Annotated in this window: 30 protein-coding genes; 16 read left to right on the forward strand and 14 right to left on the reverse strand. The window is 70.1% G+C overall.

Going from position 1 to position 42,467, the window contains the following annotated elements; all coding sequences use genetic code 11:
- The 6 genes from infB to AB0903_RS29145 all read left to right on the forward strand — a co-directional run.
- Positions 1 to 2,543, forward strand: a 2,543-nt coding sequence (gene infB / locus AB0903_RS29120) for a translation initiation factor IF-2 (protein WP_366707707.1), incomplete at its 5' end; no start/stop codon positions are given.
- Between the two features lie 142 nt (positions 2,544 to 2,685).
- On the forward strand, positions 2,686 to 2,979 hold the full coding sequence (locus AB0903_RS29125) for a DUF503 domain-containing protein (protein WP_366707708.1): 294 nt from the start codon (positions 2,686 to 2,688) through the stop codon (positions 2,977 to 2,979).
- A gap of 27 nt (positions 2,980 to 3,006) precedes the next feature.
- Positions 3,007 to 3,444: a 30S ribosome-binding factor RbfA gene (gene rbfA, locus AB0903_RS29130; protein ID WP_366707709.1), complete on the forward strand. Its 438-nt coding sequence runs from the start codon at positions 3,007 to 3,009 to the stop codon at positions 3,442 to 3,444.
- Positions 3,441 to 4,340, forward strand: a complete 900-nt coding sequence (truB, locus tag AB0903_RS29135; protein ID WP_366707710.1) for a tRNA pseudouridine(55) synthase TruB — start codon at positions 3,441 to 3,443, stop codon at positions 4,338 to 4,340. The genes rbfA and truB overlap by 4 nt, the downstream gene beginning before the upstream one ends.
- Before the next feature lie 215 nt (positions 4,341 to 4,555).
- Positions 4,556 to 8,050, forward strand: a complete 3,495-nt coding sequence (locus AB0903_RS29140; RefSeq protein ID WP_366707711.1) for a serine protease — start codon at positions 4,556 to 4,558, stop codon at positions 8,048 to 8,050.
- A 41-nt stretch (positions 8,051 to 8,091) separates the two neighbouring features.
- Positions 8,092 to 9,048: a bifunctional riboflavin kinase/FAD synthetase gene (locus AB0903_RS29145; protein ID WP_366707712.1), complete on the forward strand. Its 957-nt coding sequence runs from the start codon at positions 8,092 to 8,094 to the stop codon at positions 9,046 to 9,048.
- Between the two features lie 561 nt (positions 9,049 to 9,609).
- Here the strand turns inward: AB0903_RS29145 and AB0903_RS29150 are convergent.
- The 9 genes from AB0903_RS29150 to eccE form a co-directional block, all read right to left on the reverse strand.
- Entirely contained in the window at positions 9,610 to 10,596 is a 987-nt protein-coding gene (locus tag AB0903_RS29150) for an ABC transporter ATP-binding protein (RefSeq protein ID WP_366707713.1), read from the reverse strand.
- Between the two features lie 14 nt (positions 10,597 to 10,610).
- Positions 10,611 to 11,606: an ABC transporter ATP-binding protein gene (locus tag AB0903_RS29155; RefSeq protein ID WP_366707714.1), complete on the reverse strand. Its 996-nt coding sequence runs from the start codon at positions 11,604 to 11,606 to the stop codon at positions 10,611 to 10,613.
- A complete protein-coding gene (locus tag AB0903_RS29160) occupies positions 11,603 to 12,559 on the reverse strand; it encodes an ABC transporter permease (protein WP_366707715.1) in 957 nt (318 codons plus the stop codon). Before AB0903_RS29160 ends, AB0903_RS29155 begins: the two co-directional genes overlap by 4 nt.
- The gene (locus AB0903_RS29165; protein WP_366707716.1) at positions 12,556 to 13,605 is read right to left on the reverse strand and encodes an ABC transporter permease; all 1,050 of its coding nucleotides are present in this window, start codon (positions 13,603 to 13,605) and stop codon (positions 12,556 to 12,558) included. The genes AB0903_RS29160 and AB0903_RS29165 overlap by 4 nt, the downstream gene beginning before the upstream one ends.
- A 3-nt stretch (positions 13,606 to 13,608) precedes the next feature.
- Positions 13,609 to 15,519, reverse strand: a complete 1,911-nt coding sequence (locus tag AB0903_RS29170; protein WP_366707717.1) for an ABC transporter substrate-binding protein — start codon at positions 15,517 to 15,519, stop codon at positions 13,609 to 13,611.
- Positions 15,520 to 15,718: 199 nt separating this feature from the next.
- Positions 15,719 to 18,865, reverse strand: a complete 3,147-nt coding sequence (locus tag AB0903_RS29175; protein ID WP_366707718.1) for an SCO5717 family growth-regulating ATPase — start codon at positions 18,863 to 18,865, stop codon at positions 15,719 to 15,721.
- A 457-nt stretch (positions 18,866 to 19,322) separates the two neighbouring features.
- Entirely contained in the window at positions 19,323 to 19,556 is a 234-nt protein-coding gene (locus AB0903_RS29180) for a DUF397 domain-containing protein (RefSeq protein ID WP_366707719.1), read from the reverse strand.
- A gap of 197 nt (positions 19,557 to 19,753) precedes the next feature.
- On the reverse strand, positions 19,754 to 20,470 hold the full coding sequence (locus AB0903_RS29185; protein ID WP_366707720.1) for a hypothetical protein: 717 nt from the start codon (positions 20,468 to 20,470) through the stop codon (positions 19,754 to 19,756).
- Positions 20,470 to 21,804, reverse strand: a complete 1,335-nt coding sequence (gene eccE, locus AB0903_RS29190; RefSeq protein ID WP_366707721.1) for a type VII secretion protein EccE — start codon at positions 21,802 to 21,804, stop codon at positions 20,470 to 20,472. Before eccE ends, AB0903_RS29185 begins: the two co-directional genes overlap by 1 nt.
- Before the next feature lie 180 nt (positions 21,805 to 21,984).
- Between eccE and eccB the strand changes: the two genes are divergently transcribed.
- From eccB to AB0903_RS29225, 7 genes are all read left to right on the forward strand, one after another.
- Positions 21,985 to 23,511, forward strand: coding sequence for a type VII secretion protein EccB (eccB, locus tag AB0903_RS29195; protein WP_366707722.1), 1,527 nt, complete (start codon positions 21,985 to 21,987; stop codon positions 23,509 to 23,511).
- Positions 23,512 to 23,525: 14 nt separating this feature from the next.
- Positions 23,526 to 24,770: a type VII secretion-associated serine protease mycosin gene (gene mycP / locus AB0903_RS29200; RefSeq protein WP_366707723.1), complete on the forward strand. Its 1,245-nt coding sequence runs from the start codon at positions 23,526 to 23,528 to the stop codon at positions 24,768 to 24,770.
- Positions 24,771 to 24,961: 191 nt separating this feature from the next.
- Complete coding sequence (locus AB0903_RS29205) at positions 24,962 to 25,399, forward strand: hypothetical protein (protein WP_366707724.1); 438 nt, start codon at positions 24,962 to 24,964, stop codon at positions 25,397 to 25,399.
- Between the two features lie 6 nt (positions 25,400 to 25,405).
- Positions 25,406 to 27,193 (forward strand): hypothetical protein, encoded by a 1,788-nt coding sequence (locus AB0903_RS29210; protein WP_366707725.1) that lies wholly within the window; start codon positions 25,406 to 25,408, stop codon positions 27,191 to 27,193.
- A 37-nt stretch (positions 27,194 to 27,230) separates the two neighbouring features.
- Positions 27,231 to 28,481: a S8 family serine peptidase gene (locus tag AB0903_RS29215; RefSeq protein ID WP_366707726.1), complete on the forward strand. Its 1,251-nt coding sequence runs from the start codon at positions 27,231 to 27,233 to the stop codon at positions 28,479 to 28,481.
- Positions 28,482 to 28,583: 102 nt separating this feature from the next.
- Positions 28,584 to 28,931 carry a WXG100 family type VII secretion target gene (locus tag AB0903_RS29220; protein ID WP_366707727.1) on the forward strand — a complete coding sequence of 116 codons (348 nt, stop codon included), beginning with the start codon at positions 28,584 to 28,586 and terminating at the stop codon, positions 28,929 to 28,931.
- Positions 28,932 to 29,000: 69 nt separating this feature from the next.
- Positions 29,001 to 29,303: a WXG100 family type VII secretion target gene (locus tag AB0903_RS29225; RefSeq protein ID WP_366707728.1), complete on the forward strand. Its 303-nt coding sequence runs from the start codon at positions 29,001 to 29,003 to the stop codon at positions 29,301 to 29,303.
- A gap of 126 nt (positions 29,304 to 29,429) precedes the next feature.
- Here the strand turns inward: AB0903_RS29225 and AB0903_RS29230 are convergent, their stop codons facing one another.
- The 5 genes from AB0903_RS29230 to eccCa all read right to left on the reverse strand — a co-directional run bounded on the left by AB0903_RS29230 (position 29,430) and on the right by eccCa (position 37,579).
- On the reverse strand, positions 29,430 to 30,074 hold the full coding sequence (locus AB0903_RS29230) for a hypothetical protein (RefSeq protein WP_366707729.1): 645 nt from the start codon (positions 30,072 to 30,074) through the stop codon (positions 29,430 to 29,432).
- Positions 30,075 to 30,093: 19 nt separating this feature from the next.
- A complete protein-coding gene (locus AB0903_RS29235) occupies positions 30,094 to 32,382 on the reverse strand; it encodes a DUF6571 family protein (RefSeq protein WP_366707730.1) in 2,289 nt (762 codons plus the stop codon).
- A 12-nt stretch (positions 32,383 to 32,394) separates the two neighbouring features.
- Positions 32,395 to 32,898, reverse strand: coding sequence for a hypothetical protein (locus AB0903_RS29240; RefSeq protein ID WP_366707731.1), 504 nt, complete (start codon positions 32,896 to 32,898; stop codon positions 32,395 to 32,397).
- A gap of 57 nt (positions 32,899 to 32,955) precedes the next feature.
- Complete coding sequence (locus AB0903_RS29245; protein WP_366707732.1) at positions 32,956 to 33,534, reverse strand: hypothetical protein; 579 nt, start codon at positions 33,532 to 33,534, stop codon at positions 32,956 to 32,958.
- A gap of 76 nt (positions 33,535 to 33,610) precedes the next feature.
- A complete protein-coding gene (gene eccCa / locus AB0903_RS29250; RefSeq protein WP_366707733.1) occupies positions 33,611 to 37,579 on the reverse strand; it encodes a type VII secretion protein EccCa in 3,969 nt (1,322 codons plus the stop codon).
- Between the two features lie 274 nt (positions 37,580 to 37,853).
- Between eccCa and eccD the strand changes: the two genes are divergently transcribed.
- From eccD to AB0903_RS29265, 3 genes are all read left to right on the forward strand, one after another.
- Complete coding sequence (eccD, locus tag AB0903_RS29255; RefSeq protein WP_366707734.1) at positions 37,854 to 39,353, forward strand: type VII secretion integral membrane protein EccD; 1,500 nt, start codon at positions 37,854 to 37,856, stop codon at positions 39,351 to 39,353.
- A 155-nt stretch (positions 39,354 to 39,508) separates the two neighbouring features.
- Positions 39,509 to 39,796 carry a 30S ribosomal protein S15 gene (gene rpsO / locus AB0903_RS29260; protein WP_361949808.1) on the forward strand — a complete coding sequence of 96 codons (288 nt, stop codon included), beginning with the start codon at positions 39,509 to 39,511 and terminating at the stop codon, positions 39,794 to 39,796.
- A 331-nt stretch (positions 39,797 to 40,127) separates the two neighbouring features.
- Complete coding sequence (locus tag AB0903_RS29265; RefSeq protein WP_366707735.1) at positions 40,128 to 42,344, forward strand: polyribonucleotide nucleotidyltransferase; 2,217 nt, start codon at positions 40,128 to 40,130, stop codon at positions 42,342 to 42,344.
- Positions 42,345 to 42,467: the final 123 nt, after the last annotated feature.

The following is a 42,467-nucleotide window of genomic DNA, read 5'->3' on the forward strand; positions in this document are numbered from 1 at the left end:
GTCAGCGTGACGGCGGTCAGCGTGACGGCGGTCAGCGTGACGGCGGTCAGCGTGACGGCGGCCGCGGCGGCGAGCGTCCGGCGCGTCCCGCCGGCGGCCAGGGCGCCCCGCGTCCCGGTGGCCGTCCGTCGGGTCCCCGTCCGGGCAACAACCCGTTCACGTCCGGTGGCTCCACCGGCATGGCGCGCCCGCAGGCGCCCCGTCCCGGCGGCGCGCGCCCCGGTCCCGGCGGCGCCCCGGGTGCTCCCCGTCCGCAGGGCGGTCCCGGCGGTGCGCCGCGCCCGCAGGGTCAGGGCGGTGCCCGTCCGACTCCGGGCGGCATGCCCCGTCCGCAGGCGCCCCGTCCCGGCGGCGCCCCTGGCGGCGGTCCCGGCGGCAACCGTCCGAACCCCGGCATGATGCCGCAGCGTCCTGCTGCCGGTCCCCGTCCTGGTGGCGGTCCCGGCGGCGGCGGCCGTGGTCCCGGTGGCGCAGGTCGTCCCGGCGGTGCCGGTCGTCCCGGTGGCGGCGGCGGCTTCGCCGGTCGTCCCGGCGGCGGTGGCCCCGGTGGTGGCGGCGGCTTCGGCGGCCGTCCCGGCTTCGCCGGCCGTCCCGGCGGCCCCGGTGGCCGTGGTGGCACGCAGGGCGCCTTCGGCCGTCCCGGCGGCCCGGCGCGCCGTGGCCGCAAGTCGAAGCGGCAGAGGCGCCAGGAGTACGAGGCCATGCAGGCCCCGTCGGTCGGCGGTGTGATGCTGCCTCGCGGCAACGGCGAGACCATTCGCCTGTCGCGCGGTGCCTCGCTCACCGACTTCGCGGAGAAGATCAACGCCAACCCGGCGTCGCTCGTCGCGGTCATGATGAACCTCGGCGAGATGGTCACCGCGACGCAGTCCGTCTCCGACGAGACGCTGGCGCTGCTCGGCGACGAGATGAACTACACCGTCCAGATCGTCAGCCCGGAGGAGGAGGACCGCGAGCTTCTCGAGTCCTTCGACATCGAGTTCGGCGAGGACGAGGGCGGCGACGAGGCCCTGGTCTCGCGTCCGCCGGTGGTGACCGTCATGGGTCACGTCGACCACGGTAAGACCCGGCTGCTGGACGCCATCCGCAAGACGAACGTCATCGCGGGCGAGGCCGGCGGTATCACGCAGCACATCGGTGCGTACCAGGTCGCGACCGAGGTCAACGGCGAAGAGCGGGCCATCACCTTCATCGACACCCCGGGTCACGAGGCGTTCACCGCCATGCGTGCCCGTGGTGCGAAGTCCACCGACATCGCGATCCTCGTGGTCGCGGCGAACGACGGTGTGATGCCCCAGACGATCGAGGCGCTGAACCACGCCAAGGCGGCCGAGGTGCCGATCGTGGTCGCGGTCAACAAGATCGACGTCGAGGGCGCCGACCCGACCAAGGTGCGCGGCCAGCTCACCGAGTTCGGTCTGGTGGCGGAGGAGTACGGCGGCGACACCATGTTCGTCGACATCTCCGCCAAGCAGGGTCTGCACATCGACTCCCTGCTGGAGGCCGTGGTCCTCACCGCGGACGCCTCGCTCGACCTGCGGGCCAACCCGGAGCAGGACGCGCAGGGCATCGCGATCGAGGCACACCTGGACAAGGGCCGCGGCGCCGTCGCGACCGTCCTCGTCCAGCGAGGCACGCTGCGTGTCGGTGACACGATGGTCGCCGGTGACGCGTACGGCCGTGTCCGCGCCATGCTCGACGACAGGGGCGAGAACGTGGAGATCGCGGGTCCCTCGACCCCGGTCCTCGTGCTCGGTCTCACCAACGTCCCGGGCGCGGGCGACAACTTCCTGGTCGTCGACGAGGACCGTACGGCCCGTCAGATCGCCGAGAAGCGTGCCGCCCGTGAGCGCAACGCCGCGTTCGCCAAGCGCACCCGCCGGGTGTCCCTCGAGGACCTCGACAAGGTGCTCAAGGCCGGCGAGGTCCAGCAGCTCAACCTCATCATCAAGGGCGACGCGTCCGGTTCGGTGGAGGCTCTCGAGTCCTCGCTGCTCCAGCTCGACGTCGGCGAAGAGGTCGACATCCGCGTGCTGCACCGCGGTGTGGGTGCGGTCACCGAGTCGGACATCGACCTGGCCATGGGCTCCGACGCCATCGTCATCGGCTTCAACGTCCGCGCGGCCGGCCGTGCCTCGCAGATGGCGGACCGCGAGGGCGTCGACGTCCGGTACTACTCGGTGATCTACCAGGCCATCGAGGAGATCGAGGCGGCCCTCAAGGGCATGCTCAAGCCGGAGTACGAAGAGGTCGAGCTCGGTACGGCGGAGATCCGCGAGGTCTTCCGCTCGTCCAAGCTGGGCAACATCGCGGGTGTTCTCATCCGCTCCGGCGAGGTCAAGCGCAACACCAAGGCCCGGCTCATCCGCGACGGCAAGGTCATCGCGGAGAGCCTCAACATCGAGGGTCTGCGCCGCTTCAAGGACGACGTCACCGAGATCCGCGAAGGCTACGAGGGCGGTATCAACCTCGGAAACTTCAACGACATCAAGGTCGACGACGTCATCGCGACGTACGAGATGCGCGAGAAGCCGCGAGGCTGACACACGGGCATCCCGACCGGGGCCGGTCGGCGGAAGTATTTCCGTCGATCGGCCCCGGCCGTTGCGTGTACGGTTCGGGTGTCCCTGCCAAGCATCCGCGGCGGGGCCCCAGACCCCGAACCGGCGGGACATCCGGACATACATGTATGTGGGGACACTGTCCTTCGACCTGCTTCTCGGCGACGTACGGTCGTTGAAGGAGAAGCGTTCCGTGGTCCGCCCCATCGTCGCCGAGCTCCAGCGGAAGTACGCCGTGAGCGTGGCGGAGGTGGGCGGCCAGGATCTCCACCGCCGGGCCGAGATCGGCCTGGCCGTGGTGTCCGGCGACACCGGGCACCTCACTGACGTACTCGACCGGTGCGAGCGCCTCGTCGCCGCCCGGCCCGAGGTGGAGCTGCTGTCCGTCAGGCGCAGACTCCACCGCGACGAAGACTGAACGCAAGGCAAAGAAGGAGACGGACCAGTGGCCGACAACGCGCGGGCGAAGAAGCTGGCGGACCTCATCAGGGAGGTGGTCGCACAGAAGCTGCAGCGCGGCATCAAGGACCCTCGCCTCGGTACACACGTGACCATCACGGACACCCGTGTCACCGGCGACCTGCGGGAGGCCACGGTCTTCTACACGGTCTACGGCGACGACGAGGACCGGGCCAGTGCCGCGGCGGGTCTGGAGAGTGCCAAGGGCATCCTCCGCTCCGCGGTCGGTGCGGCGGCGGGCATCAAGTTCACGCCGACCCTCACCTTCGTGGCCGACGCGCTCCCCGAGAACGCCAAGACCATCGAGGACCTCCTCAACAAGGCGCGGGCATCCGACGCCAAGGTCCGCGAGGCGTCCTCCGGCGCCGCGTACGCGGGCGAGCCCGACCCGTACCGCAAGCCCGAGGACGAAGCCTCGGAATGACACAGCGCACCGCACCGCCCGACGGCCTTGTCATCGTCGACAAGCCGTCGGGCTTCACTTCGCACGACGTCGTCGCCAAGATGCGCGGGATCGCCAGGACCCGGCGCGTCGGACACGCGGGGACGCTCGATCCCATGGCCACCGGTGTGCTCGTGCTCGGTGTCGAGAAGGCCACCAAGCTGCTCGGCCACCTCGCGCTGACCGAGAAGGAGTACCTCGGCACCATCAGGCTGGGACAGAACACCGTCACGGACGACGCGGAGGGCGAGGTCACCTCGTCCGCCGACGCCTCCGCCGTCACCCGCGAGGCGATCGACGCAGGGGTCGCCGAGCTGACGGGCGACATCATGCAGGTGCCGTCCAAGGTCAGCGCCATCAAGATCGACGGCAAGCGGTCGTACGCGCGGGTGCGCGGCGGCGAGGACTTCGAGATCCCGGCCCGGCCGGTGACGGTCTCGGCCTTCCGGGTCCACGACGTCCGCGCGACGACGACGGACGACGGGCTCGACGTCGTCGACCTGATCGTGTCCGTGGTCTGCTCCTCCGGCACCTACATCCGGGCGCTCGCCCGGGACCTCGGTGCCGCTCTGGGCGTCGGCGGACATCTGACGGCGCTGCGGCGCACCCGGGTCGGCCCGTACGGCCTGGACGCGGCGAAGACGCTCGACCAGCTCCAGGAGGAGCTGACGGTCATGCCGATCGCCGAGGCCGCCGCCGCGGCGTTCCCCCGCTGGGACGTCGACGAGCGGCGGGCCAAGCTGCTCACCAACGGTGTACGGCTCGACATGCCGCCGCACGACCGGGCGCCGGTGGCGGTCTTCGGGCCGGACGACCGCTTCCTGGCCCTGGTGGAGGAGCGGAACGGCAAGGCGAAGAGCCTCGCCGTCTTCGGCTGAGGCGCGCCGGCCGTCCCGCGACGCCCGTTGCGGGACGGCCGGCCCCCACCGGCCGCCCCGCGCTCCCCCCTCGGATCCCCCGCAGAGGGTCTATCCACTGCGGACCCTCAATTCACCCCATTGAGCAGGCGCTCGGAGTGAACGGGGGTGCACTCGGGGGCGCGTTCATGATGCGTGCTTCTCCCACTGATCATCTTCGACCTAACGTCGTCGGCATGGGACGCGCTGACCTGGCAGGTTTGGTACGGATCTGCGATCCGGCCGGTCGGCCGTACGGCACCGGCTTTGTCGCAGACGACATCGGCACGGTCGTGACCGGCCATCACGTGATCCACGGCCTGCCCCGCCCCCTCCTGCTGCCTCTGGACGGCGACGAGCCCCCCGTCCAGGCCGACACCGTCACCCCGCTGCCCGGCAGCGGCCTCGCCCTCGTCCACGCGAACGGCCTGCGGCTCCCGCCCCTGCCCATCGGGGCACGCGAGCACGTGGAGCCGGGCACATACGTGCGCATCGCGGCGGGCGGCTGGCGCGAGGCCCGGGTGCTCGCCACCGATCGCGGCGTCCTGGAACTCGCCATCGGCACCGACGGCAGCGACGCCCTGCGGCCGGGGGGCACCGCCACCGGCGGTCCGGTGCTCGACGCCGCGACCGGCGCGGTCCTGGCCGTCCTCGCCGCGCCGCCCCCGCCGGGCACCCCCACCGCGGTCCTCGCACGGCTCCTGGGCACGGCCGGGTCCGAAGCGCACGCCGCCCTCCTGCGGAGGAACGCGGCGACCACCCCCGCGTACGGGCAGGACCTGAACCTGGCGGCCGTGCTCGAGCTGACCGCCGTCACGCACGGCCTGCCCGGCGCGCCCGGCGGCGACCGGCCACCGCCCGTCCGGCGGCCCGAGGTCGAGCGGCAGTTCGCGGACTTCATCGAACGGGCCGGCACCGCCCCGGTGCTCGGCCTCGTCGGCGCACCCGGGACCGGCCGGACGACCGAACTCCGCGCCCTCGCCGCCCGCCGCGCCCACGGCCCGGAGCCGGCCCCCACACTCCGGCTGCGCGGCGCCGACCTGCGGGCCGGGGACGCGTCCGTCGCCGACGCCGTGGCACGCGGCCTGCGCGAAGCCGCCCGGATCCTCGGCGTACCGGAGCAGCCCGTATGCCCCGATCTGGTCGCCCGTCTGGCCGCCGAGGCGGGGCGGCCCCTGCTCGTCGTCCTGGACGGCCTGGAGGAGGCGGCCCCGGCGGTGGCACGGGCCCTGCCCCGGTGGACGCCGGCCACGGCCGAGTGGCTGCTCTCCACCCGGACGGCCCTGGTGGTGTCCTGCCGCCCCGAGCAGTGGGACGAGGCGGGGGCGCTCTACCCGCCCGGTGTGCTGCACCGCCCGGTGACGCTCACAGACTCCGGGCCCCGGCCCCGCGTCCCAGAGTCCGTCGGGAACCAGGCGGCCGGGCCGCTGCCGTCTCCCGGCGGCGGGCCCGGCCTCGCGGAGGCCGTGCGGGCAGCCGGGGGCGGCGCGCCTCGCGGTCGTGCGGCCGGGCCGTCGTCACCGCCCGCGCTGTGCCTGGGGGACCTCACCGCCGAGCAGGCCCGGCTCGCGCGCGAGCGGTACGGTCTCGGGCCCGGCGCGGTCGCGGCCGTCGACGAGCGGTACCCGCTCGTCCTCCGGCTGCTCGCAGAGGTGCGCGGGGCCGTACCCGGCGCGCCTGCCGGCAGACCGGGACGCCAGGACGTCTACGGCGCGTACCTGGACCTGATCTGCCTGCGGATCGCGGTCCGCATCACCACCGGGACCGGCCGGCTGCCCCGAGGCACCGCAGTCCGCAGACTCGCCGCGGCGGTCGCGGGCAGGACGCACGAGGCCGCCCGCCGTTGCCTGGGACCCGGGCACGGGCAGCTCGACCGGGCGGCGTTCGAGGAGCTCTTCCCGTGGGTGGGCGGCTGGGCGCACGCCGTCCTCACCGAAGGACTGCTGGTCCCGGCGGGCGACGGCTACCGCTTCGCCCACGAGGAGCTGTCCGACTGGATCCAGGGCGGTCATCTCGACCTCGACGCGGCACTTCGCGCCCTCGCGGACCGCGCACCCGGCGAGGACGACCCCGTCGTGCCCCGCCATCGCATCGGCCCGGTCGTCCATGGACTTCTTCTGCTGGGCCGGGACCGCGGCGCGCACCGGCTGGTTCCCAGGCTCTGCGGACTCGTCGACGTGCTCGACGGCCCGTGCGGCCCGGAGGCCCGCTGGTGGGCGTCCGCCCTGCTGCGCGAGGTACTGGGGCGCGTGCCGGACGCCGAACCGTACCTCGCCGTCCTGCGCCGCCTCGCGGAACGGCCGGGCGGCGAGTACGCCCCCGGCTTCTGGGCCCGGCTGCCGCTCGGCGACCCGAGCAGGCTCGACCTCCTCCGGCGGCTCGTCCCCACCGACCCGGCCCCACGGCCCTCCGCGACCGATGCCCCGGCCGCGCCCCGGTACCTGGAGCTCGCCGACGAACGGCTGACGGCCGATCCCCGGGCCGTCCAGCCGCTGCTGTGCCGCTGGTTCGACGACGAGACACCACTGGCCGCGGGGCCCGGCGCCGCCGTGCGCCCCACGGTGGGTGGCGCCGCCCAGGCACTGCTCTACGCCCGGCGCGGGCTCGCGCCCGACCACCTCACCGAAACCCTTGCCGCAGTCCCGCATCCCCGGGCCGCCGAGCTCCTCCGCACGCTCGCCGAGGACGAACCGTCCGCGATGTGCCGGGCCGTCGACCGCTGGGCCCGCGACCCGAGGCCCGCGCGACGTGCGGCGGCCGCCGCCCACGCCCCGCTGATCAGACCCACCGAGGACGCCGACCGTGGACTCCTGCGGCGCGCCGCACTCGCCCTGCTCGCCGGGACGCGGGACGCCTACGGTCCCGCGCTCACCGTCCTGGTCCGCGACCCGGTCAGCAGGCCGCGCCACCTGCAACGGGCCCTGGGCCTCGTCGCCACGGGCGACCCCCGGCTCCCCGTCGGCGCGCTCACCGACGCGGTGGCCACCCACCCGGGCCCCGTCCTCGCCGCTCTGCGGACCCGTCTGCTGCGGCCGGGCCCCGCGGCCGACGCGGAGGAGATCTTCGCCACACTCGCCGGCGCCGACACCACCCCCGCCACCGCTCGCCGGGCCGCCGCCCTCGTGTGCGAGTACGTCGACCACCGCCCCGACGGCGCGGCGCACGCGGCGGCGTACGTCCACCACCGCCTGGAGCACGGGCCCGACGGACGCGACGTGCTCTTCCCGCTCGTCACGCACCTTGTGCGCGGCCGACCGGCCCGCGTTCGCAGCGCCCTCGCCCACGTCCTCGCCGCACCGGGCAGTCCCGCATCGCGGCCGCTGCGGGCCGAACTGCTCGACGTACTGCTGCGGTACGAGCAGTACGAGGCCCGTGACCTCGCCGTCCTCGACGCCCTGTTGCACGCCGCCGCGCACGGCAGCGGCGTACAGGACGAGGAGCGGACCCGGGCCCTGGTGCGCCGTACGGGCCTGCTGCTGGTCCGGACCGCCAAGGGCGCCGCCTGCTTCGACCGGCGGCTCACCGAGCTCACCCGCGACGTGTCCGCCTTCGCCGCGCTGATGGCGCGCTGGCCCGTCACGGATCCGCAGGAATGGACAGTCGTGACGGCCTGCCGGTCGCTCGCCACAGGGGCCGGCCCGGTGCCGATGCCCACCGGGAGCGTGGGGCATGGCAGTCTTAGACCTGCGTAACCGGCAATCACGTACACGGGTTCGGGCGAGGAGCGGTCACAGTGCAGCGCTGGCGTGGCTTGGAGGACATCCCCCAGGACTGGGGACGCAGCGTCGTCACCATCGGCTCCTACGACGGCGTGCACCGCGGGCACCAGCTGATCATCGGACGCGCCGTCGAGCGGGCGCGTGAGCTGGGCGTGCCCTCGGTCGTCGTGACCTTCGACCCGCACCCCAGCGAGGTCGTCCGCCCCGGCAGCCACCCGCCGCTTCTCGCGCCGCACCACCGGCGCGCCGACCTGATGGCCGAGCTGGGCGTGGACGCGGTGCTCGTACTGCCCTTCACCGCGGAATTCTCGAAGCTCTCGCCGGCCGACTTCATCGTGAAGGTCCTGGTCGACAAATTGCACGCGCGCGCCGTCATCGAAGGCCCCAACTTCCGCTTCGGCCACCGGGCCGCCGGCGACGTCGACTTCCTCGCCGAACTCGGCGCGACGTACGACTACGACGTCGAGGTCGTCGACCTGTACGTGCGGGGCGAAGCGGGCGGCGGCGAGCCGTTCTCCTCGACCCTGACGCGCCGGCTGATCGCCGAGGGCGACGTCGAGGGCGCCTTCGAGATCCTCGGCCGTCCGCACCGCGTCGAGGGCGTTGTGGTGCGCGGCGCCCAGCGCGGCCGCGAACTCGGCTTCCCGACGGCGAACGTGGAGACCCTGCCGCACACCGCGATCCCCGCGGACGGCGTGTACGCGGGCTGGCTGACGGCCGCCGGCGAACGCATGCCGGCGGCGATCTCCGTGGGTACGAACCCCCAGTTCGACGGCACCGAGCGCACGGTCGAGGCGTATGCGATCGACCGCGTGGGGCTCGACCTGTACGGGCTGCACGCGGCGGTGGACTTCCTGTCGTACGTGCGGGGCCAGGAGAAGTTCGACACGATCGAGTCGCTGCTGGTCGCCATGGCGGACGACGTGAAGAAGTGCCGGGAGCTGACGGCGGCGTACGACGCACGCTCCTGACCCTGCCGGGCGGAGCCCGCTGAGCCGGGGTGCGCTTCCGGGCGTGGCCCGGTGGGTCCGGATCACGCCCTCGGGCGGGGCCCAGTCCTCTGTGCCTGCGTCCGGGTGCCGCTTCGGGGGCAAGTCCGGGACTGCTTCCCCGTAGCCGCCCCGCCCAGGGCTGACGACGCCTTGTGTCCGGGCACGCCCCGTGCGCGTCCCCCTGCCCCCGGGGCGGCGGTTTCGGTACGGCCGCAGGTCAGGTGCGGGCTGGACGGCATCCTCCACCCGGCCCTTCCCGAAACCGGGGCTCTGCCCACGGGCCCGCGCGCCTCGAACGCCGGACGGGCCGACGTGTCAGCGTCCGGTGTTCGAGGACACCGCGCGAAGCGCGGTACCGGGCCGGGGCCAAGCCGGGCAGCCCCGTGGAGCCGGCACGGGTCCGGGGCTTGCCCCGGTTCGGGAAGGGGCGGGGCGGGTGGACGGCTTCGCGCAGCGGATCCCGCGTCGAACCCGCCCTCAGCGGGAAGGGGCGGGGCGGGGGGACGGCTTCGCGCAGCGGACTTGGCGTCGAACCCGCCCTCAGGCGGACGCCGTTGCCCAGTGGCAGGCCACCTGCGGAGCGCGTGCGTTCGGCAGGACCGGGAGGTCGCGGGAGCGGCACAGGTCGGCGATGCCTGCCGTCGCCGCCGCGCCCGACGCGAGGACATGGCAGCGGGCGTGGAAGCGGCAGCCCTCCGGGATGCGGGACGGGTCCGGCGGCTCGCCGGTGAGGACCACCGGAGTGCCCGGTGACTCGGGCAGGACCGACAACAACGCCTGGGTGTAAGGATGCTGCGGCGACGTCAGCACGTCCTCCACCGGCCCGGACTCCACGATCCGCCCCAGGTACATCACCGCCACGCGGTCCGCGATGTTCCACGCGAGGCCCAGATCGTGCGTCACGACCAGCGCGGACAGGCCCAGTTCGTCCCTGAGGCGCAGCAGCAGCGCCAGGATCTCGCCGCGTACGGACGCGTCGAGCGAGGCCACCGGCTCGTCGGCGACGATGAGTTCCGGCTGGAGGACCAGCGCGCCCGCGATCACGACGCGCTGCCGCTGCCCGCCGGACAGCTCGTGCGGGTAGCGGAGGAAGAAGCGCTCGGGAGGGCGCAGGCCGGCCCGGGACAGCGCCTCGGCGACCGCCGCGCGCTCGTCGCCCGCGTACCCGTGGATCCGCAGGCCCTCGGCCACGGCGTCGTAGACGGTGTGCCGCGGGTTGAGCGAACCGCTCGGGTCCTGGAGCACGAGCTGCACCCGCTTGCGGTACGCCTTCAGCGCACGGGAGCCGTGGCCGAGGGGCTCCCCGCCGAAGGTGACCCGCCCGGAGGCGGGTGTCACCAGGCCGAGGAGCGAGCGGGCCAGGGTGGTCTTGCCGCAGCCGGACTCACCGACGAGAGCGACGATCTCGCCGGACCCGATGTCGAGGTCGACGCCGTCGACGGCCCGCGCGGGCGGGCCGCCGCGGCGACCGGGGAAGGTGACGTGGAGTCCGGAGGCGGACAGCAGGGGAGAGGCGGTCGGGGTCATCACGTGCTCCTGTGTCACAGCTGCTTCTCCGTCCGGACCACCGCACGGGCTTCCGCCCCCACCAGAACGCATGCCGCCCGGTGCCCGTCACGCGTCGCGACCAGCTTCTGGTCCTGTTCGGCGCAGGTGTCGAGCGCGACCGGGCAGCGCGGATGGAAGGTGCAGCCGCCCGGCAGCGACGACGGGTCCGGCGGGTCGCCGGGAAGCCCGCGCGGAGCCCGGCGCGACGCGGGGTCGCCGATGCGCGGGAACGCGGCGGACAGCGCCCGCCCGTACGGATGCTCGGCGCTGTCGTAGACCGCGCGGGCCGGCCCCTCCTCGACGACCCGGCCCGCGTACATCACAGCGAGGCGGTCGCAGGTGTCGGCGAGAACCCCCAGGTCGTGGCTGATCATCAGCAGGCTGATGCCCTGCTCGGCGACGAGTTGCTCGATCAGCCGCAGGATCTGCGCCTGGATCATGACGTCGAGTGCGGTCGTCGGCTCGTCGGCGACGATCAGCCGCGGATCGCAGGCGAGGGCCATGGCGATCATGACGCGCTGCCGCTGCCCGCCGGACAGTTCGTGCGGGTAGGCGTCGGCACGGGCCGCCGGCAGCCCCACGTGCTGGAGCAGTTCGCCGACGCGCCGCTTCGCTTCCGCCGGGGTGGACCGGCGGTGCAGCAGGATCGGCTCGGCGATCTGGTCGCCGACCCGCCGCACCGCGTTGAGCGAGTGCATCGCGCCCTGGAAGACGATGGAGGCGCCCGCCCACCGTACGGCCCGCAGCCGGCCCCACTTCATGGTGAGGACGTCCTCGCCGTCGAGCAGGATCTCGCCGGTCAGCTTCGCTGAGGCGGGCAGCAGCCGCAGCAGCGCGAGGGCCAGCGTCGACTTGCCGCAGCCGGACTCGCCGGCGACGCCGAGTTTCCGTCCGGCGGCCAGGGACAGGTCGACGCCGCGTACGGCGGGCACGGCCCGGCTCCCGGAGCCGTAGGTGACATGCAGGTCCTTGACCTCGAGCTGGCTCAATGTGCCACTCCCAGCTTCGGGTTGAGTACGGACTCGACGGCCCGGCCGCACAGGGTGAAGGCGAGCGCCACGAGCGCGATGGCGATTCCCGGAGGGGCGAGATAGGACCAGTGACCGGAGGACACCGCGCCCGCCTCGCGGGCGTCCTGGAGCATGCCGCCCCAGGAGACGACGGTCGGGTCGCCCAGGCCGAGGAAGGCCAGAGTCGCCTCCGTCAGGATCGCGCTGGAGATGCCGAGCGTGGTCTGCGCGAGCACCAGCGGCATCACGTTCGGCAGCACGTGGCGGTTCATGATGTGGCCGTGTCCGCCGCCGAGTGCCTTGGCGCGCTCGATGTAGGGCCGGGACTCCACGGCGATGGTCTGCGCCCGGACGAGCCGGGCGGTGGTCGGCCAACTGGTGACGCCGATGGCGATGACGACCGTCCAGATGTTGCGGGACATCACAGTCGCCAGCACGATCGCCAGGACCAGCGTGGGCATGACGAGGAACCAGTCGGTGATCCGCATCAGTACGGTGGAGAACCAGCCGCCGTAGTGGCCCGCGATGATCCCGACCAGCGTGCCGATGGCCACGGACAGGGCAGCGGCCAGCAGCCCCACGGTGAGCGAGATACGCGCGCCCCACACCAGCAGCCCGAGCAGGGAACGCCCGAACTGATCGGTACCGAGGGGGAATTCGGCGCTCGGTTTCTCCATGGCCGCGCCGGGTGCGTTGGTGACGCTCTGCACGTCGCTGCCGACGAGCAGCGGCGCGGCGAGTGCCGTCAGCGCGATGAGCGCCAGTGCCGCGAGGCCGAAGAGCCCGGTGCGGTGGCTGCGGTAGGAACGCCAGAACCGGGCCGCGGAGTGGCGGCGCCGCGCCCGGGCCAGGGACCTCGCGGTCTGCGCGGGCCCGGCGGGCCCGTCCTGGGGTGAGGTCTTCGTCGTCGGCGGTGTCGGTGTCGTCGTCATCGGCCCACCCGGGGATCGAGCAGCGGATACAGCAGGTCGGCGAGAAGGTTCATCAGGATCATCGCGCCGGCGAAGACCACGAACAGCCCCTGCACGAGCGGCAGGTCGGGCACGCTGAGCGCCTGGTAGAACAGCCCGCCGAGGCCGGGCCAGGAGAAGACCGTCTCCACCAGGATCGAACCGGCGGCGACATGGCCCAGGTTGATGAAGACCATGGTGACGGTGGGCAGCAGCGCGTTCGGTACGGCGTGGCGGCGCCGTACCGCGTCGTCACGCAGGCCCTTGGCCCGTGCCGTCGTCAGATAGTCGCTGCCCATCTCGTCGAGCAGCGAGGAGCGCATGACCAGCAGCGTCTGCGCGTACCCGACGGCAACGAGGGTCAGGACCGGCAGCACCATGTGGTGCGCCACGTCGAGCACGTAGGCGAAGCCGGTCTCGTCTCCCGACTCCATGCCGCCGGTCGGGAACATCCCGGGAACGGGCCCGGCGCCGACCGAGAAGGTGATGATGAGCAACAGCCCGAGCCAGAAGCCCGGCACGGACCACAGGGTCAGGGCCACACCCGTGTTGAGCCGGTCACCGAGGCTGCCGTGCCGCCAGGCGGAACGGGTGCCGAGCCAGAGGCCGATCGCCGAGTAGATCACGACCGCCACCCCCGTGAGCAGCAGCGTCGCCGGGACCTTCTGGACGATCAGGTCACCGACGGGGGCGTGGAACTGGTACGACATACCGAGGTCGCCCGTCAGGGCGCCGGCGCAGTAGTCGGTGAACTGCTGCCACATCGGCTTGTCGAGGCCGAACTGCCGTCGCAGCGTGGCCATCTGCTCGGCGGACGTCGGCATGCCATGGGTCATGGCCTTCACCGGGTCGCCGGGGATGATCCGGAAGAGGGCGAAGCTGGTGACCAGAACGGCGAGCAGCGAGATCGCCGCGCCGCCGAGCTTGCCCGCCACATAGAGGAGATAGCCGCGTACGTTGCCGCTCGCGGCACGGGCCTCGGGGGCCCGCGCCACGGCGGTCGTACGGGTCGTACCGGTCGTGCTCATCGACTATTCACGGTCTTCCGCGGTGGAACGGCGACGCATCGCGACGAACAGTCCGAGAGCGGCGGCGAGGACGACGGCCGCGCCGGCGCCGACGACCACACCCGTGGAGGAGCCGCTGCCGGAACCGTCGGCCGCCGCGGGCTCGGCCGACCACCAGCTCCAGTAGCCGTCCTGACCGTAGATGTTGCCGGCCGCCTCCGGCATCGTCGTGATGGACTTGATCTGGTCCGTACGGTACGCCTCGACGGCGTTCGGGTACGCGAGGACATTCATGTAGCCCGTGTCGTACAGCCGTGCCTGCATCTGCTTGACCAGATCCGCACGCTTGGCCGGGTCGTACTCCACGGCCTGCTTCGCGTACAACTCGTCGAACTGCTTGTCGCAGATGAAGTTGTCCGTCGCGCCGGTGTCCTTGGGGGTGGCGGGCAGGGCCGCGCAGGTGTGGATCGACAGGACGAAGTCCGGGTCGGGGTTGACGGACCAGCCGTCGAAGGCCAGGTCGTAGTCGCCCTTGAGCCACGGGTCGGAGACGTTGTCCAGGCATTCGACCTTCAGCCCGATGCCGAGCTCGCCCCACCACTCCTGGAGGTACTTGCCGATCGCCTTGTCGTTCGGGTCGGTGGCGTGGCACAGGATGCGGAAGTCGAGCGCCTTGCCGTCCTTGCCGACGCGTTTGCCGCTGCCGTTCTTCCTGTAGCCCGCCTCGTCGAGGAGCCGGGCGGCCTCGGCCGGGTCGTAGGCGGTCTTCCGGCTCGCCTCCGGCTTCCAGAAATACGACTCGAAGCGCGGCGGAATGTACCCCTCGCCCTCGACGGCGTGGCCCTGGAAGACCTTGTCGACGATCGTGGTGCGGTCGGTGGCGTGGAACAGCGCCTTGCGCACGGCCGGGTCGAGCAGCGCCTTGTGCCCGTTGCCGAACTTCCTTCCGTCCTTGGACTGCGCGCCCGGGTTGGTGGCGAGCGCGAAGAAACGGCGGCCGGGAGCGTCGTTGACCTTGATGTTCTCGGCGCTCCTCAGGGCATCGGCCTGCGCAGGGGTAAGGCCCTGGACGAAGGACACCTCGCCCTTCAGGAGGGCGGCGACCGCGGCGTCCCCGTCCTTGTAGTACTTGAAGACCAGCTCGTCGAACTTGGGAGCCCCGCGCCAGAAGGTCTTGTTCGGGGCCAGCTTCAGGTACTGGTCGACCTTGAAGTCGGTGATCACGAACGGGCCGTTGCCGACGACGGGGAACTGCTTGTCGTTGTTGAACTTCGAGAAGTCGCCGACCTTCTCCCACACGTGCTTCGGCACGATCGGCACGTCGAGGGCCGTCATCGTGGCCTGTGGCTTCTTCAGCTCGATGACGAGCGTCCGGGGGTCGGGAGCGGTGACCTTCTTGAAGTTGGCGGTGAAACTGCCGTTGGCGGTGGCGGCGTTCGGGTCGCTCATCATCTTGTTGAACGTCCAGGCCGCGTCCTGTGCCGTGGCCTGCTTGCCGTCCGACCACGTGGAGTCGTCGCGGATGGTGTACGTCCACGTCAGCTTGTCCGGCGAGGACTTCCACTCGGTGGCGAGACCCGGGACCGTATGACCGTCCCCGGGGTCGTAGTTGGTCAGGTAGTCGTAGGCCAGACGGTGGATGGAGGTACTCACCAGCCGCTGGGCCAGGAAGGGGCTCAGCGAGTCGATGCTCTGCGACACGGCGACGGTGAGGACCTGCTTGCCGTCGTCGGCCGCGGCGGCCGCTCGCGCCTGTGGCGCTGCCTGTGTCTGCCCCGCTGCCTGTGTCTGGGGGCGGGCCTGTCCCTGCGGCTGTGCCTGGGCCTGGGGGACCACGGCGCCTGCCGTCACCAGTGCGGAGGTCACGCCGGTGGCGAGGACTAATCGGAAGCGGGGACGTTGCCGGGTGCTCTGGGGTGATGCCGTTGTGACCATGGACAGTGACCTCGCGTCATTACTCGCACGGGGAGGGCGGGTTGGTGATCTCTGGTTCGCCGGTTGGTGAGGCGAAGGTTTATCAGGGAGGTCATGCCGCGTCAACGGCCACTCAAACACCGTGTGTGCTGCGGGAATACGGCGAGGGCCCGCACCGGGGAGTCGGTGCGGGCCCTCATTGGTTCAGACCTCTGTCGCGTTACTGCTGAGGGGCCGGCGGTGCCTGTGGAGGCTGCTGCTGCGGCCATCCGGCGGGAGGGAACCGACCAGGCGGCACCTGTCCCTGCGCCTCGGGTCCTCCGGCCCCCGGAGGCGGTGGACCGGCCGGGTCACCGGCGTTGGCCGGCGGCTGCGGACCGGCAGGGTTGGCCGGACCGGCCGGGGGATGCGGTTGGGAGGGTGGTGCCTGCTGCTGCCAGCCCTGCGGCGGGTACCCCTGCTGCGGCCCGCCGTAGGGGGGCTGAGGGTGCTGGGGCGCTTGAGGGTGCTGCGGGTGCGGCTGCGGCTGGTACGGCTGGCCCGGCAGGGGCTGTCCGGGTACGGGCTGTCCGGGGCCTGGCTGTCCGGGTACGGGTTGCCCGGACTGCGGCTGGTTCTGCCACGGCCCCTGGCCGTGCCCCGGCATGGGCGGGGCGGCCTGCGGCGGCGGGTTTCCGTTCGCCGTCCACAGCCCCTGCTGCTGCTGGGCGCGTACGAAGTCCTCCGCGATCAGCGCGGAGAGGTTGAAGTACGCCTCACGGGTCTTCGGCCGCATCATGTCGAGGTCGACCTCCGCACCCGCCGCGAGGTGCTCGTCGAACGGCACGACCACCACGCCACGGCAGCGGGTCTGGAAGTGCTGCACGATGTCGTCGACCTTGATCATCTTGCCGGTCTCGCGAACCCCGGAGATGACCGTGATCGAACGCTGCACCAACTCGGCGTAACCGTGGGCGGAGAGCCAGTCCAGCGTGGTCGACGCGCTGCTCGCGCCGTCGACGGACGGGGTGGAAATGATGATCAGCTGGTCGGCCAGGTCCAGTACCCCGCGCATCGCGCTGTAGAGCAGGCCCGTGCCCGAGTCGGTGAGGATGATCGGGTACTGCTTGCCCAGCACGTCGATCGCTCGCCGGTAGTCCTCGTCGTTGAACGTCGTCGAGACGGCCGGGTCCACGTCGTTGGCGATGATCTCCAGACCGGAGGGCGCCTGCGAGGTGAAGCGGCGGATGTCCATGTACGAGTTGAGGTACGGGATCGCCTGGACCAGGTCACGGATGGTGGCCCCGGTCTCACGGCGCACCCGGCGGCCCAGCGTGCCGGCGTCCGGGTTGGCGTCGATCGCCAGGATCTTGTCCTGCCGCTCGGTGGCGAGCGTCGAGCCCAGCGCCGTGGTGGTCGTCGTCTTGCCGACACCGCCCTTGAGGGAGATGACCGCGATCCGGTAGCAGGACAGCACCGGCGTACGGATCAGGTCGAGCTTCCGCTGGCGCTCGGCCTCCTCCTTCTTGCCGCCGAGCTTGAAACGGGCGGCGCCGGAGGGGTTCCGGCTCGACTTGGGCTTCTGCTTGTTGTTGCGCAGCAGCCGGTCGGAGGACAGTTCGACGGCCGCCGTGTAACCGAGCGGAGCACCCGGCACGGAACGCTCACGCTGGTCGTGCGTGACCGGCGTGGGCCAGGCCCCCGCGGTACGCGGGTCGACGGGCGGACCGGGCGGCTGGGTGTACGGCTGCCCGGGCTGGTTCTGGGGACCGCCCTGCTGCGGAGGCACCTGCTGCTGCGGTACGTACGGCGGCTGGGCCTGGGGCGGCTGTCCGTGCGGCGGCTGCGCGTGCGGAGGCTGGGCGGCTGGCGGGGGGAACGGCGCGGGCGCGCCGGGTGCGGGCGGGCCGGGCTGCTGCGCCTGCTGGGGGAAGCCGTAACCGCCCTGAGGTTGGCTCGGGGCGCCCTGCTGCGGGTAGCCGTAACCGCCTTGTGGCGCGGGGGCGCCTGCCCCGGGAGCACCGGGGACGGGCTGCCCCTGCTGCGGGAAGCCGTAGCCCCCCTGCGCCGGGCCGGGGGCGCCCGGCTGGGGGAAGCCGTAACCGCCCTGCTGGGCTGCGGCAGTTGCTGGCGCCGGAGCAGGCGCAGGTGCGGCGAGGCCGGCGGGCTGTCCCGGCTGCTGCGCGTGCGGCTGCCCCTGAGGGTGTCCCTGCTGCGGGAGGCCGTAACCGGCCTGCCCGCCGGGCGGCTGCGCGGACGGGTCCGCGCCGGGTGCCGGGGGTGCCGGCCACTGCGGTGCCGCCGCCGGTGCGGCCGGCTGGAACTCGGGCGGGAGCGGCGGCAGTCCGCCGCCCTGCGCGGTCGGTGCCCAGGGCTGACCTGCGGTGGGGGAGTCCTGCGGTTCCGCGGGAGCCGCAGGCGCGCCATGGGCAGCGTCAGCGGGGGCCGTCGGGGCGGGCGCGGCGTCGGACGGCTCCTCGTCCCCGGAGGGATGCCTGCCCGCAGCGGCGCTCGGGTCCTGGGACGCGTCAGCGCTGCCGTCGGAGGCGGTGCTCAAGGCGCCGGCGCCGGTGGTCCGGCCGGCGGCGGAGGGCTCGGCGGGAGAGTCGGTGGCCGCGGGTTCCTCGGTGCGGCCGCCGGAGGTGCTGTCGCCGGGCTCGGCGTCACCGTTCGCGCTGCCGTCCGCTGCCGCGGCGTGGTCCGACGTGGCCACAGGCCCGGGCCCGGGCACCTCCGTGTCCGCGTTCGTACGGGACGGGGTGCCCGCGTCAGCCGGCGACTCCGGTCGGGGCTGGGCGCTTTCGGGGGACCCGGAGGTTCCGCTGGACTCGGAGACTTCGGCGGAGTCGGAGGCTCCGGCGGAGGGACTGTCCGTCCCGGCCGCCTCGGCCGCGGTCCTTTCGGCGATCTCGCGCTTCAGTGCGGCGGGAGAGAAGCGCATAGTGGCGCCGCTCTCCACGTCACCGCCGCCGAAGGACTGCCACGACAGCTCCGATTCGTCCGGCTCCGCGGCAGTGGCCGCAGGCTCCGGGGCCGCAACCGGTCCGGACTCGGCGTCCGGTGCCGGAGCGGGCGCCGGCACGGCCGCAGGCACGGCGGGCGCGGGTTCCTGCGGCGCGGACGGCGCGGGCGCGGACGTCCAGTCGGGCTCGTAGCCGCTTCCCGCGGGCAGCCCCGGCACGGCCACGGGCGCACCCTGCGGCGGAGGCGGCGGGGGCGCCTGTTGCCCGGAGCCCCCGCCGGCGGCGTCACCCGACGCGTTCTGCGTGTACCAGGCAGGCGGGGTGTAGTCGATGGTGAACTCACCCGTCATCTCTGCGGGCTCCGCGTCGGACTCGTCGACGGGAATGTTCCAGCCCCCGTGGATGTCGTCCCGATCGCCGTTCACTTTGCCTCCTGGTGTGGTCGAGCACCCTTGTGCCGTCGTGGGTGGGGGCCACCGCCTTCTTCGGATCGGCCCGGCTCTCCCCCTGGGACGCGGCCGGTGTGCCCGCAGGTTCTGCCACCGTGCCCCGACCCACCCTAATCGCCGACAACGCCACTACGGCAGGCCCGTCCCGGGGTCGGCTGCTGTCCCGTCCATCACGCCTTGCCCCCGGGCGACCCGGGCGCACCGGAGCGTAAGAAATCCGGCTGGGTATACCGGCACAACTCCGAGCGAAACCGCCCGACTCGGTCCATCCGCCGGGCGCTGCCCGAGATCCGGTCTCGGCGTCGGTGGTCACGTACCGCATGACGGTGCGCACGGCCGGAGCGCCGAGGCCGGGAACCGTGCCCGTGGGGCATCGGCTACCGGCCTCGTCGAAGGTCGAAGGTCGAAGTGGAACGCGGCGCTGATCCGCGCCTCAGCGCAGATCGAACTCGCCGTCGCGAGCGCCGAGCACGAAAGCGCGCCACTCGGCCTCCGTATAACGCAGCACCGTGTCGTGGTCCAAGGACGATCGCATCGCGACGGCCCCACCGGGGAGATGGGCGATCTCCACACGCTCCTCGTCCGGGCTTGTGCCGGGGGCGCCGTGCCACTCGACTCCGGAGATGTCGAGGGCGTACAGCTCGTCCTTCTCCTGCTGGCTCCCCATGGTGCAACTTCCTTTCGCTATAGCCGAGATGAACGCGCCCCGCACGCCCAAGAGGCGGTGGACGGCGGAGTGCCTCACGCCTTCGCCTACGGCATCCTAGGCGAGCTCAGCCACCCGGGGGCGGGCGTCGACCGGACTGCCCACCTGGGGGTGACGCGGGAGAAACCGGCCCGTCCTGCGGGCGCGGCGGCGAGGCGTCAGTCCATGCGGCGGGCGACCCCGAGGAGACCGGTCTCCGCGTCCGTACCGCTTGTCAGCACCCACTGACGTTCACGTCCGGCGCACCACAGGGTCACCCCGTCCGCGAGAGTCGGCAGAGCGTCGCTCTCGCCCTTCGTCAGACCCAGGATCCGTCCGATCTGTGCGGCTTCCTGCGGTGAGACCCGCTGGATGCCGACGATGGTCGAATCCCGCAGCAGCCGGGGCGCCACCGGGCTCAAATAGGGCAGCAGCGTCAGTACGGACTGCCAGGGTGAAGAAACGACGCGGCCGCGCGGTGGCCGCATGCCGCAGTCCCGCACCACGACCACGGGGCTCCCCACCGTGGCACCCATCGGCGGGACGCGGCCCACGTCGTGGAGCGTGATGCACTGCAGGCCGGCGCCCGCCGCCTGCGCGAGGGTGGTCCACTCCTGGGGGCGGCCCGTCTCCACGGCGACGCGAGCGCCCGTGCCCGCCGCACGCAGGGCCAGCACCTGGGCGGTCCACAGACCGCCGATCAGAAGCACCTCGTACGGCGTCGAACGGTGGAAGCCCACGATCTGCGGGCGGCCCTCCGCGTCGTCACCGATCACGACGCCGTCGTCCCCGACCGGCAGGGAGAGCGCGCCGAGGTGATGAGCGGGCATGGTGTGCCCGGCATGACGCGGGCCGAGAACCCCCCGCAGAGCTCGCTTCGCCCCGGACCGGGCCATCAGCGGGCACCCCCCAGCGGTATCGTCGCCAGCACACCCGGCAGCTGTTCCCGGTCCAGGCGTACCAGCCCGACCTTCGCCGACCGCGCCGCCTGCTCCAACGCCCGCCGGACGCCGACCAGTTCGGTGTCGGAGCCACCGGTGACCCGCACGTGCCCACCCACGGCGACGGTCCCCTGCCGTACGCCACGGCGCACCGTGAGGCTGAAGGTCGTCGCGTAGGCCGGAGCCGCGGTGAGCAGTGACACCAGCTTCGGCAGCGGCGTCGCGCCACGGCCCAGTTCCGGCCAGCGGCCCACCGCGTAGGTGGTGTGCCACCGGTCGTCGCACCGCCAGACGCGCGCCGTCTCCGCGGTACGCCGCTGCGGTGCCGCATCCGGACCGCCGGGCCGGGCCGACAGCCGGGGACTCGCGCAGGCGGCAGTCGCCATGGTGGAGTTCAGCTCCTCCTGGTCCAAAACCACCGCCTGGAAGCCTGCACCGGTGATACGGCTCGCCACGTGGTCCGCCATGCGGACCAGGCATCGCTGGGCGCCTTCGACGCCGCCACCACGCGCCTCGATCGCCTCCCGGCAGAGTTCCGGATCGAGTTTGACCGCCACCCACGTCATTCTCAGCGCGGGAGCGCCGGTCCGTTCCTGGAGCGGGGCGTAGGAGAGGCGGGCCACCGACTGCTGCGGCAGATGCGGCGCCGGGGCCGAGCGCACCTGCTGGACCAACTGCGCCGATTCCAGCGCGATATCGTCCACTTCGAGAGCGTCACCGAGCAGGGACAGCGGCAGGGCGCGGGCTCCGGAGGCCGGACGCAGGGCAGCCCCGCTCGCCTCCACCCGCACCACCGCGGTCAGGAACGTGCCGTCACCGAGCATTCCGACGGTGCGGCGCTCGCGGTCGACGTAGGGGAACGGCCGGACCCCGGGCACCGCCTCGGCAACGGGAGCCAGTGACGGGTCCACATCCGCCGCGGAGGGCGCTGAGGCGCGCTTGCGGGAACGGAGGGCCACCACCGTGGTGAGCCAGTCCGGCAGGGCGTGACCGCGGCGGCGTATCACTGCCAACAGGACCAGCACGGACGCCACGGAGCAGGTGGGGACGAGCCAGAGCCCACCGAGTGCGGCTCCCACCGCCGCCAGCGCGAGTCCCGCCTCGACGAGCACCAACTGCCGCAGCTCGACGGGCCCCACGCGGCTGGTGAGGGAAAGGGGGCGGAGGGTGGTCGTCGCCGGGACGGCCTGCGGGGCAGTGGCAGGGGCTCCGTTGCGGCGTTGCCGTCGGGAATTGCCAGGGGCTCGAGCGGGAGACCGCCCACTTCGCGTGCGAGTCGCGGTACTCATCACCGCGTTGCCCCCTCGTGTCCGTATTCACCGAAATCCAATGGACGTTGACCGGGCGATCACCCTACCTGAGCAGTGGGGCGCAAGCGCCAGCAGGCATAGTAGGGGCCGTTACGACGGCAGGCCGTCTCGATGAGTGTGGGAACCTGGTCGCCCAGCGGGGAGAGGGACAGCGGACAGATGGCATCACGACGGGACGAACTCAACGCCTACACCTTCGCGAAGCGAAGACTGGTCGCGCAGTTCCTCCAGCCGAATGCGACAGGTTCCGAGGAAAGCGCCCCCCGCCCTTTGCGTGCCGTGGTCCCCGGCGCCATCGTCGGCGTCGTCATTCTGGCGGTCTTCGGGGCTTGGGGAATGTTCAAGCCCGTCGCACCGAAGAACTGGGACGCGCCCGGTGAGAACGTCATCATCGCCAGCAAGTCGACGACCCGTTACGTGGTTTTGAGGACGGATGGGAAGACCCAGCTCCATCCGGTGCTGAACATGTCCTCCGCCAAGCTCCTTCTCGACCCTGACAAGGGCAAGGTCATCAACGTCGACGAGTCGGTGCTCGACAGCGGCAAGATTCCCCATGGCGCCACCCTGGGCATTCCGTACGCGCCCGACCGGCTCCCCGACGCGAAGCAGGCAGGTGCGGCGAAGCGGTGGGCGGTGTGCGAGCGGCCGGGCGAGGGCGGCCGGGCCATCCAGAAGGCGGCATTCGTCTTCGCCGAGCGTGAGCAGAACAAGACCGAGGGAAAGAACCGCCTGAGCGGCGGCGAGCTCATCTACGCCGAGGGCCCGGACAAGGTCCGTCACGTGATCAACGCCGCCGGGACCGCGTACCCGGTCGCGGACGACGAACTGCTCCTGCGCCAGCTGGTCGGCCAGGGACGGGCACCGCAACGGGTCTCCTCTGCGTGGCTGGACACTCTCCACAAGGGTGACAGGATCACCTTCCCGAAGATCCCCGGAGTGCCGGGAGAGGCCGCCGGTGTACCGGGTGAACTCGCACCAGAGGCGAACCGGGTCGGCATGGTCCTCACCGCCACCGACGGGACCAGGAACCAGCAGTACGTCGTCCTGCCCGGCCGGGTCGCCCCGGTGTCCGACCTGACCGCGAAACTCCTGCTCAACAGCAAGGACCTCATCGACCTCGGACAGGCCGGCCGGGCGAAGTCGGTGAGCGCCGCCGCCTTCCAGCCCGGTCAGGCGTTCGGCCAGGACAAGAAGTGGCCGCAACTCGCCCCGGAACCGGTCAACTCGGCGAGCACCGCGGAGGGCAGCCGCAACACCGTGTGCAACGTGCTGCGCAAGGTGGACGGGGACAACGGCGCCACCATCCTCAGCACCTGGGCCGGCACCGGCTTCCCGGCGACGCTTCCGACCGGTTCCAGCAGCGCCTATGTCACCCCCGGATCGGGCCAGCTCTTCCGGCAGTTCAAGGGTTCCACCACGGACGTCGGCTTCCTCTTCCTGGTCACCGACACGGGGCTGCGCTACGCGATGCAGTCCAATGGCGACACGACGGCCGACGACTCCGGCATCGGCGCCTCCGGTTCGGAGGAGGAGAGGCGACGGCGGCTCCAGGAGGCGAAGCAGGCCCAGAGCCGCCTCGGATACAAGGACGTGGACCCGCTCCCCGTGCCCGCAGCCTGGTCGTCCTTCCTGCCGACCGGACCCCGCCTGTCGACCGGCGCCGCCCGCCAGCCGCAGGGCTCGTGAGGACTGAGACTGACGTGACCTTCACCAAAAGGCGCCTGACCGCGGCCGCGGCCGCCACGGCGATCACCCTCATCGGCCTACCGAGCGCACCTGCCCTGGCCGACTCCCCGGGCCACTGCACCTACCCCGGAGAGAAGTACGAAGGCAGGCCGTGGGCGCTGCAGCGTGTCCTCCTCGACGAGCTGTGGAAGCAGTCCACGGGCAAGGGCGTGCGGGTCGCCGTCATCGACACCGGTGTCGACATCAAGCACCCGCAGCTCCGCCCCGCCGTCGACGCCGGGAGCGGCAAGAACCTGCTGCCCCCGGACTTGAAGGACGAGAACGGCAACAAGATCGAGCGCGGCAAGGAGAACGGCACCACGGACACCGTGGGCCACGGCACCAAGGTCGCCGGCATCATCGCCGCCCGACCGGCGAAGGGCACCGGATTCGTCGGGCTCGCTCCGGACGCCACGATCATCCCGATCCAGCAGAACGACGCCGACGGACACGGCACCGCGGAGACCCTGGCCCAGGCCATCGACTACGCGGTGGACCAAGAGGCAGGCGTCATCAACATCTCCCAGGACACCGCCAACGCCGTCGAGCCCACGCCCCTGCTCAAGAGGGCCGTCGACAGGGCTCTCGCCGAGGAGGTCGTGATCGTGGCCTCGGCGGGCAACGACGGCCTCGGCGGCAACGTCAAGAAGACCTACCCGGCGTCGTACGACGGCGTACTCGCCGTCGCCTCCTCGGACCGCAACAACGAGCGTGCCGCGTTCTCCCAGTCGGGCGACTTCGTCGGCATCGCCGCACCCGGTGTGGACATCATCACAACGGTGCCCGGCGGCGGCCACTGCGCCGACAACGGCACAAGCTTCTCCGCTCCCTACGTCGCGGCAGTCGCCGCCCTGGTCAAGAGCAAACACCAGGACTGGGAGCAGGAACAGATCGTCGCCCAGCTCCAGCAGACGGCGGAGCGCTCCACCGCGGGCCATGACCGACTCGTGGGATGGGGCGTCGTCGACCCGGTCCGCGCGTTGACGGAGGACGACAAGCCTCTCGACAAGCCGGTCGCCGGTGGCGGCGTGACCAACGTCGAGGCTCCCACCCCGGCCAAGCTGCACCTCGGCGAGACCCCGGACGAACGCAACGCCCGCCTCGCCACCTACGTGCTCGTGGGCGGCGGCGTCCTCGTCGCGGCCATCGCCGGCGGTGCGGTGGCCCTGCGGGACTCACGGCGCCGGTCGAGGCGGGCGACTCGGGCCGGAATGGTGTGACGGGAGCGACATCCGCCGGTTGCAACCGCACAGCCGCGGGCGGCGTCTCAGTCGGGAAACGTCGTAGGGGATAAGGCACTTGGGCCTGTCATAGCCAGTGACTAGAGTGGTTGCTACGCAATCGCCGGGACGGCGATCCACCGCGATCGCAATGTGTGACCAGGTGCAGCAAACGGGGAGGTACGGGCATCGTGCTCGAGGCAGTTGGTGGGGGCGGAGCAGGTGACCTCGAGCGCGGACTCGGCGCTCTGACGGATTTTCAGAAGAAGGTGCTCGGCCTTCTCACCGATCTCGAGGGCGGTGACGCCAGCGGCACCAAGGTCGCGGAAGCCACGGTCACGCGGGCGTCCTTCGGCATCGGAAGTTCCTTCGCGGAAGCCGACGGCTTCTACGAGCAGTACCAGCGAGTGCACCAGGCGGTGCTGTCGCTGTCCAAGCAGCTGAGCGACGAGATCGAGCTGCTTCGTATCGCCGTCCGCGGCGCGGACATCGGTTTCGACAACCTTGAGGAAGACCTCCGCTTGCAGTTCCACACGATCAAGGCCCGGCTGGACAAGGAACGCGACGGACAGGCGCAGGTTCAGGGGGAGACGAACGACTCCCAGACCGGTACGACGGACCTCAGGTGAGCAGCGATGAGCGATGAGAAGCAGCCCAAGCCGGAGCTGACGCCCGAGCAGCTCCAGTTCCGGGAGCAGGCGGAGCAGCAGCAGGACGTCAGCGAGATCAAGCAGCAGTACGCCGGTACGGACATGATGTACTGGCTGAACGACATACTGCCCTTCGGCCTGAACGTCAGCGTGAACTACCTCGGCACGTCGAACTTCGAGGGCCGGAAGCTCAACGAGATGCTCGATCTCCTGGAGAGCGCGAACCCGGCCGATCTGGAGCACGCCGGGGAGACCCTGGAGAAGGCTACGAAGGCCCTCAACAAGGCGGCCAAGGAGCTCAGCGACTTCGTCACGTCGACGGACTGGAAGGGCGAGGCATCCCTGGCCTTCGAGTCGTACGGCCAGTCACTCGTCACCTACGCCTGGGACGTCGGAAGGTACGCGAACGCCGTCGGCGCCCAGATGAAGGTCGCCAGCACGGGCCTGGCCTCGGTGCGCAATTCCAAGCCGCCGCGCGACGACAGGGCCGACCCGAAGAAGCCCGAGGCGTTCCCGGAGAAGGACAAGACGCCGGACAACCCGGAATACCAGAAGGCTGTCCAGGCGGAGAAGGACCGCCAGGAGGCCATCAACCTGATGAACCGTCTGGCGTCGTACTACACGGTGTCGCATGCGACGCTCGCCGGCCAGGAGATGCCGAAGCCGCCGAAGCGGCTGGACGTGGCGGTGCCGGAGCCGACCGCCGTGATCAAGGACGGAGGGAGCTCCAGCGCGGAAGCAGCATGGTCGGACTCCGCGCGGCAGGCTCCATCCCAGACGATCGGCACCAAGACCGAGACACAGGGGCATGATGTCGCGGCGCCCGCCCAGCGACGGGGTGTGACCGCACCGATTCATCCCTCGGATGTGTCGATGCAGATCGACACCGTCACAGCGCCCCCGTCCCTGACCACGGCTCCGAACACGCCGCCAGTCTCCCCCGCCACGGGCCCTCCGAACAGTCAGCATGGCCCGCTGCCGCCGATGCCGACCATGTCCGGACCCGCACGCACCCCAAACAGTCGCGTCGGCGGTCCTCCGATCACGCGGTCGACCGGAGGACCCGGCGTCGACAAGGTGGGACGCGCCGGTTCCACCCGGCATAGTCCTGCAGTCGGCCGTAGCGCCGGGCCGACTGGTGCGCCGCGTACCGGCGGGATCCCAGGCGAAGGACGTTCGGGTAGCCCCGTTGGACGCCCGACCGGCATGGGGTCCGGTGGTGCCCAGGCAGGGCGTGGCGGACAAACTGCCGGCCAGCCACCGATGGCAGGCCGAGCGGGTACGACAGGCCAGCCGGCCACAGGGCGTACTGGCAGTGGTCCTTCGACCGGCATGCGTGGCGGACGCAGCGAGGGCATCGTCGGAGGCACGCCACAGCGCACCGCTGGAGGGTCTGCCGCAGCGCGGATACCCAAGGGCACGGTCGTCGGTGGAGAGGCCCCGGCACAAGGACGTTCGCCGGCATCGAGGCCGGGCCAAACCGGCGTCACCGGAGCGAGCTCCGGAAATGCAGGTCAGCGCACGACCGGGCGGGGACCGGCCGGTGCCAACGGAGTCGTCGGCACTCCGCGCAATTCGGGGCAGAGACCCCGACCGGGCACCGGAGGCTACACAACCGGAGGCGCGGCTGTTCTAGGCGGTCGCCGCAATCAGCGGCAGTCCGGTGAAGACGAGCAGGAGCGCAGCGCGTCCGAACGACCGGATTATCTGGCGGAAGACGAAGAGACGTGGGCCGCCAGGCGGCGCGGACCCGTACCACCGGTCATCGACTAGGCGCACGGAAGGTTCGGAAGTCAGGATGACGGCACAAATGAGCCGACACAACAGGTCGTATTTGCTGCGGCGCGGACTGCTCGGCACAGTGGTTGCGGTTGGCGTGTGGAGTGTCGGCCTTGCGGGCTTTGCCCCTGCCGCGGTCGCGGCCGACGTGCGGTCGAGACAGTGGTACCTGGATGCCATGGGCGCCGAGGAGATTTGGAAGTCGGCGACGGGCAAGGGTGTCAAGGTCGCAGTCATCGACACTGGGGTAAATCCGAACACGCCTTCCTTGAAGGGCCAGGTCCTGAAGGGACAGGACGTCTCTGGCGCCAAGGGCGATGAGACAGATGACTATACGGGCCATGGGACAACCATGGCTGAACTGATCGCGGGTACAGGCGCCGGCGGTGGTCTCAAGGGCCTCGCCCCCGACGCCAAGGTCATTCCGTTCAGAATCAGCGACACAGAATTTCAGAACGAGAACAAGGTCAACGCATTCGACATGAATGACGCGATCACTGCCGCCGCGGACAGTGACGCACAGATCATCAATATTTCGATGGCCAACGACTTCTACGGCACTGATGAGCGTAAGGCTGTTGAGTACGCTGCCAGCAAAGGGAAGCTGCTCTTTGCTGGCACAGGAAACAGTGGCGACAAGGAAAATAAGCCGCAATATCCAGGTAGTTATGTCGCCGCTATTGGTGTCGCCGCCACCGGCCGAGACGGACGCGTGGCCAAGTACTCCCAGCACGGCGATTTTGTCGACATCGCCGCACCAGGCAGCGACATCCCGCACTGGTGCGACGAGACCTTCACAGCCTACTGCGACGGCGATGGGACCAGTTTCGCCACCGCCATCGCCTCCGCCTCCGCCGCTCTGATCTGGTCGGCCCACCCTGACTGGACGGCCAACCAGGTCCTCCGTGTCATGTTCGAGTCCGCCGGCCGTGGTGAGGACTGGAAGGAAGGCACGGTCAGTACCTACCTCGGCCACGGCATCGTGCGCCCCGGCGCCCACATCAACCGCGGCCTCGGCAAGCCGGGTGACCCGAACATCAGCCCGATCACCAACAAGCCGACCGGCGGCGGCTCTTCCGACCAAGCCGCACCCTCCAAGCCCTCTGCACCAGCTTCGTCACAGGCCCCCGAGGGCAAGCCCGGAGCCGATGCCGCCGTGGCAGGCTCCAGTACGAAGACTGAGGACGACAGCAGCCAACTGGGCGTCGTCATCGGTGGAGCTGCCGCCGTCGTCCTCGCAGGAGTCGCGTTCGCCGTCGTACGGAAGCGTCGAAGTGTCTGATCTGACCATTCAGGCGATCGCCTTGAATCCGGCGCCATCGTCAACGCCGAGTGGCGCACAACCGAGCCGGTCACAACCGTAGTCCAGAAGGGAAAACAAACTGTGTCACAGGGCCAGCGGCTTTCAGACCAGCAAGTAGTCGAGCTTCAGAAGGAGCTCTTCGACAAGTTCAACTCGCTCAAGGGTCAACTTCAGCAGATTCAGGGCACGATCGACAGCCTTGAGGGCCAGTGGAAGGGTATCGGCGCTGGCGCCTTCAACTCGAAGCAGGAAGAGATCAACACCTCCATGGTGCGTCTCGGCAACATCCTTGCGAAGTTCCTCGAGGCGACGAGCCAGTCGAGGAAGATCAAGGACGGCACGGAGGACGACGTCCGTGCTGCCGTGCAGAGCATCAACGTCGACCTCGGTGTCGGCACGACTGCGAAGTCGAACCTCAGCAGCCTCTAGTACCACTGGGCGGGCGGGCTCTCGGCATGCCAAGAGCCGAATGACAACAACAGGTGAGATGAGGGAATCATGGGCATGAACTCGCACGACGAGCTTGTCGTCAAGTACGGAGCTCTGGACGCGACGGCGACTGTGCTCGGTAACCAGGCCAAGAAGCTCGAAGAGGACCTGGCGGCCATCAAGAGGGCCATGGCTAGCGTTGCTGCCGGCTGGGAGGGCGAGGCGCACGCTGCCTACGTCCAGGAGCAGGTGAAGTGGGACAAGGAAGCCGCGGACATCCACCGGGCGCTCACGCAGATCACTCAGATCGTTTCCAACGCGGGCGGCGACTACATGGGTGGCGACAGGAAGGCCGCCGGCTACTTCGCCTGATGCGTCCCGCTGCAGTCGGCAACTGGAGACGCTGATCAGGGGTGGGCACGCGCGAGGGGTGCCCACCCCGAGTCGTGTCGACGGGCGGGCCCGCATTCGTAACTCGATGCGGACTCGACCTTCGGGTCAAAGCGACTTGGCGCCAATTGTTGGAGAGGCATCCGGGATCTTGGAAGGCAGGTCGCATCGAGCCGCCTCATGTGCAAAGCGCGCTGCACCCAGGGTCAGATTCACCAAGCGCTCTTCCAGTTTCGGCTGGTCCGAGTCAGTGTGATTCCTCAGGTTGACCACAACGCTGAGGCTGTAGCTGCCGCCCACAACGCTCCCTGGAGCTGAGCACGGGACGAGCACCGCCGCCTTTCCTCCCGCGATGACACCCATGTCCCCTGCCTTGAAGGATTTGGCGCGGGGTGCGAGTTCGTCTCCGATCCCCTCCGCTACCCAGCTCCGAGACGGCTCGGCGACCATCATCTGCGTCCGCGCGCTCAGCAGCACCGAACCTTCACCCCAGACCAGGCAGTCCGCGGTGAAGCTTGAACCGCCCTGTGCCACTGTCTTGCCGTCGACTTTGTCTTCGAAGGCGTAGTCAGATTTCTTGGGCAAGACGTCCTTCAGCGCCGCCACTGACGTCTTCTTGTTCCCCAGCGATTCACACACATTCTGGGCTTTGATGTCTCCGCGTCGCTCGAACGGGGGAGTTCCGGTGACGTAAGCGAGAACGGAGACCGCGCCCGCGATCGCGATGATCGCGATCGGAAGCACGAGCTTCATGGGGAGGTGTTTCACAGACTTACCCTTCCTTGTCCAACGCCTTGGGAACTCCCTGACCGTCGCAGAAGTCCGCGACGTTTGTCTTGGCGTTGTTGAACCCCTGCTCGGCGGCTGTGGCCGCTGCGGAGACGATATGCGGGGACGGGTTATTGGCGTGCTCGCCAGCCTTCTGCGCGGCTGCCTCGATGAGTGTGTAAGTGGACTCCCGAGTGTCGTTGATCTCCTTGCCGTTCCGGTAGATCACTTCATCGGTGCTGTCCTTCATCATTCCCTCGGTGAGTTTCCCGAGGATCTCGTTCGCCGCAGTTCCGGCGAGGCCGCCCGCGACAATTCCGCCCGGACCGGCGACAGGCGCTGTGGCCAAGCCGATGCCGATGCCGACTCCACTGCCCACCCAGGTAGTCGCATTCTTGAGAGAATCATTGAACTCCTGGTCCTTCGCGCCGCCCTCGACTTCGTTGGCGTACGCACGACCGGTCCCGATCGTTCCCTCTATCTCGCCGGCGACTCTGGCGATGTCCTCGATCGACTTCTTGAGATTGTCGGCCTCGCTGTAGTTCGGGTCCGACAGGTAGGCCCCGGGGTTGGCGAAGTGGTACTCCATCACCGATGTGGTGTAGCTGTGCTGCCCGGCGTTGATGGCCGCGTAGCCGTCGGGGTTCTGGCCCACCGTGTACAGGAACCGTGTGATGTCCTGCTCGCTCAGCGTGGCCCGGCTCCCGGCCTGAGGAAACAGATTCTCCTCGTTCTCCTTGCCTGGGTGCAGCCCCCTGTTGACGTCCGGCATGTACTCTGCTGCGATCTGGCCGAAGCTGTCCGACATGTAGCCGTGGTCGGTCAGGCGCTTCGGGTCCTCGGAGACCGACTGGAAAATGTCCTCGACCAGCTTCGCCTGCTCCGTGTTGTGGGCAGGTGTGTCAATTGTCGGCATCTCACCCGCCGGATGGCCGGTCGTCGCCGCCTCCAGGGCCAACGCCATGTTGTTGCGGCCGGCGATGCTGTCGTCGCCCTTGTCGGTTCGGTCCTCGGGCCAGTCCCGCTCCTCGAAGAGGTAGTCGAAGTTGCTGAGCGTCCTCCTGCCCATCTTTCCGTCGCCGTCCGTGTCATGCACGAATTCATGGTCTTCGTCCTTCGTGACGAAGTCGGCGTTGAAGAACTCGGTGGCGGCGTCGGGGCTGTTCGACAGGGCCTTCATGAAACCCGTCATCGGGTCGGACCCCGAGTCCGTTCCCGTCCGGTTCAGCAGCGGGTCCATGCCCAAGTGCTGCCAAGCCATCGGAGGACGGCTCCCGTTGTCCGTGAGCTTCTTCTCCGTCTCGATCAGCTTGGTGCCGTAGCTGTTGAGGAACTGGTCGTCGAAGTTGCCCCAGCGCATGAGGTTGCTCATCACCTGGAAACCCATGGTGGTGCTGTTCTTCGAGATGGGCTGGTCCCCGGCGCGAACCATGTCGCCCTTCCAGGTCCACATCTCTGCCGTGTCCGCCTGTGTGGCGGTGGCGAGCGTGAGGCTCAGGTGCTTCTGCAACTCGTCGTACTGTTCCACACGCTGGGAACCCAGATCGTATGCCATGCGCGGGTCGTTGATGCCCGCCCAGAAGTTCAGTGTGCCCTTTGCTCCGAGCGTGGTGGCGAAGTGCTCGGCGAACAATTCGTCGCCGGAGTACTTCTTCAGCCCCGCGTTGAGCGCGTCGAAGTCTGCCGGGGTGAGATCTTCCGGCTTCTTCTTTGCCAGGCCGGCGAGCCTCTCCGCCTCCTTCAGTGCGGCGTCCGCTGTGTCGCGGTCCGTGTACTTGGCGCCGGAAAAGCCGTAGTCGGCAAGGTCCACCAACGCCTTGAGCGCCTTCGAGGCGGAGTTGTCTATCTCCGTGGCCTTGTTCAGGATGCCTTGAAGTTCGTCGCGGAGTCCGGTGACGTCCGTCTCGCCGTTGGGTGCCTCCTTGTCCGGGTTCTCCCGGACGGTGAAGCCGCCGCCGCTCGGGGTGACGGTCAGGTTCTTGCCGCGCCCTCGTTCGATGGCCTCTTTAAGTAGTCGCTGCTGGGTCTTCAGCTCATCGCGCGTGTCCCTCAGGATGTTGTGGATGGATGTCGCCTGCGTATGGGCATCGCCGAATTCACCAGCAGTCTTGAGTATGAACTCCCGCGAAACTGCCGCGTTGTAGCCGGCCCAGTTTGCCTTACTTGCTTTACCCTGCAGGCCGTCTCGAGCGTCCGTCTCGAGTGTCTTCAGCTTGGTGAGCATGCTCGACCAGTCGGTGACCAGGTCGTCGAGCAGGCTGAACTTGGCGGAGTGAAGGTCTTCGAAGTCCATCGGTCGTTTTCCTCAGTCCTTCTCGTCCTTCTTGTTCTTCTCGCCGTAGATCCCGTTCTTCTCGCCTCGCGGGGCGTACGACTCGTCGAATCCGCTGTCGAGGGTGTGGATGCTGCTCACGTGGCGCTCGATGAAGATCTCGTCACCCGCGTGAGCGTTCTTCGTGAAGTCCATGTGGTTCGAGATGAGCGCGCAGGCGTCCATGACCGAACCGAGCTGCTTGTCCCACCGGGAAGAGACGTGCGTCAAGGCCCCGCCGAGGGCGAAGCCCTGGCTCGTGAGGTCGCTGCCCGTGGAGTAGGTGTCAGCGACGCGTGCTTCCTTCCAGAGCCGGTTGTAGAGCTTGAACGCCTCGTCACCGATGGCCGCCAGGTCCTTCTGGTGGACCTGAAGGTCCCCTGTCGGGTTGCCGGCGTTCGGCCGGTCCTCCTCCGGCAGACCGTTCAGCTGCATCTGCGTCGACGACTGCTGCTCAGCCGCCGATGCCTTCAACTGTTCCCACTCGTCCCAGGCCATGTGTTTGCCCTTCCCCTCGTAGGTCGGGCGCCGGAGCGGCACCCGACAAGGCCGTTGTCACTCCTGCGTGCACTCCCCGTCCGCGACGTCCGCCCGCAGGTCGAACCAGACAGGTCCCAGGTGATCCGGAACCGGCTGCTCCGGGGAGGGCTCGGCCGTCACGGTCAGGCAGACGGTGGCGTTTTCGCCGCTCACGTCGTAGCGCTCCTCATTGCCGTCCGGCTTCAGCGGGCCCGAACGCCATGCCGGCCAAGCGGTGGGGTCGTCGCTTTCAGGGCCGCGGAGTTCAGGGTCGATGTAGTCGTCCCAGGACCCGTCCTCCTCGCCCGGCACCGACGGCTTCGTCGCGCCGTCCAGCGCCTCGGCCACCGACCGGATTCGTTCGAGCAGCTCGTCGTGGTCGATCCGGTCCGGTGTCACGAGGCGGTACGCGGAGAACGAACCCCAGAACGCCATGGCCGCGACCGCGAAGCACAGCACACGATGGAGGCGGAAGCCGGCCCCGGACGGCTCGTGGGCCGCCGGATCGGCGTACCGGCGCGCCTGGAAGCGCCACCGGATCGCGCGATGGTTGGCGAACCCCAGTGCCACGAACGCGAGGCCGAACACCACCATGAGGACGGCGATCGCCTTCATGCCGCCTGCCTCCCCGCACGCGCCTTCGGTATGGGAGAACCGTGCGGAAACAAGGCCCCGAATCGCCGGCAGCCGCTCACTCCGGGTCCCCCAGCCAGCCCGTCTGCACCAGAGGCGTGCCCCGCTGCCGGGAGAGGAAGAAGCCCCGGCCGGGAGGCATCGGCCGCATCCGCGCACCGAGTACCTCGCCCTCGTGCGGGTCGCCGGAGAGCAGCATGCCCTGTGCGCCGAGTTCAGTCATGCGCTGCATGAAGGGCTCGTACGCGGAGCGGCTCGCACCCGCGCTGTTGCGGGCGATGATGAAGCGGACGCCCACGTCCCGGGCGAACGGCAGGTGCTCGGTGAGCTTGGCCAGCGGGTTGCCGCTCGACGTGGACACCAGGTCGTAGTCGTCGACCACGACGTAGACGTACGGGCCCTGCCACCAGCTCCGGTCGCGCAGCTGCTGGGCCGTGACGTCCGCGGACGGGGTGCGGCGCTGCATGAGCTCCGCGAGCGCGTCCACGTGGTGGTCCATGTTGTTGGACATGGGGACGTACTCGGCCAGGTGGGTGGCGGGGGTGACGTCCAGCAGTGCACGCCGGTTGTCGATCACGAAGAACTTGGCGGCGTTCCCGTCGTACCTCTCCGTCAGCTGCTTGATGAGAAGCCGCAGAAGGTTCGACTTGCCGGACTCGCTCTCACCGAACACCAGGAAGAACGGGTCGCGGTCGAAGTTGGCGAAGACGGGTTCCAGATTGTCCTCGTCGATGGCGAACGCCACTCCGCGCCACGGCTCCGCGGCTCCCGTGGGAAGGCTCTGCGCCGGCAGTTCTCGGGGCAGCAGACGAACCTTCGGGGCGGCGGGACCGGTCCAGTGGCGATTGATCTCCTGGCCCATCGCGGCAGTGGCCTCGGAGAGGTCGCTGTCGGAGTTGATGGAGTCGATGCGCGGCACGGCCGCCATGAAGTGCAGCTTCTCCGGTGTCAGACCGCGGCCGGGCACGCCGCTGGGGACGTTGACGGCGATCTTGCGGTCCACCTCGGAGTCCATGGTGTCGCCGAGGCGCAGCTCGAGCCGGTTCATCAGGTGGTCCTTGAGGTTGGAGCGGACCTCCATCGAACGCGAGGCAGTGACGATCACATGGATGCCGTAGCCGAGGCCGCGCGCCGCCATGTCCACGACCGCTTGCTCGAGACCTTCGTAGTCCGCTCGGAAGTTGCCCCAGCCGTCGACGACCAGGAACACGTCACCGTGGGGCTGCTCCTCGACGGAGATGTCACCGCGGGCCCGCAGCCGGCGGTACGTGGCGATGGAGTCGATGCCCGCGCTGCGGAAGTACTCCTCACGGCGGGCCATGATGCCGAACACCTCGGCGACGGTGCGCCGCACCTTCTCCGGATCGAGGCGCGACGCCACCCCGCCCACATGCGGCAGCCCGGCAATCGCCGACAGGCCGCCGCCACCGAAGTCCAGACCGTAGAACTGGACCTCGTGCGGTGTGTGCGTCAGCGCGAAGGCCGCGACGAGAGTACGCAGCAAGGTCGACTTGCCCGACTGCGGGCCGCCGACGATCTGCATGTGGCCGGCGGCACCCGAGAAGTCGCGGTACAGGGTGTCCCGGCGCTGCTCGAAGGGCTTGTCGACCACGCCCAGCGGTACGACGAGCCGCCCCGCGCCCTCGTAGCCCTGCTGCGTCAGGCCCCGGCCCGCCACGCCGCTGAGCCCGGGCAGGAGTTCGTCGAGCGACGGCGGGTTGTCCAGCGGCGGCAGCCATACCTGGTGCGCTTCGGCGCCGCGGCCCTCCAGCTTGCGCACGATCACGTCCAGGACCGTGTCGGCGAGTGCGTCGTCCTCCGGCCTGCGGGCGTCGGGCACGCGGGCCTGCGTGGTGGGCTCGACGTAGCGCACGGGCACGGGCGCCGCGGTGAACGGCACCGGCCGGCGGTCGACCGGCAGCGCGCCCCCGGAGTCCGCGCCGCGGTGGCTGCCCGCGCGGTACACCCCGGAGACGTAGGCGGCCTTGAACCGGACCATCTCGTCCGTGCCGAACTTCAGGAAGCCGGAACCGGGGACGTTGGGAAGTGTGTAGGCGTCCGGCACGCCGATGGCGGCGCGTGACTCGGCCGCGGAGAACGTGCGCAGACCGACCCGGTACGAGAGATACGTCTCCAGGCCGCGCAGCCGGCCTTCCTCGAGGCGCTGCGAGGCGAGCAGCAGGTGAACGCCCAACGAACGGCCGATGCGGCCGATCTGCACGAACATCTCGATGAAGTCCGGCTTGGCGGTGAGCAGTTCGCTGAACTCGTCGATGACCAGGACGAGGGACGGGATGGGCTGCAGCGCGGCACCCGCGGCGCGCGCCTTCTCGTAGTCGTGGATGTTGGCGTAGTTGCCGGCGTCGCGGAGCATCTCCTGCCGCCGGTTGAGCTCGCCGCGGATCGAGTCGCCCATGCGGTCGACCAGCGTCAGGTCGTCCGCGAGGTTGGTGATCACTGCGGCGACGTGCGGCATCTGGGACATGCCGGCGAACGTGGCACCGCCCTTGAAGTCGGCGAGTACGAAGTTGAGCGTCTCCGAGGAGTGCGTCACGGCAAGGCCGAGGACGAGGGTGCGCAGGAGTTCCGACTTGCCGGAACCGGTGGCACCCACGCACAGCCCGTGCGGCCCCATGCCTTCCTGGGCGGCCTCCTTGAGGTCCAGCATGACCGGCGCGCCGTCCTCGCCGACGCCGATCGGCACGCGGAGGCGCTCCGACTGCGAGCGGGGCCGCCATGTGCGGCTGACGTCGACGGATGACGCGTCGCCGAGGTTGAGGAGGTCGGTGAACTCCAGGTTGGCCAGCAGCGGTTCGTCGTCGTCCCCGCCCGTGGCCACGCGCAGCGGAGCCAGCTGCCGGGCGAGCGCTTCCGCCGCCTCGAGACTGAGCCGGTCGGGGGAGCCGTCGTAGACGAGGCCGTGGCCGGAGACCAGTTGCAGGGAGTCGGGATGGACGACCACCGACAGGCCGCCGCGCGCTCCGGTGAGCTCCCCGGGCACGATCTCGATGAGGGTGACGCCCTGAAGGCCCTCCGCCGCGGCGAGCGCCGACATGGCAGGGACCGACTGGCCGTCGAGTACGACGACGATGTGGGGCTGGTCCAGGAGCGGGTGGTTGCCGCCCTGGAAGCGCGGGCGGCCTTCGAGGCGTGCGGCGAGCATGTCCTGCAGGTCGCGTGAGTCGGTGGTGATGAAACGCCTGCTCCCCGCGCCGTCGCCCGGCCCGGGAGCCTGGACATGGGGCAGCCACTTGGCCCATTCCCACTGCGCGACCTCGCCCGGGCCCGCGGCGACGGCGATGACGAGGTCTTCGGGGGAGTGCAGCGAGGCGAGGGAGCCGACCATCGATCGTGCGGCCGACCGTACGGACTCGGCGTCACCGCTGACCGTCAGGTGGTAGAAGGCGCGCAGTGAGACGGCCATCGGCAGGCCGTCCAGGGTGCTGTGCGATGTCAGGAAGTGCTGCATCGCTCCCGCCGTGAGCGGTTCCAGGTCGTCGACCGGCGCGGTCTCCGCGGCGATCAGCGGGGTGGCGAGCTGCTGGCTGCCCAGGCCGATACGTACCTGCGCGAAGTCGTCGTCGCCGATACGGCGCTCCCACACGCGGCTGCCCTCTGCGACGAGGGCCCACAGCTGCTCCGGCGAGGGATGCAGATAGAACTGGGCGTCCCGCTGGAGGCGCGCGGTCCTCAGTACGGTGCGGCGGGTCTGGTTCAGGTACTTCAGATAGTCGCGTCGCAGGTCCGCGAGTTGGCCCTGTGTGCCGCGCCGGTAGCGGACCAGCATCGCGATCGCCATCGCGACCGTCGAGGCGATCATCACCATGCCCATGATCCGCATGATCGGATTCGGGGTCATGAAGAAGAAGACGACGGAACCGCCCATACCGAGCATCGGCAGCAGCTGCATCAGCGCACCCTCCTGCTGGCCTCGCGGCAGCTCGGGCGGGGGTTGCAGTTGCACCTGCTCGCCGGGCACTTCGGACGGCAGGGCCCGTGGTGGGCGCTTGACGACGATCTGACTCACAGCTCACCAATTCCCTTGCCGGACGGAAATGTTCCTATCGGCGCCCCCGTGGCGACGGGTTCCATCCGCGGGGAGGGATCCTACTTGCGTAGGCGGTGACGGGCGGGCGGTAGGGTGGCGCGACGTGTTTGCGTAACGATGAACTACCGCAAAAAAAGGGTCATTCGGAGCGCAATGCCGGTGCCTGCGATCCGACCGCCCGGCATACGATCCGTACGATCCACCTCCCAGGCCCAGGATCGACGAGAACCACGAGGGGAAGCAGCAGGTGAGTATGACGGCCCCAGCCGCGGCCATCGGAACCGGCCGGCCCGCTCCCGCGGCCCCGTCCGGCGGCGGAACCGGCTTCTGCCGGGTCACGGTCGTCGCGCCGGACGGCCGCGTCGACGTCGCGTTGCCCGAGGACATTCCCGTCGCCGACCTCTACCCCGAGATTCTGCGTCTCTCGGGGCAGAGCCCCTCGCCGGGCGCCCCCGTGGGATACCACCTCGTCCGTCGTGACGGCAGTGTGCTGGACGGGTCCCGCTCGCTGGCCGCCCAGCGCATCCTCGACGGTGAGCTGCTGTCCCTGCGCCCCTTCTCCGAGTCGTTGCCCCCGGCCGTTTTCGACGACGTCGCGGACGCCGTGGCCTCCGCCGTCGCCCGTGACCGGACCCTGTGGACCGACGGCCTGATGCGTGCGTCCGGCCTGTTCGGCGGGTCGGTGCTGCTGGTGCTGCTCGCCTTCGTGCTGTGGACGGCCGACCCTCGCCACGACATGCACGGCCTGCCCGGGATCCTGGCCGCAGTGGCCGGCGTCCTGCTGCTGGCGCTCGCGGGTGTACGGGCCCGCGTGTACGACGACCGCGGCTCGGCCGTCGCCCTCGGCGCCGGTGCCATGGCGAACGCCGCTGTCGCGGGGGCGGGGCTCCTGCCGCTCGCCCAGGGGCAGGGCATCGGGAAGCTGCAGTTCCTGCTCGCCTGCGCGGCCGTCCTGGTCGTCTCCGTGATCCTCACGATCGTCTCTCCGGGTGGAGACGGCCCCTTCGTGGCATTCGTCTTCGCCTCCGTCGTCGGGCTGCTGGTGACCTTCGTCGCAATCATGACGGGGATGACCCCGAGCGAGACGGCCGCGGTGTGCGCCCCTGTCTCTGTGGGGTCGCTCGCCTTCCTGCCCGGGCTCTCGACCCGCTTCGCCCGTCTTCCCATCGGTTTCGAACCGCCCCGGACGACGGTCGGTGACTACGGGGACGACCCCGCGCCCCAGGGGCCCGTCGACGCCAGGCGGATCGCTGCCCAGGCCCGGCGCGGCCACGAGCTGCTGCTCGGTCTCGTGGGTGGCTGCGCGCTCGTGGCTGTGGGCTCCGCCGCGGTTCTGGGCTTCTCGGACAACGTCTGGGGGCAGTTGCTGGCCCTGGCCACCGGCGTCGCCATGCTGATGCGGGCCCATCTGTTCCGCTACACGACCCAGGTGGGGTGCGCTCTCGCGGCCGGACTCGGCGCGCTGGTGCTGCTCGGTCTGGGGCTCGCGCTGAACCCGCCCGCAGCCTTGTTCCGCGATGCGCTGCAGGGAGACTCCGGGGCGCTGGACATCCGTACCGTCTGGCTCACCGCGGCGATCGCCGGGGTCGCCGCACTGATCGTCGCGATCGGGCTGATCGTGCCGCTCAAGGGAGTCACCCCGTTCTGGGGGCGCTTTTTGGAGATCGCGGAGACCTTCGTGCTGCTGACGCTCGTACCGCTCTGCCTCGCCGTCTTCGACGTCTACCACTCCATCCGGGCGCTGACGTCTTAAACGGGCTGGTACGCTGTGTGACGGCCGTTTGTGTACGCGCCCCGGATCATCCGGGTGCTGCGCCCATCGGCCTTCGCCTCCGAGTCACGGAAGCTCCCCTGAGACAGAGACCAGGGGCACTCGTGGGCGCATCGAAACACCATGAGGAGTACCGAGTGTCTCTCGACGCCGCTACGAAGAAGCAGATCATCGGCGAGTTCGGCACCAAGGAGGGCGACACCGGCTCCCCCGAGGTCCAGGTCGCGATGCTCTCCCGCCGTATCTCGGACCTGACCGAGCACCTCAAGACGCACAAGCACGACCACCACTCCCGTCGTGGTCTGCTGATCCTGGTCGGTCAGCGCCGCCGTCTGCTGCAGTACCTGGCCAAGAAGGACATCCAGCGCTTCCGTGCGCTGGTCGACCGGCTCGGTATCCGCCGCGGTGCGGCCGGCGCCAAGTAAGTCGCCGTGAAGGGAGCGGTTCCCGTACTGAGGGGGCCGCTCCCTTTGCCGTACTCGCCGTACCTGCGGCACCCGCCGTTACCCCGTACCTGCCGCACACGCTGCTGTACGTGCGCGATGTGCCGGACGCCAATTAGTCTGGTCGCACAACGACACACCCCATGAGCGAGAAGCCGCCTCCTCGCCGCCGGTCCTCGGTAGTGGCCCCCGGGCATCATCCCCGGGTGCTTCGATCGAAGACCGGCCCGCACCCAAGGCGCTTCTCCTCCACCACCGTCCCCGGCCACACGGGCCGGCGGACGAAAAGACGAACACGTAGGAGAAACCCATAGTGGAGAACGAGACCCACTACGCCGAGGCCGTCATCGACAACGGCGCCTTCGGCACCCGCACCATCCGCTTCGAGACGGGCCGCCTGGCCAAGCAGGCCGCCGGTTCCGCCGTGGCGTACCTGGACGACGACACGATGGTGCTGTCGGCGACCACCGCCTCCAAGAGGCCCAAGGACCAGCTCGACTTCTTCCCCCTCACGGTGGACGTCGAGGAGCGGATGTACGCAGCCGGCAAGATCCCCGGCTCCTTCTTCCGTCGTGAGGGCCGGCCCTCCGAGGACGCGATCCTCACCTGCCGCCTGATCGACCGGCCGCTGCGCCCCTCCTTCAAGAAGGGCCTGCGCAACGAGATCCAGATCGTCGAGACGATCATGGCGCTCAACCCCGACCACCTGTACGACGTGGTCGCCATCAACGCCGCCTCCTGCTCCACGCAGCTCGCCGGCCTGCCCTTCTCCGGCCCGATCGGCGGCACCCGTGTCGCGCTGATCAAGGGCCAGTGGGTCGCCTTCCCGACGCACACCGAGCTCGAGGACGCCGTCTTCGACATGGTGGTCGCCGGTCGCGTCCTGGAGGACGGCGACGTCGCGATCATGATGGTCGAGGCCGAGGCCACCGAAAAGACGATCGAGCTCGTCAAGGGCGGCGCGGAAGCGCCGACCGAGGAGGTCGTCGCCGCCGGTCTCGAGGCCGCGAAGCCCTTCATCAAGGTCCTGTGCAAGGCGCAGTCCGACCTCGCCGCCAAGGCTGCCAAGCCCACCGGCGAGTTCCCGGTCTTCCTCGACTACCAGGACGACGTCCTGGAGGCGCTCACCGCCGCCGTCAAGAGCGAGCTCGCCCAGGCGCTCACCATCGCCGGCAAGCAGGAGCGCGAGACCGAGCTCGACCACATCAAGGAGCTCGCCGCCGAGAAGCTTCTCCCGGCCTTCGAGGGCCGCGAGAAGGAGATCTCGGGCGCCTACCGCGCGCTGACCAAGAAGCTGGTCCGCGAGCGGATCATCAAGGACAAGGTCCGCATCGACGGCCGCGGCATCACGGACATCCGTACGCTCGCCGCCGAGGTCGAGGCCATCCCGCGCGTGCACGGCTCCGCGCTGTTCGAGCGTGGCGAGACCCAGATCCTGGGCGTCACCACCCTGAACATGCTGCGCATGGAGCAGATGCTGGACACCCTTTCCCCGGTGACCCGCAAGCGCTACATGCACAACTACAACTTCCCGCCGTACTCCGTCGGTGAGACCGGCCGTGTGGGTTCGCCCAAGCGCCGCGAGATCGGCCACGGCGCGCTCGCCGAGCGCGCCATCATGCCGGTGCTGCCGACGCGCGAGGAGTTCCCCTACGCGATCCGCCAGGTGTCCGAGGCTCTCGGCTCCAACGGCTCGACGTCCATGGGCTCGGTCTGCGCCTCCACCATGTCGCTGCTGAACGCCGGTGTGCCGCTGAAGGCCCCCGTCGCCGGTATCGCCATGGGCCTGATCTCCGAGGAGATCGACGGCAAGACGCACTACGTGGCCCTCACCGACATCCTCGGTGCCGAGGACGCGTTCGGTGACATGGACTTCAAGGTCGCCGGTACGAAGACCTTCGTCACCGCGCTCCAGCTCGACACCAAGCTCGACGGCATCCCCGCCTCGGTCCTGGCCGCCGCGCTGAAGCAGGCCCGTGACGCCCGCCTCCACATCCTCGATGTGATGAACGAGGCCATCGACGTCCCGGACGAGATGTCCCCGAACGCCCCGCGGATCATCACCGTCAAGATCCCCGTGGACAAGATCGGTGAGGTCATCGGCCCCAAGGGCAAGATGATCAACCAGATCCAGGAGGACACCGGCGCCGACATCACGATCGAGGACGACGGCACCATCTACATCGGTGCCGCCCAGGGCTCGCAGGCCGAGGCCGCCCGCGCCACGATCAACGGCATCGCCAACCCGACCATGCCGGAGGTCGGCGAGCGCTACCTGGGTACGGTCGTCAAGACCACCACCTTCGGTGCCTTCGTCTCCCTCATGCCCGGCAAGGACGGTCTGCTGCACATCTCGCAGATCCGCAAGCTCGCCGGCGGCAAGCGCGTGGAGAACGTCGAGGACGTCCTGGCCGTGGGGTCCAAGGTCCAGGTCGAGATCGCCGAGATCGACTCGCGCGGCAAGCTCTCCCTCATCCCCGTGGTCGAGGGCGAAGAGGGCGACGACACGAAGGACGACACCGACAAGTGACGTCCCGTAGTCCGCAGGCGAGGGGCCCCCCCGCCGGCGGGGGGGGGGGCGGGGGCCCGGCCCCACCAACACGCAAAGGGCACGGACGGCACGGGCCCCGGCCGCGCCCCCCCCCCCCCCGCG

It is taken from the genome of Streptomyces sp. NPDC048389 (assembly GCF_040706335.1).
Taxonomy (GTDB): Bacteria; Actinomycetota; Actinomycetes; order Streptomycetales; family Streptomycetaceae; genus Streptomyces.

Bases quoted from the DNA above. Each gene is read 5' to 3' on its own strand.
- AB0903_RS29230 (WP_366707729.1), bottom strand. From the start codon at position 30,074: ATGAAGCTCGTGCTTCCGATCGCGATCATCGCGATCGCGGGCGCGGTC.
- AB0903_RS29125 (WP_366707708.1), top strand. From the start codon at position 2,686: ATGTATGTGGGGACACTGTCCTTCGACCTGCTTCTCGGCGACGTACGG.
- AB0903_RS29235 (WP_366707730.1), bottom strand. From the start codon at position 32,382: ATGGACTTCGAAGACCTTCACTCCGCCAAGTTCAGCCTGCTCGACGAC.
- AB0903_RS29180 (WP_366707719.1), bottom strand. From the start codon at position 19,556: ATGGGGAGCCAGCAGGAGAAGGACGAGCTGTACGCCCTCGACATCTCC.
- AB0903_RS29170 (WP_366707717.1), bottom strand. From the start codon at position 15,519: ATGGTCACAACGGCATCACCCCAGAGCACCCGGCAACGTCCCCGCTTC.
- eccD (WP_366707734.1), top strand. From the start codon at position 37,854: ATGACGGCCCCAGCCGCGGCCATCGGAACCGGCCGGCCCGCTCCCGCG.
- AB0903_RS29185 (WP_366707720.1), bottom strand. From the start codon at position 20,470: ATGGCCCGGTCCGGGGCGAAGCGAGCTCTGCGGGGGGTTCTCGGCCCG.
- eccE (WP_366707721.1), bottom strand. From the start codon at position 21,804: ATGAGTACCGCGACTCGCACGCGAAGTGGGCGGTCTCCCGCTCGAGCC.
- eccB (WP_366707722.1), top strand. From the start codon at position 21,985: ATGGCATCACGACGGGACGAACTCAACGCCTACACCTTCGCGAAGCGA.
- AB0903_RS29245 (WP_366707732.1), bottom strand. From the start codon at position 33,534: ATGAAGGCGATCGCCGTCCTCATGGTGGTGTTCGGCCTCGCGTTCGTG.
- AB0903_RS29150 (WP_366707713.1), bottom strand. From the start codon at position 10,596: ATGACCCCGACCGCCTCTCCCCTGCTGTCCGCCTCCGGACTCCACGTC.
- AB0903_RS29240 (WP_366707731.1), bottom strand. From the start codon at position 32,898: ATGGCCTGGGACGAGTGGGAACAGTTGAAGGCATCGGCGGCTGAGCAG.
- AB0903_RS29165 (WP_366707716.1), bottom strand. From the start codon at position 13,605: ATGAGCACGACCGGTACGACCCGTACGACCGCCGTGGCGCGGGCCCCC.
- AB0903_RS29215 (WP_366707726.1), top strand. From the start codon at position 27,231: ATGAGCCGACACAACAGGTCGTATTTGCTGCGGCGCGGACTGCTCGGC.
- AB0903_RS29140 (WP_366707711.1), top strand. From the start codon at position 4,556: ATGGGACGCGCTGACCTGGCAGGTTTGGTACGGATCTGCGATCCGGCC.
- AB0903_RS29210 (WP_366707725.1), top strand. From the start codon at position 25,406: ATGAGCGATGAGAAGCAGCCCAAGCCGGAGCTGACGCCCGAGCAGCTC.
- truB (WP_366707710.1), top strand. From the start codon at position 3,441: ATGACACAGCGCACCGCACCGCCCGACGGCCTTGTCATCGTCGACAAG.
- AB0903_RS29160 (WP_366707715.1), bottom strand. From the start codon at position 12,559: ATGACGACGACACCGACACCGCCGACGACGAAGACCTCACCCCAGGAC.
- AB0903_RS29225 (WP_366707728.1), top strand. From the start codon at position 29,001: ATGGGCATGAACTCGCACGACGAGCTTGTCGTCAAGTACGGAGCTCTG.